This window comes from Brucella sp. 22210 (genome assembly GCF_052045675.1).
Taxonomy (GTDB): Bacteria; Pseudomonadota; Alphaproteobacteria; order Rhizobiales; family Rhizobiaceae; genus Brucella.
Genome location: NZ_JBQEPD010000003.1, coordinates 5,001 through 62,671, shown reverse-complemented (window position 1 = coordinate 62,671; position 57,671 = coordinate 5,001). Strand labels below are relative to the sequence as shown.

The window sequence follows — 57,671 nt, the reverse complement described above, 5'->3', positions numbered from 1 at the left end:
AGCGGCAGTTTTGCGCAGGAAACACGCGCGGCTATGCCTTTTCTCATGAGCCTTGGTGGTCAGGGTGATCGTAACCGTGTACTGTTCCGGTCCCACGACCTTTAGCTTCTGAGAAGCCTGGACATTCGTCGCGGGCACCCTGACCATAAAAAGCGAAGAACCGCCGCAAGCAGTCGCCCTGCAATTGGTAACCCGGCTAAGTTGATTCGTCTCGCAGAGATTGCAGCGCAGCGCATAGGTCTTGGTGGTCAGGGTGTAGTAAACCGCGCTCAAACAGCCCCACGACCTTTAGCTTCTAAGAAGCCTGAACATCCGCCGTGGGCACCCTGACCATAAAGGGCAAAGAGTTCCTTGTTTGTAGAGGCAAGCACTAGTTTTGCTGTTCGATCCTTGGCGGTCAGGGCGTTCGCAACCGTATCGAGCCGGCCCCACGGCCTTTAGCTTTTGAGAAGCCTGGACATTCGCCGCGGGCACCCTGACCATAAAGAGCGAAGGCCGCCGCAGAGCAGCCCCTTGCAATTGGTAACCCGGCTAAGTTGATTCGTCTCGCAGAGATTGCAGCGCTACGCATAGGCCTTGGTGACCGGGGAGTGGAAAAGCCAACTGTGTGATGGCCCCCGCAGCCTTTGGTTCGGTGAACCTGTTTTATACGCGACAGGCCCCCCGGCCATAAAGAACAATGGGCCGCTGTATAGCAGTCCACTTCATGCTCCTTGGCGGTCAGGGCGTTAGTAACCGTGTAGAGCCACGCCCCCACGACCTTTAGCTTCCAAAAAGCCTGGACATAATCGCGGACACCCTGACCATAAAGGGCAAAAGGCCGCCGCATAGCAGCCCCTCGCAATTGGTAATCCGGCTCAATTGATTCGTCTCGCGGAGATTGCAGCGCGATTAGCAATCCTGCCAACGGCCTTTACTCTGACTTGTGCTAACTATATCCAAAGACGAGCAATTCCGTTGGAGCAAGTGTTGATGCGCGCCTTCGTTCTCGCCCTTTTTCGCGGCACCTCGTCATTCTGCGCGACCGGACTGGCGTTCGGCACCTTGTTCTTTGCCGCAGCGCTGACGCCGAGCCTTATTCCGCGCACCTATGTCATTCAGGGTGCGCTGTGCGGGCTGGTCTTCGCAATCGGCTATGGCATCGGCGTGCTTTTCGGTGCGCTGTGGCGCTATCTCGAACTGCCGGAAATACAGGGCCGCAAGCGCGCCATCCTGAAAATCGTCGTGGGCATTGTCTGCCTTGCCGTGGCGCTGATCGCCCTTCGCTCATCCGCTGGCTGGCAGAACTCGATCCGCACGGCCATGGATATGCCGCCGGTGCCTTCCGCCTATCCCGCGACCCTGACCGCGATTGCCATTGCCGTCTTTCTGGTGCTGCTGATCATCGCCCGCATCCTCATTCGCATTGGCCGCTATTTCTCGGCGAAGATGCGCCGCATCATGCCAAGGCGCGTTGCAAACGTCATTGCGGCCTCGGTGACGGCTTTCCTGATCTGGACCGTCGCCAATGGCGTGCTGATCAATACAGCGTTCAAATCGCTCGATGCGTCCTTCAAGCGCTATGACGCCCTGATGGAGCCGGACCGCGTGCAGCCATCCTCGCCCGACAAGACCGGCAGCGCCGCGTCCCTGATCAACTGGGAGGATCTGGGACGCGCCGGGCGTGAATATGTCGCCACCGCGCCGACCGCAGCCGAGATTTCCGCCTTTACCGGACGCACGGCCATGGACCCGATCCGCGTCTATGCCGGGCTCAATGTCAGCCGGACACCGCAGGAACGGGCGCAACAGGCGCTTGAAGAGCTGAAGCGGCAGAAAGGCTTCGACCGGTCTGCGCTGGTGATCATCGTGCCGACCGGTACGGGCTGGGTCGATCCCTCCGCCATGATCGGGCTGGAATATCTGCGCGACGGTAACGTTGCCAGCATTGCCATGCAATATTCCTATCTGAACAGCCCGCTATCGCTGCTGTTCCAGCCGGAATATGGCGCGGAGTCGGCGCGCGCGCTGTTTGAAACGGTCTATGATTACTGGAAAAGCCTGCCCGTCGACAAACGACCGAAGATTTATCTGCATGGTCTGAGCCTCGGCGCTTTCAATTCGCAAAGCTCGGTATCGCTGTTTGAAATATTGGATGCGCCCCTGAATGGCGCCCTGTGGAGCGGCCCGCCCTTCCCCAGCGCGCTGTGGCGTTCGCTGACGCGCAGCCGCAATGCCGATACGCCGGAATGGCTGCCCGTGGTGCGCGACGGCGCCTTCGTGCGCTTCATGAACCAGAATGGCGAAGCGCCCGGCAATGGCAACGAATGGGGCGTGATGCGCACGATCTATCTGCAATATGCCAGCGATGCCATCGTGTTCTTCAACAGCAGCATGTTCTATCGCGAGCCGGACTGGATGAAAGAGCCGCGCGGTCCCGATGTATCAGCCGATTTACGCTGGTATCCGATCGTGACCGCGCTGCAACTGGTGGTCGACATGGCATTTGCCGACAGCGCGCCCATGGGGCATGGACATGTCTATGCCCCTGAGCATTATCTGGAAGCCTGGCGTGACATCACCGGCGCCGAAAACTGGCAGAGCGATGATATCAACCGGCTGAAGCAATATCTGCGTCACAAGGTGGACGAAGGTAATGCCGAAGGGTTCGAGGAACGCGGGGGCTAGCCCCAAGGAATTTGATAGTAACGGCTGTTGCAGTCATCTGAAAATCGACCGTAACAGCCCAGCTTTGAAAAGAAATTGGCGGCGGGCCAACCGTTGGCCGCCTTTTGAAACAAACTCAAATGCTATTGAGCGGTTCCGCAATCCGAAACGGAAAGCGCCCGGTCACGCCATGCGCTGACGGCGGTACCCTGCGTCTGGTTTTCGACGACGATGTGATGGCCTTCATAAATGCCGGAAGCAACCCACTGCTTCGCCGCTTTCTGATACACATCGATCGTAATTCCGAGTTGGTCTACCTTGGCTTGTGACAGCATGTATTCCCTCTTGAATGGTGAAACGCACATCCCAAAAAGTGTGAAACGGTTTTTGGGCAAGATGTGCGTAAGATACATAAGAGGAGCACCAATCTGATTGACCAGATTGAAAGTGCTCCCAAGGCGAAGCTGGAATATATAATCGATTTGACGACAGTCTGATGTCACATTTTCGCTACCGGACTGTAATTTTTATAAAACACAATATTTTGAACAGCTTATGGCTGTATAAACCCACATCGGGTTGGTGCAGGTTTATTTAGAAGAATTACCATGCTTACTTAATTGATTTATACTTGAACCTGAATTCAATTTGCTTCTTCATCAAGCTGAAACATGACAAACTGAGTAAATTGTTCCGGATTGAAATTATTATCGGAAGCGATGACCACCGTTTTACGGCCGCCGATTATCGGACCCCAGGTGACCGACTCAATATTATCGATGTCGAGGCCGAAATCACCTTCCCCCAGCCGCAGGACAGCTTCCTTGGCCATCGGCGTCAGCGAAACATCCTTGAGTGTCGCCATGCCGCTAGTATCGGTCGCCCCGGCAAAACGCGCGCGGTAGAAATTGATCCGGCTGCCAACGCCATGCGCATAGGAGCGTTCGACCGTCAGCAGATCATCACCCCAGGCGAGAAATTCCGACATGCCGTTGTCGTTCCAATAGGGCAGCTTGGTCGCCTTGGTGAAGATCGGGCCCGTATCATAGGCATATTCCGCCTTCACCGCGCCGGACAGAATATCGAAGGCGAGTATGCGGGCGCGACTGCCTTTTTCCAGCGTTGCCTTGTCACCATCCTGAAGCAGCGCATTTTCCAGCCCGACAAGCAATGCTTTGCCATCCGGCGAAAAGGTCAGGCTTTCAAAGGACAGGTTGTCGCGAATGCCGCGTGCGCCATCGCCATTCGGGATGTAATAATCGGGCAAGGTAAATTCACGGATCAGGCTGCCATCAATGCGCGATTCCCGCACGGCTGGCTTGCCATTGCGGTCGCCTTCGCTGGTCCAGAACAGCGTGCCGGTGCCCGCATGGAAACGAATGGATTCCGCATCGACATCCTTGATCGCGAAGGGCTTGCCCTCGGCATTCAACAGCGTGACGGTGGAAAGGATATCGACGCTGTGCAGCCCCTTTTCGTCAGCAACGATCTTGAGCGTATAGAACCGGGCTGGCGCCTTTTCGGAACGGTCGTCGGAAATGGCGTAGTAGATGTCGTGCGCCGCATCATAGTCGAGGCCGGATATGCCACCGAACTCGACGCCTGCGATTTGCAGGCCGGTTGGCAGCACGATCTCCCCAAGCAGCGTGGGCTTTTTGAAATCCTGCGCGAAGGCCGCAGTCGTCAAAGAAACAACGGCGTAAAATGCTGCAACAAAAAACGGAGACTTCATCAAACGCACCTTGCCCGGTTCACAAACAGAAAGCCTATCTGATAGCGGCAAGATTTGAAGCGTTCATGACGGTGACATTTTCCGCCTTGCAACGGGACGCATTTCCAGCAAAAGTATGGAATGGTTTTGTGTTTTCATATGCGTAAAAACAAATAGTTAGCAATAGATTGTGCGTTGTTTGTCTCGGCAGAACGACTAAGAGGCCCGCCATGGAACAGCCCGATTACGACCGCGCATTCGGCGAGATTATCCGGTGGCTGAAGCAGGAAGGGTTGATCCTGCAAACCGATCTTGAGGGGAATACGGAGCTTTCCACCCGTGCCGAACGCATCGGCCGCAAAAGGCGGCGCGAGGCAGCGGCAACACAAGAATAAACCCACAGCATAAAACGGGGGAGTTGAGATGCGGCACAAGGGTCTGCTGGAATTCGGGCGGAATCGGACGCTCTATGGACTGTTCCTGTTCTGCGCGGTCTGCGCCATCGCGGGCAGTCTGCTGAGCTATAATGGCGAGACCTCTTTCTGGCGCTGGCTGCATTATCTCACCAAACCGACCGCAACGCTGTTCCTGCTGGCGGCAGTGCTCTGTTCCGGCAAGCCGCGCTCGAAATCTTATGGCTTTGCCGTGGCCTTCGGCCTTGCCTGCGCCGCCCTTGGCGACTTTTTCCTGATGCTGCCCGGCGACTATTTCATGGCCGGGCTGATTTGCTTTCTCGTCACCCATTGCGCCTATATTTACGCCCTGTCGCGCCATACCCGCTTTGCACAGAACAAGGGCGCCTTTGTCGTTTTCTCGCTTGCGGCCTTTGCGGTGATCACCGGTCTTTGGACGGCCCTGCCGGGGGCCATGAAAATCCCCGTCATCATCTATGCCGCAGCTCTCGGCGTCATGGCCGCGCAGGCTTTCAGCCGGGCAACCGGCACGGAACCGGAAACACCGCAACACTATGCCGCCTGGCTGGCGGCACTGGGCGGTGTGTGCTTCATGGTCAGCGACACGCTGCTGGCCTATGACCGGTTTCGCTTCGACATTCCGCTGAGCGGGTTCTGGGTGCTCGCCACCTATTATGTGGCGCAGTTCCTGTTCGCCCGGTCGACGGAGGATTTCACCCATGAGCGATAATCTCGACGCGGCTTTCGCCCGTCTGCGTCAGTCATGGCTGGATCATCGCCCGCCCTATGAGCAGCGCATCGATGATCTCAAGCGCCTGCGCGCTGGCCTGGCGGCCCGGCTTGACGACATGGCGAAGGCGATCAGCGCCGATTTTGGAAACCGCTCCGCGCACGAAACTCTTTTGGGTGAAGCAAGCGTGGTCTTTGCCGAAATCGATGATGCGCTGCATCATCTCAAGCGCTGGATGAAGCCGAAACGCCGCAAGGCGGGCTGGAAATTATGGCCGGCGAAAGCAGAGCTTCGCTTCGTGCCACTGGGTGTCGTGGGCGTCATCGCGCCGTGGAACTATCCGGTCAATCTGGCGCTCGCACCGCTGGTGGCCGCCATTGCGGCAGGCAATCATGTTCTGATCAAACCGTCCGAACACACGCCACAGACGGCAGCCTTTCTGCAAAAGCTCATCAGCGCGGTCTTTCCGGACAATCGTGTTGCCGTGGTGCAAGGCGATGCAGCGCTTTCGGCCCGCTTTGCCAGCCTGCCTTTCGACCATCTGTTCTTTACCGGTTCCACCGCCATCGGGCGCAAGATCATGGCGGCAGCAGCGGCCAATCTGACGCCGGTGACGCTGGAACTGGGCGGCAAGTCTCCCGCCATCGTCAGCGAAAACGCCAATCTGGTGCGGGCCGCACGCGCCATCGCAAACGGCAAATTCTTCAATGCCGGACAGACCTGTATCGCGCCGGATTACGTGCTGATCCACCACAGCAAACGCGACGCATTCATTGCCCTGCTGCGCGCGGAAATGCAGGCTCGTTTTGGCGGCGCGTCCGCAGATCCAGACCGCACCACCATCATCAACGATGCGCAGTTGCAGCGGCTAACCGGCCTGCTGGCCGATGCGAAGGACAAGAGCGAAGGCATCGTCGAGCTGCTCGCGCCATCGACCGAACCGCGCCTCATGACGCCGACGCTTATTCTTGAGCCGCAAGCGACCAGCGCCATCATGGCGGAAGAGATTTTCGGACCGCTGCTACCGATCATCAGCTATCGCTCGACCGATGACGCCATTGCCCATGTGCTGGGCCATGACCGCCCGCTGGCGCTTTATTGTTTCAGCGAGAATACACCCGAGATCGAGACCATCCTCGCCCATGTGGTCGCAGGCGGGGTCTGCATCAACGACACGCTCTATCATTTTGCCTGCACCAGCCTGCCCTTCGGCGGCGTCGGCGCGAGCGGCATGGGCCAGTATCACGGTTATGATGGTTTCCTGACCTTTTCCAAGGTCATGCCGATACTGACGAAATATGCGCCTGCCCCAAGCGACCTCATCAAGCCGCCCTACCGCGGCCTGACCGACAGGCTGGTTCGTTTCATTGCCCGCTGAACATCTGCCCTAAACACTCAATTGTGCGTGGCGGGTCTGTTCAAATTGCATAGCAAACTATCTATATAGAAGAGTATAGATTTGAAATATTCATCTTGAACTGACGACCTTACGGGTGAAAAGGGTGCAGAAGAAAAAGGAAGCAAACCGGATATCGAAGTCGATCCTGACGGCGATCCGCAACAGGCCGGGTTTCAGGCCTCTCAACGCCAATATCACTGGCGGTGATATTGTTATTGCATCCTATAATGTTCACAAATGCATCGGCATCGACAAGCAGTTCAATCCGCAGCGCACCGCAGATGTCATCAGCGAAATCGACGCGGATGTTATAGCGTTGCAGGAAGCCGACAAGCGTTTTGGTGAACGGTCGGGGCTTCTCGACCTTGGCCTGCTGGAACGCCGCCACGGCCTCATTCCCGTCCCCATCACCTCCACAATGCCCAAGGGGCATGGCTGGCATGGCAATGTACTGCTGTTTCGCGAGGGCATTGTCCGCAATGTCCAACAGCTGAAATTGCCCGGCGTGGAACCACGCGGCGCGCTTGTCGCCGACCTGCAATTTCCGGCGGGACCGTTGCGCGTGATCGCCGCGCATCTGGGCCTTCTGAAACGCTCCCGCGAGCAGCAGGCGGAAAGCATCCTCACCGCCTTGCAGGAAGCCGACACGCTGCCGACGCTGTTGATCGGCGATCTCAATGAATGGCGCATCGGCAAGCGTTCCTCGCTCGCCGCGCTCATGCCGACCTTCAACCACGTTGCAACGGCGGTGCCGAGCTTTCCGTCACGTTTTCCGGTCTTCGCGCTCGACCGGGTGATGGGTGCACCGCATAATCTCGTGACCTCGGTGGAAGTTCACAACACGCCGCTGGCGCGCATGGCATCCGACCATCTGCCGATCAAGGCGCATCTCGACCTGAAGACGGCGATAGAGCATTTCCAGCAAAAGTGTGAAACGGTTTTGCGTCTGGAAATGCGTGAAAATAAATAGACCTGTTGCACAATCTCAATCCGGAGATACCCGCAAGCAGAACCGGCTCATAGATAGGGCGAACCCAGCCAGATGATCCGGTCGATCAGGCGCACCAGAAACGGGCGGTTCTTGAGACGGGTCAGATTGACCTGACGGCTCTCCTCGATGACCTTGCCGATCCGTTCTTCCACCTGACGCGCCACATCGCGATCCAGAATTTCCAGATCGATCTCGAAATTGAGCCGCAACGAGCGCGGATCGATATTCGAGGAGCCGACATAAGACCAGGTGCCGTCAATCGTCATCAGCTTGGAATGGTTGAACGCGCCGCCCGCGCGCCAGATGCGGCAGCCATCCTTCAAAAGCTGGTCGAACTGGGCTCGCATCGCTCGGTCGACAAGCTTGAGATTGTTGACCCCCGGCACGACGATATCCACCGACACGCCGCGCCGCGCCGCGGTGACCAGCGCGCTGATCAATTCCCGATCCGGCAACAGATAGGGCGACATGATGAGGATATGCTGCTCGGCTATCGAGAAAGCGCCCATCATCATGCGATGGTTGGTTTCGACATTCTTGTCGGGGCCGGAGCCGACCACGCGCACCAGCGTACCTGTACCTGGCGGGCTTTCGGGCGCGGCAATGCGCCATGCGTCACCGGTCAGCAATTCACCCGTTGCAAATCGCCAGTCCTCGGAAGCGATGTGGAAAAGATCGGCAATGGCCGGTCCTTCCAGCCGGAAATGCGTATCGATCGCCACCGCATCGCCAGCAATCGCCCGCACGAAACCGGCGCGGATATTCATGCCGCCGGTAAAGCCGTATCGCCCGTCCACGACAAGGATTTTGCGGTGGGTGCGCAGATTGGCATAAGGCAGGCGCAAGCCGATGATGATGTTGCCGTTGAAGACATCGACCGTCACACCATTTTCCTTGAGCAGGCTCACAATGCTCGGGATGGAGTAACGCGCGCCGACCGCATCGATCAGCACCCGCACTTCCACGCCCCGCTTGACGGCAGCGCCCAGCGCCTCGGCAAACTGGATGCCGATGGCGTCACGGTCGAAAATATAGGTTTCCAGCAAGATACTGCGCTCGGCCTTGCTGATGGCTTCCAGCATGGCGGCATAGGCCTCGTCGCCGGTTTCCAGCATTTCGATGCGATTGCCGCTGGTGAAATCATAAAGGCTGACGGCATCGCCTAGAATTTTCATGGCGCCGAACTGGCGCCCGAAAGCGGCGCGCACAAGGTCGTTGGTCGTGTCGAAATGAGAGAGGTGATAAAGCGCGATATGCCCCTGCGCGCGCTGCTGGGTGAGTGTCGAGCGCCTGATCCGATTGACGCCCGCAATGGCATAGACGACCGCCCCCACGATGGGCGACAGCACGATCACGCCAACCCAGCCAAGTGCGGTGCGTACTTCGTCCTTGGTCATGGTCGCATGAATAGCCGCTATCGTGCCCAGCACAATCGACAGGACAGCCAGAATATGCGGCCAATAATGGGAAACCAGATCGAACATCGAACAGACTTTTCCAACAACAATTGAGTACCGGGAAACCGGCAGCGCCCCCGCGTCAAGTTCCTGAAATATGTAGCCGATAGAGATTAAAACAGGTGTAACGGCAAAGAGATAGAGCCAAACGGGCCAAAAAAGTGCAACCGCCACGAATTAGTTTATGCGCAAAAACAAAGAGATATGGTCGCCTGCGCCTGAAACAGGCGTGGTTTCAGGGGCCCAACAGGCTGGTACGACCGGCACGCGCTGCCAATGCTGGTCAAACGCTCCGCATGCCTTATATTGTTGCGTAGGTTACGAAAATTGGGTCACGACAATTCGAGGGACAAGAGGGTTATTCGATGGCAACGACGAACAAAGATTTCGACAATCCGGTGTTACCGACAGAGCTGACATCCAAGTGGGGCTGGTTCGTTGCGCTCGGCGTGGCGCTTCTCATTCTGGGCGGCATCGCCTTCGGCAATCTGGTGCTGGCCACGGTCGTTTCGGTCTACTATGTCGGCATGATGATGCTGATCGCCGGCGTGATCGAAATCATCCATGCTTTCGGCGTGAAAACCTGGGGCCGGTTTTTCTTCTGGCTCTTGAGCGGCCTGCTTTATGCGGCAGCGGGTGTCATCACCTTCATCAACCCCATATTGGCGGCAGGCATCCTGACATTCCTGCTGGCGGCAGCCCTTCTCGGCTCCGGCCTTTTCCGCGTCTGGATGGGCTTCAAGTCGAAGCCCGCATCCGGCTGGGGCTGGATTGTGGCCGGTGGTGTCATCACCGCGCTGCTCGGCCTTATCATCGCCATTCAATGGCCGGTCAACAGCCTGTTCATCCTCGGCCTTTTCCTGGCTATCGATCTGATTTTCCAGGGCTGGACTTACATCGCCTTCGGTCTTGGCATCAAAAGCCGGTAAAATCCTGATCATTTCTATAAAAGCGGCGTGTTCAGCGCCGCTTTTTCATTTCTAGCCCTATGCGGGACACGGCGCTTGTTGAGATTCTGCCCAATGACTGCTAGATGCAGCGCAACATCTTTGCGGCGCATATTTGCGCGGCCCAACATTTCGCCATCACGAGTTTCTTCATGCCTGCTGACAATCCCGTTTCCAAGCGCCGCACATTCGCGATTATCGCGCACCCGGACGCCGGTAAGACCACGCTGACCGAAAAGCTGCTGCTGTTTGGCGGCGCCATCCAGCTTGCCGGTGAAGTGAAGGCAAAGAAGGATCGCATCCAGACCCGTTCGGACTGGATGAACATCGAACGCGACCGCGGTATCTCGGTCGTCACCTCGGTGATGACCTTCGAATACAAGGACTGCATCTTCAACCTGCTCGATACGCCGGGCCACGAAGACTTCGCAGACGACACCTACCGCACGCTGACCGCAGTCGACAGCGCCGTCATGGTCATCGACGCCGCAAAGGGTATCGAGCCACGCACGCTGAAGCTGTTCGAAGTCTGCCGCATGCGCGACATTCCAATCGTCACCTTCGTCAACAAGATGGACCGCGAAGCACGCGATCCGCTCGAAATCCTCGACGAAATCGAAGAAAAGCTGGCGCTCGACACGGCGCCTATCACCTGGCCTATCGGCTCGGGCAAGAGCTTTGCAGGCACGTTCGACCTGCATAACAATACAATGCGCCGTCAGGACAATGAAGAGCAGCCGACCAAGGTCAGCGGCCCGGAAGAAGCCGCCGCATTGCTGCCTGAAAACGAGCGCGAAGCCTGGCTGGAAAATACGGAACTGGCGCGCGGCGTCTGCCGTCCGTTTGACCTTGCTTCCTTCCGCGAAGGCCATATGACGCCGGTCTATTTCGGTTCGGCGCTGAAGAATTACGGCGTGCGCGACCTGATTGAAGCCTTCTGCGATTTCGGCCCCTCGCCGCGCGACCAGCAGGCCGACACGCGCATGGTCGGTTCCACCGAAGACAAGATGACCGGCTTCGTGTTCAAGATTCAGGCCAATATGGACCCGAACCACCGCGACCGCATCGCCTTCCTGCGCGTTTGCTCGGGCAAGCTGTCACGCGGCATGAAAGCCAAGCTGGTGCGCACCGGCAAGCCGATGAGCCTGTCTGCGCCGCAATTCTTCTTTGCGCGTTCACGCCAGATCGCCGACGAAGCCTTTGCTGGTGACGTGGTCGGCATCCCGAACCACGGCACGCTGCGCATCGGCGACACGCTGACCGAGGGCGAGGATATCCTGTTCCGTGGTGTACCGAACTTCGCGCCGGAAATTCTGCGCCGCGTGCGTCTCGACGATGCGATGAAGGCCAAGAAGCTGCGCGAAGCGCTGCAACAGATGGCCGAAGAAGGCGTCGTGCAGCTGTTCGTGCCCGATGATGGTTCTCCGGCGATTGTCGGTGTCGTTGGTGCGCTCCAGATCGACGTTCTGACCGAACGTCTGAAAGTGGAATATTCGCTGCCGGTCGGCTTTGAAATGTCGCGCTTCTCGGTCTGCCGGTGGATTACGGCAGATGATCCGGCTGAACTCGACCGTTTCATCGCATCTCATCGCGCCGACATTGCGCATGATCTCGACAATGATCCGGTGTTTCTGGCGCAGAACGGCTTTTCGCTCAATTACGAAGCCGAGCGCTGGAAGAATATCCGCTTTGCGACCATCAAGGACTATCAGGTCCGCGACAAGGCCTGATGCGGTAAGTTGCTATGACCGATCCTGTTCTGGCTGCTCTAAACCTGCCTGATGCACTGCTGCATCGGCTTGCTGGTTATAGCAGCCAGCAGGACGAGCTTGGCCGTTCGACTGCCAATGTCCTGCTGCTCGATCAAAATGCGCACGAACCGCTTGTTCTGAAAATCGAACCGGCAAGCACGGTCAGCGAACTGGCCGATGAACGCGCCCGGCTTGAATGGCTTTCCGCACAGGATCTGCCCTGCCCCAGGGTCGTCGCTTTTGAAACGATGGCCGACCGCCATTTTCTCCTGATGACGCGCCTTGCCGGGTCCGACCTCGCGTCGTCTGTCGGCACTCTTACGCCTGACCGGATCGTCGCCATTCTCGCGACAGCCTTGAAGGCACTGCACAGCGTCGATCCCGCGGCCTGCCCGTTCGACCACCGGCTGGCGCACCGCATTGAAGATGCACGCAAGCGCGTGGAAGCGGGTGCGGTCGATGAAGATGATTTCGATGATGAGCGCGAAGGCCGCAGCGCCGAAGATTTGTTCTCCGAACTATGCCGCCTGAAACCGTCGCGGGAAGATGTTGTCGTCACCCATGGCGACGCCTGCCTGCCAAATTTCATGGCAAGCGACGGCACTTTCACCGGCTTTATCGACTGCGGCAGGCTCGGCCTTGCAGACCGCCATCAGGATCTGGGACTCGCCTGCTGGAGCATCCGCTACAATCTCGGCGACGAGTGGGTGAAATCTTTCCTCGACCTCTATGGCGCAACGACCATCGACGACGCCAAGATCACCTATTACCGCCTGCTGGACGAGTTCTTCTAGACCTCCCCACAGGCAATGCGTTAGCGTTTCGCGTCGATCAGCCGTTCAGCAATTTTCGCAGCCAGTTTTTCGGCGACTTCGCCTTTGCTCATTTCCGGCCATTCCTCAATGCCGGAGCGGCTTAAAATCCGCACGCGGTTGTGGTCGCCGCCCATGACGCTGCTGCCATCCGCGCCATAGGAAACATCATTGGCGACGATCCAGTCCGCGCCCTTTTTCTCAAGCTTGGCTCTCGCATTGTCGGCCACGTCCTGCGTTTCGGCTGCAAAGCCGACCACCAGACCCGGGCGCCTGTCGCTATGCCCAACTCCAGCCAGAATGTCGGGGTTCTCGACCATGGCAAGCGTTGGAGCGCCTTCTCCGGGCTTCTTCTTGATCTTCTGTCCGGCTTCATTGGCGGTTCGCCAGTCGGCAACAGCTGCGACCATGATCGCCGCATCGGCGGGCAAATGTCGCTCCACGGCAGCCTGCATTTCCCGCGCCGTCTCGACATGAATGACATCGACGCCTTCAGGATCGGCAAGAGTGACCGGGCCGGACACCAGATGCACCGTTGCGCCCAGTCGCGCCAGTGCAGCTGCGATAGCGTGGCCCTGCTTGCCCGACGAGCGGTTGGCGATGTAGCGCACCGGGTCAATCGGCTCATGCGTCGGCCCGGACGTCATGACGATGGATTTTCCAGCCAGCGGCAGTGCGCGCGGAGACAACAGAGTTTCCACTGCCGCCACGATGGCCAGAGGCTCGCTCATCCGGCCCGTTCCCGCTTCGCCGCTTTCCGCCATTTCGCCCTTCTCGGGGCCGATGAAATGCACGCCGTCCTTTTCCAGTGTCAGACGGTTGCGCCGGGTCGCCGGATTGTCCCACATGGCCGGGTTCATGGCAGGTGCAATCAGAACCGGGACCTTGCGCGCCAGCAGAACGGCGCTGGCCAGATCGTCAGCCAGACCATTGGCCATCTTGGCCATCAGATCGGCGGTCACAGGCGCAACGACGATCAGATCGGCATCACGCGCCAGCCTTATATGCCCGACATCCTGCTCATCTTCCCGCGAAAACAGATCGGTGAAAACATGATCGGCGGAAACCGCGCCGATGGTCAGCGGCGTCACGAATTGCTGGGCGGCAGCCGTCATCAAGGGGCGAACCTGTGCGCCACGCTCGCGCAATCGGCGGATCAGATCGGGCGTCTTATAAGCCGCAATACCGCCACCAATGATGAGCAGAACGCGCTTGCCCGCGAGTGACGCACCAACCTTGTTCTGACCAGCCGGCGCAGGCGTAACCTGCGCAGTTTCTTCCAGCCCGGTCAGAAGAAGCCGTGCTTCCTCTTCCATGGAACGCCCGTTGCGCGCAGCGCGCATACGCAGCTTTTCCTTGGCGGCATCGTCGAGATTACGGATAGTGATACTGGCCATTTGATTGCACCGGCTTATTGCAAGTGCAATCAATGAAATCATATCATATCATAATTGTCATCATAAATTTCACCATCAATGACTGGCGGAATATACAACCTGTCATGTACGACGGGTGACAATATTATGTATTTATAGAAATATAATCCTCGATAGGAGAAAAATAATGCAAATATTCAGGTTGTTTATCGTAATTATATCATTATACATCGTCACATCGCACGCAAATTCTGATGAAATATCTGATAAACTGGAGGAGTCTGTATCTAAACTAGATAAATTATACTACAATAATAAAGATTGTCGTCTCGCCGTAAATTTACTTAGAATTTCTCCAATTTCATGTTCAGGTATAATTGTCCATGGAAAGGAGACCTCAGAAAGCCATGCATGGATTCCAGATATAAATGACCCAAGAAATGCCGTCTCTTTTTCATATCTAAGATATGATATACCTACTACTTATTTATTTAGCCCTTCTGGATATATATACGATCAACATGATGGAAGCGAAAAAGCGTTTCTCCAATATTATTGCATATATCCATTCGATTCACTTTCAGTCATACCCAGCTATCATTCGGCAGCGTCACATGGTTGCGGCTTCGCAGATATCCAGAACAAGGCTGAAAGCTTTTCCTCGTGCCCTGATGTTTCCATCACAACAGCAGACGCCTTCATCAAAAAGTATTTACCCAACGGAATCGGCAGCCCGATTGTACCGCAACAATGTTCATTTGAGCCAAATAAAATGGATCCATTTCTAACATCGATTGATGTGCAGATAAAAACAAAATCGAAATACTGGAATGAACTCATTACTAGCATTTGGACAGAAGAAGATGCTAAAAATTTACCAATAATTGCCTTTTTCTATTTATTCGGACAAGATGACGGGCGGAAAAGTGCTCTGGAGTATCAGAAAGATTATTGCGAAATGTATGGAAAATTTATTCCTGTAGTTAGTCTAGATTTAACGAAAACAGCGTCAGGTGCAATTCGAGGCGACAGAGCCGAACAACAAGCTTGCCTGTAGGTCAACAAAAAGCTTGTTGGTATGCAATCAATTTGCCAAGCAAAATAAAACCGATAGCTCGAAACTTCAGCCGGCCACAAACTTAATCGCTATCGCAGCCAGCGCAATTGCAATCACCACCTGTGCGATACGACCCCAGCGCGAATGCTTGGCTTCGGCGCGACCGATGGCTTCCGCCGTGGCAGCATCGAAGCGCAAGCCATTGGCAGCCATATCATCCAGCGCTACCGAAACGCGTTCAACACGCGCCACCAGTTCCGGCGTCTTGCGGGTGAAATGCAGCAGCGCATAGGCGCTGTCCTTGGCGTCGAGCAACATGCCCTGCGGGCCGAGATTCTTGCGGATCCAGTCGCCGACAACAGGCTCAGCCGCTTTCCACATATTGAAATGCGGATCGAGGGTGCGCGACACGCCTTCAACCACAACCATGGTTTTCTGGAGCATCAGGAGTTCCGGCCGGGTCTCCATGTCGAAAAGCTCGGTCACTTCGAACAACAGCGTCAGCAGCTTGGCCATGGAAATGGTTTCCGCCGGTTGGCCGTGGATCGGCTCACCAATAGCGCGGATGGCCTGCGCAAAGCTTGCCACATCATGGGTATGCGGCACGTAGCCTGCTTCGAAATGCACCTCCGCCACGCGCATATAATCGCGCGTGATGAAGCCATAGAGAATTTCTGCCAGGAAGCGCCGCTGCTGCTTGTTGAGCCGTCCGGTAATACCGAAATCGACCGCAACGATGATACCCTGCGGATCGACGAACAGATTGCCCGGATGCATGTCGGCATGGAAAAAGCCGTCGCGCAGCGTGTGGCGCAAGAAAGACTGGATCAGCGTTTCGGCAAGCTTCTTCAGATCGAAGCCAGCAGCAGCCAGAGCCGAAACATCTGACATCTTGGTGCCATCGATCCATTCCAGCGTCAGCACATCGCGACCGGTACGTTCCCAATCCACCTGCGGAACGCGGAAACCTTCATCGCCCTTGATGTTTTCGGCAATCTCGGAAAGCGCTGCCGCTTCCAGTCGCAGATCCATCTCGATGCGGGTGGTCTGTTGCAGCGTTTCGACAACCTGAACCGGACGTAGGCGGCGCGTGAAGGGCACATGGCGCTCCTGAATGCGCGCAACCATGTAGAAACCTTCAAGATCGCGGGCAAAACGCTGGCGAACGCCGGGGCGGATCACCTTGACCGCAACCTTCGTCGGCTTGCCGTCCTTCATGACTTCCGCCGGATGCACTTGCGCCATCGACGCCGCCGCTATCGGCGCATCGAACTGCAGGTAAAGATCATCGATCTTGCGACCAAGCGACCCTTCGATACCCGCAACCGCATCAGCCTGCGGAAAATAATCGAGACGATCCTGCAAAAGCTCCAGATCGGCAGCCACATCGCGCCCGACAATATCCGGACGGGTCGCCAGAAACTGGCCAAGCTTCACATAGGATGGGCCAAGCTTGTTCATCGCCCGGGACATGCGCTCTGAACGCTGCATGTGTCGCGCACGCGGACGCGCCAGCATGCCTGCAATCTTGTGACCGAAAGCCGGAAGACCGGAAAGCCCTTCTACGGGAAGCGCACTGATCACGCCTTCACGCGTCAAAATCCATCCGGCGCGCGCCAACCGGAAAGCGGCGGAAAGATTACTCATGCGATAGTGCCCGCCCCTGCATCCAAGCCCGAATTCATGACAGGCATGATCAAAGCTTCCAGCCCGAATGAAGCGCCGCAATACCGCCAGTGAAATTGCGATAGCTCACGCGCTCGAAACCGGCGGTTTCGATCATGGCGGCGAAATCCTGCTGCTTGGGGAATTTGCGGATCGATTCGACCAGATAGCTGTAGGAATCCGCATCACCGGTAATCATCTTGCCGATGCGCGGAATGGCCTGAAACGACCACTGGTCATAGACCTTGTCGAGGATCGGCAGTTCGACCTCGGAAAATTCGAGGCACATGAACCGGCCGCCCGGCTTCAGCACGCGATAGGCTTCCGACAGGGCCTTGTCGATATGCGGCACATTGCGAATGCCAAAGGCAATCGTATAGGCGTCGAAACTGTTATCCTCGAAGGGCAGTTCCTCGGCATTGGCTTCAACGAATTCGAGATTGTCAGCAAGGCCCTTCTTGATCGCGCGCTCGCGACCGACACCCAGCATCGAGCCGTTAATGTCGAGAATGGTCACATGCGCCTGACGGCCCGAAGCCTCGACAATGCGAAAGGCGATATCGCCAGTGCCGCCAGCCACATCGAGCGATGTCCAGCCCGGGCGCTTCGATGGCGCGAGCCAGGCGATCATCGCATCCTTCCAGACGCGGTGCATGCCTGCCGACATGAGATCGTTCATCACGTCGTATTTGTTGGCGACCTTATGGAAAACGTCGTTGACCAAGGTCTGCTTTTCGTTTTCGTCAACCGACTGGAAGCCGAATGAATGCTCCATGCCGCCTTTTGCGCCCACGCGGTCCGCATTGCCGTTCTGCTGGCTCATAGCTCATCCTGCTTTTGAATAGTCTGACGAAAACGATTTTCGGTTATGCATATAAAGCTTGTGCCGAACGATACAAGCACAGACGTTTTATCACTACCCCTTTTGTGATCATGGCCCTTAAACGAGCTTGCACCGGCGTTGAAAAATGGCCAAAGAGACATAAAACTGTGCGTGTGCGCTTGCCACGCGTTTTCTCCGGCGCAATCTGCCGCTAAAGTTCAAAACGATAACAAGAAAAGTGGAAAGATCATGGGCGTTACAGTCGTCAGCCATCCGCTTGTCCAGCACAAGCTCACCCTCATGCGCAAGCGCGAGACTTCGACAGCCAGCTTCCGGCGGCTTCTCAAAGAAATTTCGCTGTTGCTTTGCTATGAAGTGACGCGCGATCTCGAGCTCACCACCATGGAGATCGAGACCCCGCTTATGCCGATGGAAGCGCCGATCCTCGAAGGCAAGAAGCTGGTCTTCGCTTCGATCCTGCGCGCGGGCAACGGCCTTCTGGAAGGCATGCTCGATCTGGTACCCGCAGCCCGCGTCGCCCATATCGGCCTCTATCGCGACCACGACACGCTGCAGCCGGTCGAATATTACTTCAAGGCGCCGGAAGACATCGTCAATCGTCTTATCATCGTGGTCGATCCGATGCTTGCCACCGCCAATTCGGCCATTGCCGCCATCGACAAGCTGAAGGAACGCGGCGCGACCAATATCCGCTTCCTGTGCCTGCTGGCAGCGCCTGAAGGCATCGAGCGCTTCACCAAGGCGCATCCGGATGTGGATGTTTACACCGCTTCCATCGACGAGCGCCTCGACGAAAAGGGCTATATCGTTCCGGGCCTCGGCGATGCGGGCGACCGCATGTACGGCACGAAATAAGCTAGAGCATTTCCAGCAAAAGTGCGTAGCGGTTTTGCGTAGGATAATGCGTAAAAACAAAAAGTTAGAGCGGTTCCACGATTCGTTTTAACCGGAACCGCTCTAAAACGTAACCAGACAGTAATCCGCGCCGGATACTCTGCCTTTAAAGCGGGGTAAGCATGGCGCGGATTTTCTTTATTGTTCTGATACTGGCGGGACTGGCCACGGCCTTTCCTGTTCTCTTCGAGAGATTCCAGTCGGCAACGGTCGAGCAAGCCGCGACGGCAACGCCCTCCACGTCCTCCCCGCAAAACTCTTCCGCCTATAGCGGACGCAGCGCGCAGATTTCGCCAGACAGCCGCGGGCATTTCATCACCGATATCCGTTTCAACGGCCAGAATCTGCGCGGGATGATCGATACGGGCGCAAGCTCGGTTGCCATCAATGCCAGCACCGCCCGGCGCATCGGCATTGCGCTCCGGCCCGACGATTTCCGTTATCGTGTTTCGACAGCCAATGGCGAAACACCGGCAGCGCGCGCTGTGCTCAGCAGCGTGGAGATCGGGCGCATTCGCTTGGAAAATGTCGAGGCAATCGTGCTGCGCGATGAAGCACTGTCCGACATCCTGCTCGGCATGACTTTTCTCAAGCGCCTGCGCCATTATGAAGTGGCAAACGGAGCGCTGATCCTCACGCAGTGACATGTTTCTCTGCTAGGATGCATGCTTGAGATTCTTGACATGACGGAACCCAACCATGACCGCGGACCAACGCCTGACCGAGCTCGAAATTCGCGTCGCCGAACAGGAAAAGACCATCGACGAATTGTCGTCCGTGCTGGCCGAGCAATGGAAGCTCATCGATCAGCTTTCCAAGAAGCTCGGCGCGCTGACCGACCGTTTTCTGGAACTGGAAGAACAGACCGCGCCCGATGTGCCGGTCACCAAACCTCCGCACTGGTAAAATAATGCTGGAAATCATCGACCTAGCCGGCCGTCCCGACCTCATTCCTGCCTGCGCCACATGGAATTTTGGCGAATGGGGCGAATTTTGCGGCGGAACGCTGGAACAGACCGTCACAGACTTCCACAATCTCGTGCAGGCCAACGATGGGCAGATTGCGCGCATAGCACTTTTTGATGGGGAACTGGCAGGAATTGCGCTTTTGATCGACAATGATCTGGAAACGCACCCGCATCTGAAGCCATGGGTGGCCAGCGTGTTTGTTCTGCCGGATTATCGTGGCAGAGGCATCGCCAAGAGCCTTGTCGACGCCATCGAGAAGGCTGCCGCAGAACTTGGCCACGGCGAGGCTTATCTCTATACGGACAAGCCCGACCTCTACCGGCAGATCGGCTGGGTGGATTTCGAAAAGCTCGACGGCCACTATGCCGGCATGCTGATCATGAACAAGAAAATCGCGCGATAGGATCGCGCGATTCTTTTTTTCGAGACGGGTTTACTGTGCCAGCGGGATCGGGCAGCTCACGCCAGTTCCGCGCAGGCCGCAATATCCGTTCGGATTTTTCGCCAGATATTGCTGGTGATAATCCTCGGCATAATAGAACACCGGCGCATCTTCGATTTCCGTAGTGATCGGGCCGAGACCGCGCCCTGCCAGCGCTTTCCCATAAGCATCGCGGCTTTTTTCAACCGCCGCCCGATCCGAGTCATCAAAGGTGTAGATCACCGAACGATAGGTCGTGCCGATATCGTTGCCCTGTCGCATGCCCTGTGTCGGATCATGCTCTTCCCAGAACAGGGTCAGCAGCTCATCGAGGCTCACGACTTTCGGATCATAGACCACCAGCACAACTTCGGCATGACCGGTCAGTCCCGTGCAGGTTTCTTCATAGGTCGGGTTGGGCGTCATGCCACCCGCATAACCCACCGCCGTCACATAGACGCCCGGCACCTGCCAGAACAGCCGCTCCGCACCCCAGAAACAGCCCATGCCGAATAGGATCTGCTTGAAACCTTCCGGCCATGGGCCTTTCAACGGATGGTCCGAGACGAAATGCGTTGCCGACGTTGGAAGGGCTATTGCGCGACCCGGCAAAGCCTCGTCCGTGGAGGGCATCTGTACCTTCTTGCGATAGCTGTCGAGGAAACTCATAGACTTCAACCTCCTGTAGCCCTGTGGCGGAATGGACGGTCAGGCCGTGAAGCGCCCCAGAGGACGTCCGCGCCGATGACCAATCACATAGAACAACAATGCGAGCACGCCGAAGAAAAGCCATCCGGGCTGCCCGAGCGCTGGAACACAGACCGCGTTCCAGAATGTAGCTCCTATATAGTGCGTCACGAACGATTCTGCATCGGCCAGCGTTTCCGGCGCATTACGCGACCACATGGATAGCAGTGGTTTGGCAACCAGCTTCGACGCGCCGACAGAACGGGCGCCATCGAGAATGGCAAAGAGAACCGCCAACGCCAGAAAAATAACCGCGAAACTACGCAATACAAATCGGATCACGATTCCCTGCCCCAGACCTTCAGGCACATATTCAAGCGCGTCGGGCGCGTCCCGACATCGCCGACCTGTCCCTTTTCATACCGCCAAAACCTGACTTAAGGAAGGCATTGTCCCTCAACCCTTCGTGCAACAAAATAATGCGGTCAAATATATTGTTTAAAAACAGTGCGTTACGAGACGAGCGAGACTCTTTGCACAGGTTCGGCAGATTTGGCGTAAAAACTTGCAAAGAGCTATTGATCATATGCGTATTCTGGCTATATTGCGCGCCGCTACCGCATGTTGGCGAATAACCAGCGCCAGACAAAATGCGGTATCTCGTTTGCAGTCAGATTTCACCGTTTAACACGGTTTCCCCGACAGCAAGGCAGACGGAGAGGTGGCCGAGTGGTTGAAGGCGCACGCCTGGAACGCGTGTATACGGGAAACCGTATCGAGGGTTCGAATCCCTCTCTCTCCGCCAGTATCATTCCGTTCTTCCAAGCCATCAAGTTCAGGTCACCACCAGCGCGCCAAGTATGATTCGTGCCGCGTCATGCATAGCGATGAGCAAGTTGCGTGTTTTCCGAGTGAATTCGGGGCGCTTTTCAGCTGGAATGATCATGGCAAAGATGCGACAGCGTGATGTCTGTTAACGGGAGTTGCGAAGCCGAATGCATGTTGTGAGACGAACAATTTTGACATGCCTCGCTGGCCTTTCCGTTGGCTTTTGCGGTTCCGTTACCGAGAGCCTTGCGCAAGCAGCGGAGGGAGCCGTCGCGGCGCAAACAGAAAACATCAACGAAAATCCTGCTCCTGCACCGGACAGCTTTGGCCGGACGCAATTCATCCTGTCTGGCGATCCGATCGTTCCGCCACGTGCCTATGGCAAAGGAACAGACCTTCCCCGCGCGCAGGACTACGATGCGAATGAAAGCGGCACGATCTACGACATTCTGTTCGTCGGGATCGAAGCGGACAAAATGCAATTCGAAATTCGAGGCTATTCCGGCCACGACCTGCAACATCCCGCAAGCGGGCAGACAGTGGAATTTCCGATCGCACAGTCAATGATCGAGATTCGCGACCTGACCATCAAGATCGAAGAAGTGACGGCGGGCAGCCTGACATATCAGGTTCAGCCCTTGAAGTAGACCGAGCTTCCGAGCTTCCGAGCTTCCGAGCTTCCGAGCTTCCGAGCTTCCGAGCTTCCGAGCTTCCGAGCTTCCGAGCTTCCGAGCTTCCGAGCTTCCGAGCTTGGACTGACCGAAAAGCATGTCGCATGCAACCCCGATCAACCGGAACTGTCCCCGCTCGGCATTGCCGCCGGGGACGTTGTCACGATTGGCCGCGCGGTTTCTCTCCGTGGATCAAGAAGGATCAGAACTTGATATTGAACGAAGCCTTGAACCCGTTTTGCTTGGCGCCGCTGCCATACTGACCAACATAGCTGACGCCAAGCGTCGAAGCCGGTGTCACATCAAAATCAAGCCCCGCTTCAAGCAAAGCCGTATCCTTGGCAATCGGCGCACCCGCCACGGTGAAGGCATCACCGCCTGCAAGGGCCTGCGTTGAGACCGGTATGATGTCGCCATAAGCATGACGCCAGCCCAGCGAGCCTTTCAAGTTGACCGCAGCCGACCCGAGCGACAGGGGAGCTTCCGCCCGCAGACCAAGAGTGGTGAAGGTGGTATTTGTCTTATCGCTTTCGACATTCAGCGCCGCAGCCCCACCGGTTTCGGTAAATCCGTCGGTACGCAGCCGGACATGCGCGAGATTGGCAAAAGGTTCGAACGACGCTGCAGCAGTATCAAGCCGATAGCCGATCTCACCAAACGCCTGCAATGTGCGAGCATCGTAATCGGCCTCCAGCGTATTGGAGAGATCCGCAAATGAGACTGACCGTGACGCATCGATACTATGCCACGTCTGGATCAGACCTGCCCGTAACCCGAGCGCGCCCCACTGGTTGCCGCCATAAATGCCCAGGTGCCAGCTGTCGCTCGTCGCAGCAGCATTTCTGCCCTTGAAATCAATATCCGACTGGCTGTAGCCGCCAGCGAAGCCAAACCGCCAGCCCCCGGCCAAACCCACATCGAGACCGGAGATAAAACCGCCTGACGATGTCGAAACCCCGCCAGTATTGGCATTTCCGTCCTGCTTCACCCAGGAACCGAAGCCCGTCGCCCAGAAGCCATATTGCGCCGAAGACGCATTATCGCTGGCCGCGTCGATTGCAGCAGACGCGCGCGATGGTTCTTGTGTCTTCGCATAGGAGAGAACCGGAACATCTTTCGATTCAACACCAGCGAAGGCCGAGCGCAAACGGTTGTTGATTGCATCCGCCACCAGATGCGATGTTTCAATCAGGCTCGTCTTGGTGGAGGCATAAGCGTCACCCGACAATTGGTCAAAAGCCGCCCTCGCCCCTGCCGCATCCAGAAAGACGACCGAGTTCGCCACAGAATTACTGAGATCCAGTCCGTCAACCGCTTCTGCGACGGCCCGCTGATTGTCGGTCTGCGCGACGCTTGAAAGCGCGACGTCATTACGACCGATGGTCAAGAGAACATTATTCGCATCATAACTCAGGTTCGGCGCAATGAAGGTGGTCGACCCGCTCCAGGAAACACTGCTGAATGTGGTGCCCGCAAGATTGCCCGCGGTCAGGATCGTGTAAGGCCGATCAAGCTGATAGCCGCCAAGCGTGGACACGGTGACCGTGCCTGCCAGATTGGCGGTTCCGCCAACCTTGATCAGATCCGCTTCACCCTGCGCGTTGATCTCCGCCGTATAGGCCGAAGATGAAGCCAGCGTCAGATCGCCGTCAACGGCCACAATGCCGATGGAATTGCCGGGTGTGATCGTGCCCGCACTGACCAGATTGCCCGCTATATGCCAGTTGCCGCCAAGAATGGATGTCTGGTCAACACTGACATTTCCGCCCACTTGGACAGGTATTGCAACCGTACCGCCTCGCGTCACAGACCCCTCCGTGAGCGTTACGTTGCCGCCAATGGAATCGCCTTCATCGCCGAAGTCAAAGCTGCTTTGGACGCCAGTGAGATTTCCAGCAATGACCGATTGTTGCTCAAAGACCAGACTGCTGCCGCGCATTCCCTGAATATGGGTGATCCCCTGGAGAAATCCCGTCCATTGCGCGCCTTGCTGGAGAACCAGGTTGGTGTTGCCAGCCCCGGTTTTCGCCTGCAAATCAATAATATTGCCTTTGCTGACCGAACCCGCATCCAGCTCTATGTTGACGACCCCGCCAGATCCAGCGCCGTTGGAGCGATCCACCTGCAGCAAGATGCCGTTATTCTCGGTCGCAACCGTTCCACTGCCCAGGCGAATATGCGCCACATCGTCTGCACTGGTCAGAACTACGCCAATCGTTGGCCCTTGCGCGCTTTTGAGAACCGCGCCTTCGACTTCAATCGTACCGGAACCGGAAATTGCCAGAGCAGATGCCGTTTCGCCCAGTGCGGTTACGCTGCCGCCCGTGATCGAAATCGAACCACCCGCCTGTGCCATGGCACCGGCGGCACCGGCACCCGAAGTGACGATATCCGTATTGGTTGCCGCAATCAGGCCGCCTGCCGTTCCCTCGTCATTATTGGCCAGAAGCCCATAGGCCTGGCTCCCGGTCGTCCGAATGGTGGCTGCGGAAAGCTTAATCGTCGAGGCAGATTCAGCAAAAGCCCCAAAACTCGACGCGCCAACGGTTTCAACTGTGATATTGCGAGCGTCGATCACCCCCTCATCGAGGGCGTGCAAGCCGACAGCGAAACTGTCCCCATATGTGCGGATCGTACCTCCCGTCAGATAGACCGTACCGGACGTGGTTCCGTCATAGGCGTAATTCGGATGGTTCGTGCCGAAAGCACCCGCCTGTACAGCATGGGCATTGTTGCCATAGGTGCTGATATCGGCACTGGACGTAATCGACCCGCCATTGCTGGCGATCAGACCATAATTGCGCAGGCCATAGGTCGTGATCGAACCGCCGTTCAACGTCACGCTCGCATTGTTCTGCGATTGAACGCCCTCGGAAAAGCGTGCCGCATTGTTGGTCACGATCGTCACATCGTTGGCGACAACCGTCGCGTCATCGGCCTGTATGGCTCTGGCGCTGTTGCCCGACGTCGTGATCGTGCCACCGTTCAGTGTAACAACGGCGCCCGACAGCGCTTCGACTCCGTAAGCAGCGGTTCCACCCGTGACAATATTGCTGTTCGTCAGCAGGACCTGACCACCATTATCGGCATAAGCGCCGGATGCATTGGAACCGGTGGTCGTGATGCTCAGATTGTCACCCGATATCCGGCCAGCGACGGTGCCCATGTCATTATTCGCAATAACACCGAATGCATTCTGACCGGCGGTATTTATCGTCGAGTTGGTCAAAACTATTGATGACCAGCTTTCCGCGAAAGCACCGAAACCGTTGGTGCCTGTCGTCGTGACCTGAACGGTGCCATCAATCGTGCCGCCATCGATCGCATGTAACGCGAAGGAATCCGCGTCATCTGTTGTGACAGCTACACCGCCGAGCAGATGAATGATTGAATGATCCGTGCCGTCCGCATCGCTGCCCTTCGCACCAACCTGGATACCGTGCGCCTTCGGCCCTGACGTGATGACATTGATGTTTGAAACATTCAGCGTCGAACCCGCCCCCGCTGCGCCCGATACCAGAATGCCCCACGCGCGACCATTATTGATGGTCGCCACTTGGTAGGTCGCGCCAAGGCCGTCCGGGGTCATCGTACCGCCCCCGGCATATTGGTAGGCAGCACCATTCACCACGACACTCGTTGCACTTGCCAAGTTATTTGACAGGACGAGAGCAACGGCTGTTGAGCCCAGCACCCGCATCAGATCTTTTGAGATGACCGACATCATTGCCCCTAAACGCGCCCTTCAGCCCCTCGGCCATGGCGAACATTTCAAAAAATAAATTTAGCTATCTCTCAATTAAAATTCGAATTTACGAAGTCATATTGATGAATTACCAAATCAAAAAGATTCAAACAATGCAGATAGCACAATTATTTTCAATAAACTGCAATTTATTGCTCGTTTATTTGCTTTCAATCACAACATATTTACATGCAAATATACTGCAATATATACTAAATATTAGAAAATTATTCTTAATTAAATTACTGAAATCGAAATGATCTAGAATCTACAAAACACACTCCATCGCCCCGCCACTCGCACTGAGGGCAGCTGACAAGCCTGGAGAATAGTGATGGATGAAGCGTGGGTGGGTCGACGATAAAGCGAAAGGGCCGATACGGCTGAGCAATGTCGTGGGATCGCCAAGAACGCGCCGCCATAGAACACGACGGCCAATCAGCCGGAGCCATTAAGGCTCCGGCTGCGCAAGGTTAGATCAGGCCTTCTTCCTTCAGCGCCTTCTGCGCTGCCGGACGCGCCATGACGCGTTCACGCAGGGCGAGCGCCTTCGGATAAGCGCCGAGATCAACCTGCATCACCAAGCCCCAGCCGAGTACGACAGACGCGTAAACATCGGCCTGCGACAGTTCTTCGCCCAGCCAATAGCTGCGACCATCCACCAGCATGGCCTCAAGCTGGCCCATGCGACGGCTGATATTGGCAAGCACGCCCACCTTCGCTTCTTCGGTCAGGTTCGGCGCAAACAAGCCGCCGAAGGCCGTGTGCAGATCACCGCAAAAGCCGAGCGCTTCCTGCAAGCGCACGCGTTCCATCGTGCCATAGGCAGGCTTGAGCGACGCAACATCCGAATGGTCGCCAATATATTGCAGGATGGCTGCGTTCTGGGTGATTACCAGGCCCGGCTCGAGTTCCAGAGCCGGAACTGCGCCACGCGGATTGACCGTCAGATAATCGGCACCGCTTTCGGTAACCTTGGTTTTCAGGTCGACGGCTTCAAACGTGTAAGGCAGGCCGGCTTCACTAAGAACGATATGCGGTGCGAGCGAGCAGGCACCGGCTTTGTAATAGAGCTTCACTGAGGATATCTCCGAAGAATTGCAACGCGGGATTTCTATCAATTCCCGCAGCCCCTGCAATATTGTTGGGGGCAATTTTTCGTGTATTCAGCCGATGCCGGAAATTCTTTGCGCGGAAGCGTCCCGATCAGAAAAGCGAAGCAATGCGCGCAGGCTTGGAGGATGACATCCGGGGCACCACGACAAGCTTGTTGAACTCGCCGCGCTTGAAGGCGCGCAGGAAGCGCGGATAATCCCGGAACACCACGCAGCCATTGGAATCGCCGTTGCGACCCAGCATGAATGTATGCGCCAGAAGTCCGTCGCGATTGTAGCGGTTGTTGCCATCAGCGGGCGTCAGGCGGATCGCTTCAACGCCGTGGAAAAGCGCCTCACGCATGCGCAGATTATAGCTGTGCGGCGGCGTGGGGCCACGGTTCTTCTGGTTCACATAGGTGGGATTGTCACGCATGCGACCGATGCCCGAATGAGCTTCGAGCTTCTCGCCGCTCGGCAGATAAACGGTTGCAGCGGAAATATCATAGATGGCGACGCGGCTGCGGGCAGCCTGATTGATCAGCGGGCTGAAAAGACCGGGTTCCGGTGTGTCCGTTGCGCCGCTTTCGGGCGCATAGGCCAACTGTGTCTTGGGACGCATGCGCGACGTACGCAATGCAGGCTTGGCACCCGGCAAAGGCACATCATCCGGCACGAACATGTCGCGATCGGCTTCGTCGTCAGCCGCCATATCTGTCTTCTGATCAGGTGCCGATTGCGGCAGCGGTATTGCATTGCCGATTGGCAGTTCGGGTGTGTCACTGCCTCCCGCATCGGCTTCTTCAGCCTGCGACAGGGGCAGAATGCCGGTCTGGCTCTGCGGCTGGATCTTGGCAAGCGCAACCAGAGCGGCAGGTGTCTGCGGCGCGCTGGCATAACCAAGCGCGACTGCGCCCGCGGTGACGGCTTTCGCAGCCGCGTCAGCTGAAATCTTGTTGCCCGTCTTGTCCGCTGCCGGATCAGCCGAGGCGACTGCAATCTGCTCAGGCAAACGCACACGATCCGCGCGCGGTTCGATCAACGAAGCCACATCAACCGATTTTGGCTCGATGACAGAATCCGGACCGATATCGGCAATGATCGGCTGATCATCGGTCATCTTGTTGCGACGCCAGTCGAGGTTGGAATAGGCAGTATCCGCCGTATAGGCCTTGATGAAGCTTTCACGCATTTTGTGCGCCGGAGTGCGGGTCTGGTCGACAAGGGCCAGCGCCTTCGGCATGGCTGCCGGAATGCGCCGCATGACCGGAGCGACGGGCGCAAATGCGGGAATGGCCGTTTCAATCGTGCCGAGCGCGGTCAGCATCCAGCCACCGGCGACAAGACCTGTCGCGGCAAATGCCGTCACGCGCAAAAAGCCACGCAAACTGAGCGGAAGGCCGATACGGCCGCTACGCGGAGCCGCATAGCCATACACTTCTGTCACACACGCCATGATACTAACCCGACTGGAATTCGACTTCGCGGCCCCACTTCCGGCCTCGCCTCGCATGTCAGTTCGGCAAAAAAGCGAAGAGGACATGGCAAAGCAGTGGCCGAAGCGAAGCAGTGACCGCATTGGTCGCTTCCAGCATGGCGAATTATGGTAACCAAAGTCTTTACGAACGGCGTGTGACTGATAATTCCTCTCCGAAAGAGGAAAGCTGCATCAGCCCGTCAGGCGATAAGCAGCTGGCGCATCACCCGAAAATTCAGGGAATTCATCGCCCTCGGTCACCGTGCGATTGCGTCCGCGATGTTTGCCGCGCATCAAGGCAAGATCGGCGCGGGACACCGTTTCCCATAGCTTTTCATCATGACGCAGCATGGCGATGCCAAAACTGCATGTCACATGGCGGTCTTTCGGCAACGCCGCAAATGCATGGCGACCGACCTGACTGCAAAGCCGCTTGGCAAAGCGTTCGCATTGCTGCGCGCTGCCGGCAACCAGCAGAACGAACTCTTCCCCGCCGACACGGCTGACGATCACATCCTGCCCCGCCAGCGACTGCAGCAGATGTGAGAACTCCACCAGCACGCGGTCGCCAGTCGCATGGCCAAGCTCATCATTGATCGCCTTGAAATGATCGATATCGGCAATGATGACGGCATGTGTCGCGCCTTGCGCGGCTCTTGCCAGTTTACGCCTTGCGTGGCGCTCCATACCGCGCCGGTTGAGAAGGCCGGTCAGCGGATCGGCATCGCGTTCATTGCGCAACTTGTCGATGATATCGAGCGCGGCGACGGTCAAAATTAAGAGACCGAGCAGAACACCGCCCATCGATGCTGCCACCGTTACCCATGACCAATAGGGCAAGGACAGCAACTCCCTGGAGCTGGCCACATCATCCAGCATGACAATCGTGAAGATGCTGCGCAGGAAGAAATGTGCCGCCAGCAGCGCCAGAACCAGACGCAGCGCCGTTTCGATCCACCGGTCACCCGGCACACGCCGGGCATGCAGGCAAAGAACCGCAGCCAGTGTGCCAAGACCTATATTAGCCGCAACGACCAGATAGCTGTAGATCACCCCCTGCCCGGCAAGCAGGCCGACGGCAGCCAGCGTTAAAACCGTGATCAGCGACGCCGTGATCGGGGGAAAGCCCCGTCCAAGCCGTACCATCACCGCCTGACAAAACAGCCAGCCAGCTGCAAGTTGCAGCAGGATCGCCAGAAGGAATGTCTGCCGCAGCTCGGGCAGAGGCGGCGACACCTGCACAAAATGTCCAAGAGAAAAGGCCGCGAAGCTCAGGCCGAAAAGCAGCATGTGCTTTCGCCGTCTGTCGAGCACCCACAGGCTCGACATCGCGACCGCAAACAGCATGATCAGCAGAGAGGGAACAATCTTCACGAGAAACCAGACCAGTAATCGATTGAATTAAAATTCAATAAGTAGTGAGGCCAATCTGAATGTGCAATTGCATATATCAGTCAAATTAGCTTTTGTAGAGAAATTAAACCCTCCAAAACAATATATTTATTCTCTTAAATAAAGTAGACGCTAATAAAAAATTATAAACAAAGACATCCATGAAAATTCTGAATTTTATTCTTAAATAAGCGCACGATGTTTATCCCCAGATATTGCCCGCCGGAGAAAGAAGCTGGGCGCTTGAAGCCATTTCCGGCCACTATTACCTGTTACTAATGAGAATGAAGGCTTGGTCTGGAAAAGGCGAAGTGCGATCCTGTAACCATGCCATTCGAGCGGTTCCAGCCGGAAAACTGGCTGCTGACGCTCTATTTGTTGTTTTGCATTTCCAACGCCAGACCCCTCGACACGTGTGCTGGCAATGCTCTCGCGGAGAATTTCGATGCGCCACCAGTTCGACCTTTTTGCTCCCGCTGCGAAGGCAGGAGAAGAACGGGCGGAGCTGCGTCCTGCCCGCGCGAAGCCCAAGCGCGAGACATTCGGCGTGCAGGCGCTGAAGGCCCCAGTCATTGATGAAGCCGAAATGGTACGTCAGCTGAAGGATAGCGGGCGCTATCGCATTCTGCGCCGCCTTGATCCCCTGCCCGTCGTGCCTGATGCCGACACACAGGCCTTCCCGCGTCTTGGTGTCGTGGTAGATACGGAAACCACCGGCTTGAATGCGGCGCAGGAAGAAATCATCGAAATTGGCGCCGTCGCGTTTCGCTATGCGGATGACGGCTCGATTGGTGATGTCTGCGCCACTTTCGGCGCCTTGCAGGAACCGTCAAAGCCGATCCCGGCGGACATCACCCGCATCACCGGCATCACCGACGAGATGGTGAAGGGCCAGACAATTCCGCTGGCAGAGCTGGAAGCATTGATTGCCGATGCTGATCTGATCATTGCGCATAATGCCGGTTTCGACCGTCCATTTCTGGAGCGGTTCTCGCCGGTCTTCGCCAACAAGCCATGGGCCTGTTCAGTCAAGGAAATCGACTGGACGGCGCGCGGCTTCGAAGGCACCAAGCTTGGCTATCTGATCGGCCAGAGCGGCTATTTCCATAATGGACACCGCGCCGAGGATGACTGTCAGGCGCTGCTCGCCGTGCTGAAGGAACAGTCGGGCGACACCACGCCCTTTGCCGAACTGCTGCAAGCCAGCCAGAAATCGCGCCTGCGCATCTATGCCGAAAACAGCCCCTTCGAGATGAAGGACAAGCTGAAGGAGCGCCGCTATCGCTGGTCGGACGGCAGCGACGGTCGCCCGAAATCATGGTGGACCGAGATCGGTGAAGATGAACTCGACGCCGAACTCGACTATCTGCGCACCGAGATTTACGGCTGGCGCGATGCCGAGCCGTTAATCCAGAAGCTCACCGCCGTGGATCGCTATAAGGAACGCGCACCGCTCCGGCCCGGTAAATAGCAAGCACGGGATACCCCTCCTCGCCCTTCGAGACGGCGCTTCGCGCCTCCTCAGGATGAGGGGTGCTGGTTTGGCGATCAGGCGATAACCGGCCAAGGGCGCTGCACTGGCCGCATCCCTTCATAGGCTTGTGCCAACCGCAACACGCCCAGATCGTCGAAACGCTGGCCGAAAATCTGCAAGCCGATTGGCAGTCCCGTCGACGTATAACCGCAATTGATCGAGATCGCCGGTTGCTCCGACATGTTCATCGCAACGGTGAAGGCGATGTGCTCGAAAGGACGCTGCGGATCGTTGACCGGCGATGCCCATTCCGCCGGATAGGTCGGCATCGGCGCGGTCGGCGAAATAATGAAGTCGAAACCCTTCGACGCGGCGAGCGCTGCATGGCGCATCGCGTCGATCTGCGCGAAGCCGGAATAGACCTCCTCGCCGTTCAGACCTTCGGCAGTTTCGGTCCACTGATAGATGTAAGGCAGGATTTTCGCACGGTTTTCCGGCGTCATCTTCTTCACATCCGCCCAGGACCGCGCACGCCAGAAGCGGTCGAGACCATCGATCATGGTACGATTGAGGAATGGGGCAACCGGCTCGACAATTGCGCCCGCATCGGCAAAAAGTCTGGCCGCTGCTTCCACCGCAGCGCGGGTTTCATCGCCGGTCGGCTCACCAAAGCCGGCATCGAGCCACAGGCCGATTTTCAAACCTTTGACGTCGATATCAAGGCTCATCCAGTCAATGTCCTGATAGGGCAAGCTCATGGCGTCGCGGCGGTCGGGTCGCGACAGCACCGACATGTAAAGCGCGCTGTCGGCAACCGTGCGGGTCATCGGACCGGCAACGCGGCCGAGAAATGCCGGATCAATCGGAATACGCCCGAAGGACGGCTTCAAACCGACGAGACCGCACCAGCCGGCAGGCAGGCGGATGGAGCCGCCAATATCGGTGCCAATATGCAACGGGCCATAACCGGCGGCACCAGCGCTGCCAGCACCGGCGCTTGAACCGCCCGGATTGGTGTTAAGGTCCCACGGGTTGCGGGCAAGCTTATGGAAGCTCGACAGGCCCGACGACAACATGCCGAGATCGGGCATGGTGGTCTTGGCGAGCAGAACGCCACCGGCCTCGCGCGTGCGCGCGGCAGGCGGTGCGTCAGCGGCGGCTGGCTTCAGCGGCAGCGCCGCGCAGCCCAGTGGAACCGCCGTGCCTTCGGTCGCGATATTTTCCTTGATCGTCAGCGGCACACCATCGATGGGACCGGCAGGCTCACCCTTCGACCAGCGCGCTTCCGAGGTCTTGGCCGCTGCTCGCGCCGCATCGGGATCGTAAGCCCAAAGTGCGTTCAGCTTCGGCTCGCAAGCGTCGATGCGGGTGATGACAGCTTCGGTGACCTCGACCGGCGAAAGCGACTTCGCTTTATAGGCGGCCACGAGTTCTACGGCTGACAAATCGGCAAGATTCGACATTGGATATTTCCTCAAATCACTCAGGCAATTTCAGTGTGGAATCGGATCGCCGCACGCGCTTGCGGCGACCGGAGAAAGGCTTTGGCACGGCGTCGACCAGCGCCCGCGTATAGTCATGCTGCGGATTGTCGAACACCGCATTGGTCGGCCCCTGCTCGACAATATTGCCGCGATAGATCACCGCAACACGGTCGGTAATCGCGCGCACCACGCCGAGATCATGGCTGATGAAAAGATAGGAAAGGCCGAACTTTTCCTGCAAATCCATCATCAGGTTCAAGACCTGCGCCTGAATGGAAACGTCGAGCGCCGAGACCGGCTCGTCAGCGACAATCAGTGCAGGTTTGGTGATCAGGGCGCGCGCAATGGCAATGCGCTGGCGTTGCCCGCCGGAAAATTCATGCGGATATTTTTCCGCAGATGCCTTGGGCAGGCCAACCGCTTCCAGCACTTCCGCAACGCGGTCGTCGCGATCTTTGGAACTGGTGCCGCTTTCCAGCGACACAATCGGCTCGGAAATGATGCGCTTCACCGTATGGCGCGGATCGAGAGAACCGTAAGGGTCCTGAAAGATCGCCTGAAAGCCTTTGCGCGCTTCACGCAGGCCCGCGCGATCCAGCCCATAGATATCCTGACCGTTGATGAGAATCTGACCCGATTGCGGACGCTCCAGCCCCATCACCGCACGCGCCAGCGTGGATTTGCCGGAACCGCTTTCGCCGACGATGCCAAGGCTTTGCCCTGCTTCGATCTCGACATTCACCCCATGCAGCACGCGCAATGCGCTGGGCTTTGAAAAGAAAGATGCGCGCGGAAGCTGATATTCGCGCACCACATCGCGCACCTGCAAAATCATCTTGCTCATGAAACCACCTCGCCTTCACGCGGATGCAGGCAGGCGGCGCGATGCACGATGCCGTCATTCTCGGCAATGAAATCGAGACCCGGTATTGCCTGTCGGCAATCGTCCTGCACAAAGGCGCAACGGTCGGCAAAGGTGCAATGAGGCGGGCGCGCCAGCGGGTCCGGCACAACACCCGGAATGGCGGCAAGGCGCTGACGCCCCGTACCATGGTTGCGCACCAGTGCCGCACCATGGGGCGAGGCTGCAAACAAGCCACGGGCATAGGGATGTGCCATGCGCTGAAAGACAGCTTCCGTGCGGCCCGTCTCGACAATGCGGCCCGCATACATGACGGCAATCCGGTCGGTCATTTCCGACACCACGCCGAGATCATGCGTAATCAGCATCAGGGCGGTGCCGGTTTCGTCGATCAGTTCGTCCATCAGATCGAGAATCTGCGCCTGCACGGTCACATCAAGCGCCGTTGTCGGCTCATCGGCGATCAGCAGGTCCGGCTCACAGGCAATCGCCATGGCGATCATCACGCGCTGGCGTTGCCCACCAGAAAGCTGGTGCGGATAAAGATCGAGATTGAAGCGCGGCGCGGGCAGCCCCACGCGATCCAGAAGGCGGCGTGCTTCACGCTCCGCATCGGTCCGGCTTTCGCTTAAGTGCAGACGGCGGCCTTCGGCGATCTGCGCGCCAATGGACTTGACCGGATTGAGCGCCGTCATCGGCTCCTGAAAGATCATCGCCATGCGCCGTCCGCGCATCTTGCAGAGTTCCGCTTCCGGCTTGTTCGCCAGATCCTCCCCGTCAAAACGCAAGCGACCGCGCACCTGCATGCGCTCAGGCAGCAAGCCCATGGCGGCAAGCGCCGTGATCGACTTGCCGCTGCCGGATTCGCCCACGATGCCGAGGCGCTCACCACGGTTCAGCGTCAGCGTGATACCGGAGACAATATCTGCCGAACGAGCACCAAAGGGCAGCTCGACGGACATGTTTTCCATTTCAAGAAGAGGCGTTTTGGACAGGGGTGCGATCATCTTTGCCTCCTGACGCGCGGGTCGAGCACATCGCGCAATCCATCACCCAGCATGTTGAGGCCAAGCACGGCAAACGTGATGGCCAGGCCGGGGAAAATGGCGAGCCATGGCGCGTCATAAATAAAGGTCTGTGCGTCGTTGAGCATCTTGCCCCAGCTTGGCATCGGCGGCTGCGTGCCAAGCCCGACATAGGAAAGGCCCGCTTCGGCGACAATGGCGAGCGCGAACTGGATCGTCGCCTGCACGATCAGCACATGGTTGATATTGGGCAGCACATGCAAAAGCGTGATCGACACATCGCCACGCCCCGCGCAACGGGCTGCCTGCACATATTCACGCTTCCAAAGCCCCAGCGATGCGCCGCGTGTGACCCGCGCAAACACAGGAATGTTGAAAATGCCAATGGCGATCATCGCATTCACGGCACCGGGGCCGAAAACAGCCGTGATGATCACCGCCGTCAGAAGCGCCGGAAAGGCGAAGGCCAGATCGGTCATGCGCATGACGAAACCGTCCACCATGCCACCGCGTGCAGCCGCGAAAGCGCCCAGCGGAATGCCGATCCCGGCACCGACAAGCACGGCGATGATCGACACGGCGATGGAATTGCGCGCGCCGACCATGATCATGGAAAACACATCGCGCCCGAAATTATCCGTGCCGAACAGATGATTGAAGCTTGGCCCCTGCAACTTGTCGCGGAAATTCATCGCCGTCGGCGAATAGGGCGTCCAGAAAAAGGAGATAAGCGCCATCGCAACGAGGATAACGGTGATCAGCGTACCGATGGTCAGGCTGCGGCTCAAAAGCACCGTTCGGAAAAAGCCGGGCTTCGGCAGGATTTGCGTGTCGCTCATCGGCTGCCTCCCGTCGAAAGGCGCGGATCGATGAAACCATAGACAAGGTCAACGATGAAATTGACCGCGATCACGGAAGCGGCAAGCAGCGTCACCAGCGACTGCACGGTGACGAGATCGCGCTGCGCGATGGCCTGAAACACCAGCCTTCCCAGGCCGGGCAGATTGAAGACGTTTTCGATGATGATGGTTCCCGCCAGCAGAAAGGAGAATTGCAGGCCGATGATCGTGACGACAGGGATCAGTGCATTGGGCACCGCATGACGCCACAGTGCCGCCTTGCGTGTCAGGCCCTTGGCGCGCGCGGTCCGCACGAAATCCTCACCCAATGTTTCGATGACGGCGGAACGCGTCACGCGGGCCAGAATGGCTGCAAGCGGCAGTGCAAGCGCCAATGCTGGCAGGAACAACGAGCGGATACCGTTCCAGAAGCCGCCTTCCCAACCCGCAAAGCCCGAGGCCGGAAACCAGCCGAGCTGCAGGGCAAACAGGAGGATCAAGAGCAGGCCAAGCCAGAAATTCGGGATGGCGACGCCGACCTGCGCCACACCCATAGAAAGCACGTCGCCGGTTTTGCCGCGTTTGGACGCCGCATAGACGCCGACCGGAATGGCAACCGCGACCGACAGGACCATGGACAAAAGCGCCAGCGGCAGCGTGACCATGATGCGGGGGCCGAGCAGTTCGCTGATCGGCACGGAATAGGTGTAGCTCGTGCCGAAGTCGCCTTTGAGAAAGCCGCCGATCCATGTGAGATAACGCCACCAGATTGGCTGGTCGAGGCCGAGCTGGGTATGGAGCGCAGCGAGTGTTTCAGGCTGCGCATTGATGCCAAGGATCACGGCTGCCGGGTCGCCCGGCAGCACCTGCATCAGCAGAAAAACGATGACGGAAGCCGCAAGCGTCGTCAGCAAGAGCGAGACCAACCGCCCGGATATATAAGCCAGCAAAGCGACCTCCTTGAAAAGACGGATATCCGCTTTCCACATTCCAACTCGCCGCACGCCCTCCCCTTATATTTATGGGGTGCACGGCCATTCACATTGTTTCAACGCGCATCGGGGATGCGCTTGAATTCCGCCCCTTTGCCAAAGCGCCGGGGCGGAAGCTTTTATTCGGCCCAGTAAGCCTGGGTCAGATCATCAGCCGGGATCGGCATGTTCCTCCACAAACCCTTGACGTTCTTATTCCAGACGCCGATTTTCGGCAGCGCATAGAGGAAGATATTCGGTTCGTCGGCGGCCAGCTTTTCCTGCAACTTCTTGACGAGTTCCAGCTGTTCCTCGTCGCTGCCAGCCTCGGCATAAGACTTGTAGAGCGCCTTATAATCCGGGTTGTTATAGTTGAAGTAGTACTTGTCGCGGGCGTAGATATCGAGATCGCGCGCTTCGGTATGGGCGATGATCGTCGCGTCGAAATCCGACCGCTTGAACACCTGATCCAGCCACTGCGCAAACTCGATCGGCACGAGATTGACCTGAATGCCGACCTCGGCCAGCATCGCCGCAATGATCTCACCGCCGCGACGCGCATAGGCGGGTGGCGGAAGCGTGATGGTGATCGACGTGCCTGCCGGAACACCAGCCTCTTCCAGAAGCTGCTTGGCTTTGGCCGGATCATACGGATAGGTCTGCGAGAGATCGACATAGCCCGGATCAACCGGCGAATAATGCGAACCGATTGGCGTGCCGAAGCCCGAATAAGTGCCTTCGATCAGCGCCTTGCTGTCGATGGCATGGGCCAGCGCCTGACGCACCTTCACATTGTCGAAAGGCGCTTTGGCGTTGTTGAGCGACAGGATGACCTTGCCTGCCGTATCGCCCACTTCGACCTGCAGCTTGTCATCGCTCTTGAAGCGGCTGATCAGCTCCGGGGCCTGGAACATCGGGAACACGTCAATGTCACCCGCAAGAATGGCTGCGGCTGCCGCCGATGGGTCGCTGACGAAACGGAACGTGACGGCGGAGAGCTTTGCAGGCTCACCCCAATAATCCGCATTGCGTTCCAGTTCGACGCGGTCGCCCTGCACCCAGCGCTTGAACTTGAACGGACCCGTGCCAACCGGCTTGGTCTTGTTCTCGCCTGCCGAATTCGGCGCGACCATCACGGCGTCGCCCCAGCCCATATTGAACAGGAAGTTCGAGGTCGGGCGCTTCAGCGTGACAACAGCCGTCGCCAGGTCAGGACATTGCGTGCTTTCAATCGGCGCAAACAGGCCCTTCTGCGCATTGGTGGAATCCGGAGCGACGGCGCGCTCATAGGAAAACTTCACCACCGAGCAGTCGAACGGCGTGCCGTCGTGAAACTTCACGCCCTGACGCAGCTTGAACGTATAGGTCTTCTTGTCATCGGAGACAGTCCAGCTTTCGGCCAGAAGCGGCTTCACCGTGCCGTCTTCCACAATGCGCACAAGACCTTCATAAAGGTTGGCATAGGTAACCTGCCGGATACCGGCAGCGGCATTGGCGGTCGGGTCCAGACCCGGCGGCTCCAGCACTTCGCCGACCACCAGCGTGTCTTTCGCGAAGGCACCGTTGATCGATGCCAGCATCGCAGCCGTTATAAGCCCGGCTTTCAGTAAGTTACCCATGGGTTCCCCTATCCCTCCAACTTTTAAATCGAGCGCCCGCCATCCACGTCGAGCGCAACCCCCGTAATCATAGAGGCAGCAGGCGAGCAAAGGAAAGCCGCCGCTTCAGCCAGATCATCAGGTTTCAACAGGCGGCCCATCGGGATGGAATCGCGGAACTTCTTGCGGATTTCTTCGGTGTCCTCACCCATGAATGTGGTGAGAAGCGGCGTTTCACCGGCAACCGGGTTCAGCGCCACAACGCGGATTTTCGACGGTGCGAGTTCAATGGCGAGCGCCTTCGTTACCGAAACAACCCAGCCCTTGGTGGCATTGTACCAGGCAAGGTTCGGACGCGGACGACCAGCGCCGGTCGAAGCGACATTTAGAATGACGCCTTCCCCATTCTTTTTCATGTGCGGAATGAGCTTGCGCGTCATCAGATAGACACCGCGCGCATTGACGCCGAGAATGCGGTCGAACTCTTCCGGCTCCACCAGTTCGGCATTTTGCGGCTTGTGACCGATGCCGGCATTGTTGATCAGAATATCGACCTTGCCGAATTTCGACAAAGCGGCTTCCACCGCTGCATCAACATCAGCTTCCTTGGAAATATCGGCAGCCACGGCCAGCGCTGCATCGCCGATTTCGCCTGCGACGCGCTCTGCGCCTGCCTTGTCGCGGTCAACGATGACGACCTTTGCGCCGCCGTCAGCAAAGCGCTTCGCCATGCCTTCGCCAAACCCCGAACCTGCTCCCGTGATGAGCGCGACCTTACCTTCAAGCGACACTATGTTTCTCCCAAATGCTAGTCTCAGCCATGCCAGACCGAGATGGTCTTCAGCGAGGCAAACCCGTAAAGCGCCTCAAAACCCTTTTCGCGGCCATGGCCGGATTTCTTCACGCCGCCGAACGGCAATTCGATACCGCCGCCAGCACCATAATTATTGATGAAGACCTGCCCGGAATGGATGGCCCGCGCCAGGCGGAACTGACGTCCACCATCATTGGTCCAGATGCCGCAGACGAGGCCGTATGAAGTCCCATTGGCAATCGCGATGGCTTCTTCTTCGGTGTCGAAAGGCAGAATGACCTGCACCGGACCAAAGATTTCCTCCTGCGCCAGACGATGATCGGCAGGCACGTCGCGGATCAGTGTCGGCAACACATAGGCCCCGCCCTCCGGCGCGTCTTCGGTCAGCACACCTTGCGCGGCAATGGCCAGTCCGCTTTCCTTCGCCAGATCGAGATAGCTTTCGACAATCGCCTTCTGGCGCTGCGATACGACCGGACCGACCGACGGATCAGCACTAGCCGGGCCGACTTTCAATGCGCGGTAGCGTTCGCTCATGCGCGCGACGACATCTTCATAAATACTGCGCTCGACGAGAATACGCGACGAAGCGGAGCAGGTCTGACCGGCATTCTGAATGCCCGCATTGACCAGAAACGGCAAAGCGCGGTCGAGATCGGCATCAGCGAAAACGATCTGCGGCGATTTTCCGCCGAGTTCCAGCGTAACAGGCACAGTGTTTTTGGCAGCTGCGGCTTGCACCGCTTCGCCCGTGCGCACCGACCCCGTAAACGAGATGTGGTTGACATCGGGATGCTCGGAAAGCGCGGCACCTGCTTCCGCGCCAAGCCCGGTGACGACATTGAGCGCACCGACCGGCAGACCGGCCTTTTCGGCAATACGCGCAAATTCGAGAATGGTCAGGCAGGCTTCTTCCGCAGGTTTGACCACGGCAGCATTGCCCATGGCCAGTGCTGCGCCAAGGCTGCGACCCAGAATCTGCATCGGATAGTTCCACGGAATGATATGGCCCGTGACACCATGCGGCTCATAGATCGACAGAACCGTAAAGCCGTTCTGATAGGGCAGCGTGTCGCCATGCACCTTGTCGGCAGATGCACCATAGAATTCGAGATAACGCGCCAGCGCCACCACATCGGCGCGAGCCTGCGTGACCGGCTTGCCGACATCTTTCGATTCCAGATCAGTCAGGAGATCGATGTTCTTCAACACCTCTTCCGAAATGCGGTGCAGCACACGGCCACGTTCGGTTGCGGTCAGCTTGCCCCAATCGCCGGAAAGCGCCTTGCGGGCGGCCGCCACAGCCTGATCGATATCGGCCTTGGTGCCGCGCGCGATCAGCGCCAGATCGCTGCCATCGGAAGGGTTCTTGACGGTGATATGCTCGCCGCCAGCCGCATCCTGCCACTGACCCGCGATGAAATTGCCATAACGGAGCAAGCCCGCTCCTCCCGTCTGGTTCTCATGCTTCATCTTCATTCTCCCGAAGAGGCTGTTCCGCCTCTAATCTTGCCGTGGTGGCGCGGATATGCGCCCGCGCCAGCCGCTCAGCCTGTTCACCATCGCGCGCGGCAATGGCCTCAACGATTGCGCCATGCTCGCGGATGGCGTCGCGTGCGCGGTCTACCGACAGCGAAAAGGAAGGCGCGAAAACTTGCGATGTCATGCGCAACAGCGGCACGAAGGCAATCAGCGAGGCATTGCCCGCCGTGTTCATCACCGCCATATGAAAATCGACATTGGACTGGGTGTAGGCTTTGGGGTCCCACGGATCGACCACGGCCGACTGGCCTGCAACATGGGTGCGCAATCTGGCGATATCCGCATCGCTCGCCCGCTCGGCCGCAAAGCGCGCAGCGACACCGTCGAGCACTTCACGCACGGCATAGGCATCGATCAGGCGGGTGAGATCGGCGGAGGCGACGCGCACCCCCCTGCCCGGCAGATGGATGACCAGCCCGTCGCGCTCTAGAACACGCAAAGCTTCCCGCAAAGGCGTGCGGCTGATGCCGAATTCAGTGGCTATGTGCTCCTGCCGGAGGATCGCGCCCGGCGCATAAACGCCCGCATAGATTCGCTCCCGAAGCGCCTCTGCCACTTCGTCCAGCAACCGGGTCTGACTACGCCATTCATAAGCCGACAATCGAAAAGTCTCCCAACTTTTCTCAAACTATATCCTGGATACAAAATCGGTCAATCCGAATTTCGACGACTTTTCTGAAAAGATGAAAGCCTGTTGACGACCGATAATTCTGGAGAATGAGGCCCACGCGAAACAGTGTGCAAAGCGCATAAAAAACGCCGCGACAAGCGCGGCGTTTTTAAAGTGCGTGAATGCGAGCTAGCGACAGTTTTTTACAAGAAACTGTCGGCGATGGGCTTCCACTCGCCATCCTGATTGTCGAACTGCGGAATATGCGCGAGGCTGTGAAGCAGCTTCACGTCGTCGCCAAGCATTGCCTGCCAATCCTTGGCTTCAGTGAGGATGACGCCGATGCCGACGACCTCACCACCTGCCTTGCGCACCAGTTCGACCGAGCCCTTGAGGCTCGAACCGGATGCCACGACATCGTCCACCACGACCACGCGCTTTCCCTTGAGAAGCGGGATTGCCTGACGGTCGAGAAGCAGACGCTGCTCGCCCTTGGAGGTGATCGAGGAAATCGTCTGCACCAGCGCATCGCCGAGGTGGATTTTCGGCGACTTCTGCAACACCACATAATCGTCGAGACCAAGCGCGCGCGACACTTCAATCGCCACCGGAATACCGAGCGTTGCAGCGCCGACGATCACATCGGGCTTCAGCGGCACCAGCTTTTCGGCCAGTGCCTTGCCCACATGTTCGCCAAAGCGAACACCCAGATCGATGACCATCATCAGGGAAATGGCAAAGTTCGGATTGATCGGCACAATCGGCAGATCGACCTTGCGGCCTGCCACATCGACGGTCCAGACCTGTCCGTTGCCGGAGAGTTTCGTGCTGTCTTCAGTCATCGTTTTACGTCCTTGGTATTGAGCCGTGATTCGACCAGCAGGCCAACATTGCGCCAAGTGGTGCGCTTGCGCTTGGTGTCGAAGCCATAAATGGCGAGCGAAAGCGAAATGGCATGCGCCATGCGGATTGCCTGCACCAGAAGTGGAACACCGCGCGCCAGCGCAAAACGCAGGCGCATGGGGAAGGAGACGTCATCGATTTCCATGCCGCGGGCGCGCTGCGCATCCGCGATACGTTCGAAATCCTCGCGCAGCATCGGGATGATGCCGAAGGTCAGCGACAGCACCAGCGTTACCATAGGCGGCAGACGCGCAGCGCTTGCCGCAGCCAGAATGGAACCCGGCGTGCTGGTTTCCATCACAAAATAGAAGGCCGCCGTGGTCGTCACCAGTCGCGCCGCCATACCGGCGGCAATCGGCAGCGTATCCACGAAGGCCATGCCTTGCAGCACGAGATTGAGAATCCAGCTCGCCATGACGAGCAGCGTCAACAGCATCGCACCCTTGAGATAGCCGCGCAGGCCCGGCACCTTGACCAGTACCAGAAAGCCGACCGTCACCAGCGCCAGCGGCACGCCATAATGCCAGCCGGGCACCAGCCAGGCTGCAAGCATGACCAGAAAAGCCGCGACGAGCTTCACGAAGAAGTTCAAATCGTAGAAGATTTTCATGCGGCTTCTCCCGTCTCAACGACACGCGGCTTGGGCCAGCCCAGTGCGCCATAGGCATCGGAAGCCCAGGACGCATCCACATCGCCATCGAAAGTGACATGGCCGTTATCGAGGATCATGACACGGGACGACACATCGTCCACCAGTTCCAGATCGTGCGAGATCAGCATCACGGCACGGTTTTCGCTGAGTGCGGTTTCGAGGAACAGTTCCAGCATACGGCGACCGTTGAGATCGCGCGCCAGAAGCGGCTCATCGAGAATGGCAACCGAAGCGCCCGCCGCTTCCGCACAGGCGAGACCAAGCAAGGCCTGCTGCCGCGAGGACAGCGCAAACGGGTTGGTTTCCTCGTGACCGCCCAGACCATATTTGTGCAGGCAAGCGGTTGCGCGGGCGGTGATGGCGTCATCCTTCGGCGCGCGGGTCGCCGCTGTGATGGCGAAGACCACCTCTTCCAGCACCGTCATGTTGAACAGAATCCGGCGCATGTTCTGCGGCAGATAGGCAACCGAACGGGCGCGCTTTGCGGCAGTCCACTTGTCGGCATTCTCGCCGCCAATGGTGATTGAACCGGCCGCAATTTTCTGAAGGCCCAGAATGGACTGGAACAGCGTGGTCTTGCCCGCACCGTTCTTGCCAATCAGACCTACGACCTCGCCCGCCCGTATCTGGAAATTCACGTTTTCAAGAACCGGCTGGCCATCACGGCGCTGAAGCTGGGTCTTGATGCCCGACACGGAAACGAGCACCTGACCATCGGCTTTGCCACCGGCAAGGCGCTTGCGCACCGCCACAGGCGGCAGAACCCCCGCATCTTCCCAGGCTCCCGCATCATTGATGATGGAAGCAAGCGGCACGACGGGCGCAAGCTTGCCTTCCTTCACCAGACCGACATCGGTGACGACGGCCTGCAAGGAGGCAGGATCCTGTTCGGCAATCAGCAGGGCCGGAATTTCCGCACCGAGCTTTTTGAGAACCCGCACAAGACGCTGGCGCGCCGCCGGATCAAGACCCGTGGTCGGCTCGTCGAGGATCAGGAGCTTCGGCTCGGCAGCCAGTGCGGCGGCCATGGCCACCATGCGCCGCTCGCCGCCCGAAAGGGTCAGCACGCGACGGCCACGCAAGGCGTTCAGTTCAAGCTCGTTGAGAAGATCGTCAATCCGCGTGCGGACGGCGTCTTTGGCAAGGCCGCGATTTTCCAGCGGAAAGGCAATCAGGTCTTCGACGCTGAGATCCCAGAGCTGGTCTTCCACATTCTGCGAAACCACACCGACCGTGCTGAACAGCTCATCCTTCGACATGGAAGAGATGGGCTTGCCGTTCAGCGTCACATCGCCGCCGAAAACCTGCGGGGTGATCAGACGCGGCACAATGCCGGATGCGGCGTTGAGCAGCGTGGTCTTGCCACTGCCGCCCGCGCCGCAGACCAGAAGGCGTTCGCCGTCACGGATATCGAGGCTGGCCTCGGCGATTGCCAGAACGGAATCGCCAAAGCCCACTTTAACATTCTGCAGTTGGAGCACTTTTCCGGGCCCGTTCTCAGAAACGCGTGAAACCGGACGGATGCGCGCCCTTGAGAATCTTCAGGGCCGGAACCACCAACAGCGGGGTGCCGATCAGCATCGGAACGATATCGGAAAGACCGAGATACATGACGGCCCACCAGAACGGGAAAATGCCGAGATAGGCAAGGCTTGCCGAAACGGCGGCAACCATCAAGAGGCCAACAATCAGGCAGGTCGCTGCAATTTTAATCAGCGTGGCGCGATTGAAAGTCGTGGTCTTCGGATCGAACAGGATGCCGGGGATCAGGCCGGTCAGGCCAACCATGATGCCGTCGATGAGCAGCGAATGCGCAGGAATGAAGGTGCCAGCGAGCAGCGACCAGATGATGGTGCCGAGATAGCCGCAGATGAAACCGCTCTTGCGGCCCAGCAGAATACCGACCAGCGGCGGCAGGAAGGCAAAAATGCGCCACTGGATCACGCCCGGAACCAGCTGGATCGGATTGGCATAAGCCCAGAGAACGCCGGTTGCCGCAGCGGCAACGATGGAAAGAACGATCGGAAACAGTGTATTTCCGTCGTTGTGGATGGTGGTTGAGTTGGACATTGTCTTATTCCCGTAAAGTATCTCCCGTCTGCTTAAAGCAAAAGCCATGCCGCTTGGCTGTCGCAGCGGGCGAAAGAGACTTTATTGTAATGGCGTGAGGCTATCCTGTCGGCATTTCTGTAGCGATAAAGCACTTCCGGCAAAAACACCCGGCCTTCCGAAGAGTCAAGTGGAGTCACGCCGGCAAAGCAATGAGTCACACCAAACATGGGTGGACGCTTCGTGTCAGAATCAAAAAGGCGGCAGGCCGTGGCGAAAATGGCGATTTCGAGAACCGGAGCTTGAGCCGTACTTTTGGGTACGTGAGCACGGGAAGCCTTGCACAATCCTGAAAAGTTGCAGACTTTTCGGATCAGATTGTGCGCATGCAAATCTCAAATTGCCATTTGCAGACCGGCATGGTGACTTTTGGAACAGGCACTTAATTTTCTACTGTTTCAGCCAGTATCCCGGCCAGTTGCCTGATCTGTTCGGGGCCATGATCCATGTGCCGGATGACGATTTCCATCGGCTCGACCGCAGGCAGGCCCGCAAGCTCCGGCACGGCGCGGTGGGCGGGTAAAATAACGCGCGTCGGCAACAGGCTGACGCCAAGTCCCTCCGCCACGGCACTTTGAATGCTCACCAGACTGGAACTGGTGAACACCACATGCCAGGGCCTGCCGATCCGATCGAGCGCCTCCATCATGTCGCTGCGATAAAGCCCGTTCGGCGGAAAGGCGACCAGCGGCAGCGGTTCAAGCCGCGACATTGACGACACCGGAAAATCCGCACTCTCAAGCCAGGTCAAAGGCTCCGGCCAGCGCATCTTGCCGACTGTCTCGCCGCGCTTCTGCTTGACCATCACGAGATCAAAGTCACCTGTCTCGAAACCTTTCTGCAAGTCGCGGCTGAGACCGCTTGTCACTTCCAGCTTGATATTCGGATGTTCCCGCATGAAAGCCGCCAGGGCAGGCGTGACCAGCCGCGATGCGAAATCTTCCGGCAGGCCCAGACGAAACACCGTCGCAAGCGCGCTGCCGGTCATGGCGGCAGCGGCTTCATCGTGCAGGTGCAGCATACGCCGCGCATAGCCAAGCAGCTTTTCCCCTGCATCGGTGGGCCGCACATCGCGGCGCGCCCGCTCCAGCAAGGCCTGTCCCGCCGCCTCTTCCAGCCGCAATATTTTCTGGCTGATGGTCGATTGCGTCGAATGCAATTGCTGCGCCGCAACCGTGAAGCTCCGGCTGTCGACGACCGTGACGAAAGCCCGCATCAAATCGAGATTGAACATAGTATTCATAAATCCACTGAATATCAGTTCAACATTTAATTTTCAAATATAACCGCCAGGCTGTATGAAAACGGTCAACCAAGGAGAGCCGCAATGCGCCGAACATTATTCAGCTTGAGTGCCTTGGCATTGATTGCAGGAGCGATTGTCATGAGCGAACCCACCTTGCCCGGCCATCAGGCCATCGCACAAACCGAAACCGGCCTTATCGAAGCAGCCAGCAGCGGCAACCTCGCCGCCGTGAATGCCGCCATCAAGGCCGGAGCCGATCTTGAAGCGCGCGGCAAAAATGGCGAAACGGCCCTGCTCGCCGCGACCCACGCCAATCACATCGATGTTGCACGCGCTCTGATCGAGGCGGGCGCGAATGTGAATGCCAAGGACGCGATCAATGACAGCCCCTATCTTTATGCGGGTGCACGCGGCCATCTCGAAATCCTAAAACTGACGCTGGCCCATGGCGCGGACCTGAAAAGCACCAACCGTTATGGCGGAACGGCGCTGATCCCGGCTTCCGAGCGCGGTCATGTCGAGACGGTGCGCACGCTGATTGCAGCGGGCGTGAATGTCGATCACATCAACAAGCTTCACTGGACCGCATTGCTGGAAGCCGTCATTCTGGGCGATGGCGGCGAACGCCATGTCGAAATCGTCAGGCAACTGATCGATGCCGGTGCCGATGTGAACCTTGCCGACAAGGACGGCGTGACGTCATTGCAGCATGCACGCCAGCGCGGCTTTGCGCCCATGGTCGCCCTTCTTGAAAAGGCAAGCGCGAAATGAGCACCGACCGCGCCTTTCTCGATCAGGCCATAGCGCTTGCCTTCGACAATATCGAACAGGGCGGGCGTCCGTTCGGCGCGGTGGTGGTCAAGGACGGTGACGTCATTGCCACCGGCGTCAACCGCATGCAGGCCGAATGCGACCCGACCGCCCATGCCGAATTGCTGGCGCTGCGCGCAGCAGGCAAGGCCCTGCAATCGCCGCGTCTTGACGGTTGCGCCGTCTATGCCAGCGGCCAGCCCTGCCCCATGTGCTTCGCGGCCATGCGCATGGCGGGCGTCGACAAAATCCTGTTCGCCAATTCCAACGAACAGGCCGAACCCTACGGCCTGTCCACCGCCAAAATCGCCGCTGAACTGGTCAAGCCCGTCAGCGCGCAGACCGGTATCCGCTTTGAACATTGTCCATCGGAAGAAGGCGAGCGCCTCCTCCGCACATGGCAGGATCGCAGCGGCACATAATAAAGTCTCATCATGCAGAACAACCATTCCAGCACCGGCGGTAACCAGACCGCGCCCATTGCTCTTGTCGCGCTCGTCGCCCTGATCGGCCTCAATTTGCGGCCTTTCCTGACGGGACCGGGGCCGGTTCTGTCAGATATTGCCGCCGATACGGGCATGGAGTTCGGCGCGCTTTCACTCCTGACCTTTCTGCCAATGCTGCTGATGGGGCTTGGCGCATTTGTTGCCCCGCGCATCCAGTCGCTTTTCGGCACACGCCGCAGCATGTTCGCAGCACTCGCGGTCCTCGCGGCCGGATCGGCGCTGCGCGGTATCGTGCCGGACGGCCTGTCACTGATCATCACGGCCATTCTCTGCGGCGCTGGCGTTGCCATGATACAGGCGCTGATGCCCGGTCTCATCAAGGCCAGATTTCCGTCGTCCATCGCCACGATCACCGGACTTTATTCCGCAACCATCATGGGCGGCGGCGCGCTCGGCGCACGGCTGGCGCCATGGTTTGCCGGTGCCGCCCATAACTGGCGCTATGCGCTCTCTTTGCTGGCCATTCCCGCCGTGCTCGCACTGATCGCCGCCGTGCCGATCCTGAAAGACGGCCCTAGCGCAACGGAAGCAACGCGCCAAAAGTCGGGCATCACAGCCACGCTGTTGCGACGTCCGCGCACATGGGCGCTGATGGCCGCATTCGGCCTTGTGAATGCCGGTTATTCCTCAATGGTCGCATGGCTTGCGCCTTATTATCAGACGCTCGGGCTTGAGGCCTCGGCGACGGGCAGCCTTGTCGCCACCATGGCGATTGCGCAGGCGTTGAGCGCCTTTGCGCTGCCCATGCTCGCAAGACGCAGCGTCGACCGCCGCCCATGGCTGCTGTTCAGCCTGTTGATGCAGGCTGTCGGATTTGCCGGGCTTGCCTTCGCGCCCGATATCTCGCCCGTTCTGTGGTCGGCGATCTGCGGCGCTGGTCTCGGCGGCAGTTTCGCGCTGGCCATGATCACCTCGCTCGATCATTTGCCGAAACCGGATGAAGCAGGTGCTCTGGCCGCCATGATGCAGGGCGGCGGATTTCTTATTGCAGCACTTGGACCTGTCGCAACCGCGCTGCTCCATAACATCACCGGCGGCTTTGCTGCGGGCTGGATCATGCATCTTGTACTGGTCGCAGCGATCTGCCCGCTCTATCTCAGTTTCAATCCCCGCCACTATGCCCGGGTGATGAACCTGCCCGTTTCGCCCGCAAACGGCACACAATAGCGTTACCCGATCAATTTATCGGGCAAAAACGCTGTTCGGCGGGCATTTTTGGGTTAGATAGCTTGCTCACCTTCCCAATCGGGTTAAGGTTGCCGCCATCCCTCAGACTGGTCAATGACATGAAGCACGAAACCGTCATCAAGCAAGGCACGTCCGTCGCACCGGACGGATTGCCCAAGCCGAGAATCTATTGGGCATGGGCTACCTTGATGGTCGGTTTGACGCTTGCCGTCATCGACGGCACCATTGCCAATGTCGCGTTGCCGACAATCGCCGCCGATTTTTCCGCCGGTCCCGCCGCGTCGATCTGGATCGTCAACGGCTACCAGCTCGCCATCGTCATCAGCCTGTTGCCGCTGGCAGCGCTTGGCGAAATCTACGGCTATCGCCGCATCTATCTGGCGGGCGTTTCGCTGTTTACGGTCGCATCGGTGGCTTGCGTCTTCGCGCGCTCGCTCGAAACGCTGACCCTTGCGCGTATCGTGCAAGGATTGGGCGCAGCAGGGCTGATGAGCGTCAACACTGCGCTGTTGCGCTATACTGTTCCGCAGGCGAAATTCGGCACGGCCATCGGGCTCAATGCCCTCTTTGTCGCGGTTTCCTCGACCATCGGACCGACGCTTGCAGGTGTCATCCTATCCTCGCTGACCTGGCCATGGCTCTTCGTCATCAATATTCCGCTCGGTATCGCAGCGGTTGCGATGGGCATCCGGACCCTGCCGGAGAACGAGCGCTCGGCGCGCAAGTTCGATGTCGTCAGCGCCATCCTCAGCGCTTTGACCATCGGCCTTCTGATCACGACCATCGACAGCGCAGGCAACGAAATCAGCAAAACTGTCGTCGTGCTTCAGGCCGTGGCCTGTCTCGTAGCGGGTATCCTGCTGACGCGGCGCTCGCTGCGCACCACAGACCCGCTTTTGCCCCTCGATCTGTTGCGCATTCCGGTATTCACCCTCTCGATCTGCACGTCGATCATGTCGTTCCTGGCGCAGATGATGGCCTTCATCTCGCTGCCATTTTTGTTCCAGACCGTGTTCGGTTTCAAACCGATCGAGGTCGGTTTTCTCATGATGCCATGGCCGATTGCGCTGGCATTGGTTGCGCCTTTGTCCGGCAAGCTTTCGGACAAACATTCGCCGGCGATTTTGGGCTTGCTCGGCCTCATCACCTTTGCCGCCGGGCTGGCACTGGTCGGCATGTTGCCCGCCCATCCGACGATTGGCGATATTTGCTGGCGCATGGCCATTTGCGGCATTGGCTTCGGCCTGTTTCAGGCGCCGAACAACCGCATGATGATCACCTCGACACCGCGTGCCCGTTCTGGCGCTGCAAGCGGTATGCTCGGCACGGCCCGCCTGCTCGGCCAGTCGCTGGGTGCGGCCTTTGTGGCTTTCCTGCTGTCGCAATGGGGCGTGGAAGGCACGCCCTATATACTCTTCATCGCTTCGGGCTTTGCGCTGTTTGCATCGGTAATCAGCTTTTCACGCCTCAGCGCCGGTCGTGTGGGGGCATGATTTCGTTCATCCACAGCGATGAAAAATTTTCCATCGAAAGGCTCGTTTTGCCTGTTGCAATCTGCAATGCGTTGGTTCATATACCGCCTGCCTGACGGAAACGACTTCCATCGGAAACGTTTTCAGGTCGAAACTGGCGCGAGCGGGTGTAGCTCAGGGGTAGAGCACAACCTTGCCAAGGTTGGGGTCGAGGGTTCGAATCCCTTCGCCCGCTCCAGTTTCCAGCAGGCACACGCAAAATCCCGGCTCTGTCCGGGATTTTTGCTTTTTATCTCCCTGCTTGCCCTTGAGACGCATTCCGAACCGGAAGCAAACTTATAGAAAATCGACGCGTTGTCCAAACAGGGCTTGGCAGCGGCGCGGCGAACCATTAACACGTTGCAGGTCCCAAAACGGGCAACCCTTTTGCCGCAAGGTTTTCTCCGGGGCAGATCGACGCCCCAACACTGAGCCACGAATGACAGACATGCCGACAGAGCGACCCGATTTCGACGCGCAAGCCGCCGTCGCGGGAGCCTATAGGCCTTCCTCACGCAAACGTTCCGGTGGTTTTCTGCGCGGCAACTCGCTTCTCGGGTTGATCGTACGGCGCATTCTGCTTGGCATTGTGTTGCTCTGGGCGATATCAGTGGTCATTTTCGCAGGCACACAAATCTTGCCCGGCGACGTGGCAACCGCCATGCTCGGCCAGCAGGCGACCCCGCAGGCCGTCGAAAGCATCCGCAAGGAACTCGGCCTTGAGCGACCGGCAATCCAGCGCTATTCCGAATGGCTGGTCAATGCCGTGCAAGGCGATCTTGGCCGCAGCTATTCCAACCGGCAGGACATCGCCAAAAGCATCGCGCCGCGCCTGTCGAACACGCTCTACCTTGCCGCCATGTCGGCGCTGTTCGCGATACCGCTGGCGCTTGTGCTCGGTATCATTTCCGTTCTTTATGCCGGCACGGTGATCGACCGGGGCATAGCCGTGGCAACGCTCGCCACCATATCGCTGCCGGAATTCTTCGTGGCCTATATTCTGATCGCCTATCTTGCGATTTCGCTCGGTCTGCTGCCATCGAGCGCGCTCGTCACTTCGTCGATGAGCGGCTGGCAGCGCCTGACGGCTGTGGCCCTGCCCTGCATGACGCTGGTGATCGCCGTGACCGGCCATATGGTGCGGATGACGCGCGCCTCGCTGCTTTCGGTGATGTCGTCGCCCTATATCGAGAATGCACAGCTCAAAGGCCTGCCGCGCTGGCGCATCCTTATGAAACACGCCTTGCCCAATGCGCTGTCGCCGGTCATCAACGTGATTGCGCTGAACCTCGCCTATCTGGTGGTCGGCGTCGTGGTGGTTGAGGTTATCTTCGTTTATCCCGGCATGGGCCAATATATGGTCGATCACGTCGCCAAGCGTGACGTGCCGGTGGTGCAGGCCTGCGGGCTGATTTTTGCCGCCGTCTATATCGGCCTCAACATCATCGCCGATGTCATTGTGATCCTGACCAATCCACGGCTGAGGCACCCGCGATGAAAAAGCGCAAGCAATCCTCGTCGCTGCTAGCAATCATCGGTTTCGGCGGTATCGCCTTCTTCCTGTTTGTCGCCATTTTCGCAGATTTTCTGGCGCCGCATCCGATTTCGGAAGTGGTGGGCGCCGTGTGGCAAGGCCCCTCGCCGCAAGCCCTTCTCGGCACAGACAATATCGGTCGCGATCTTCTGTCCCGCGTCATCTGGGGCACGCGACTGACACTTTCGATTGCCGCTGCCTCGACCATCGCCGCTTTTGCAATTGGCGTGCCGCTTGGCTTTCTTGCTGCGCTCTCCAAGGGATGGCCGGACCAGCTTTTGTCGCGCACCAATGACCTGCTCATGGCGATCCCGACGCTGATCTTCGCGCTGGTTGTGCTCGCCGTTCTGCCGAAAAGCGTGTTCGTGCTCATCGCTGTCATGGCCGTGCTGGAAGCGACCCGCGTTTTCCGCGTCAGCCGCGCCATCGCTTCTGATGTGGTGGTGCTGGACTATGTTGAAATCGCCCGCCTGCGTGGCGAGAGCAAAGGCTGGATCATCTTCAACGAAATCCTGCCCAACGCATTGTCGCCGCTGCTGGCCGAATTCGGACTGCGCTTCGTCTTCGCAATCCTGTTCCTCTCCACCCTGTCTTTCCTCGGGCTTGGCGTACAGCCGCCAGTGGCCGATTGGGGCAGTCTGGTGAAAGACAACAAGGACGGGCTGATGTTCGGCGTCTTTGCCGCGCTTATTCCCGGCGGCACCATTGCGGCTCTGGCGATCAGCGTCAATTTCGTCGTCGATTGGGTCTTGCAGCGCACGTCGAGCCTGAAGCGGGGTGCGCAGGACAATGGTTGAGACTGGGGCTGAACCCTTGCTGAAAATCACCGGTCTGGAAATCCGTTCCGACGACGGCATTGTCGTCGACAAGGTCGACCTGACCCTCGCCAAAGGTCGTGTGCTTGGCCTCATCGGTGAATCCGGCGCGGGCAAATCGACCATCGGTCTTGCAGCTCTTGGGCATGCACGCGGCGGCTTGCAGATTACCGGCGGGACCGTGACACTTGATGGCAGCAACATTCTATCGCTGTCGCGCAAGGACATGCAGGCAATGCGCGGCAGCCATGTCGCTTATGTGGCGCAATCCGCAGCGGCTGCCTTCAACCCCGCCCATCGCCTGATCGATCAGGTTATCGAAGCCACTGTCTGGCACGGCTTGATGAAACGCGCGGAAGCCAAAAAACGCGCGATAGAACTCTTTGCCATGCTCGGCCTGCCGGATCCGGAGCATTTCGGCGAACGCTATCCGCATCAGGTATCGGGCGGCCAGTTGCAGCGCGCCATGACCGCCATGGCGCTTTGCCCGAAGCCCGATCTCGTAGTTTTCGACGAACCGACCACCGCGCTTGACGTGACCACCCAGATCGAAGTGCTGATCGCGATCAAAAAGGCCATCGAAACCACCGGCACGGCAGCACTTTATATCTCGCACGACCTCGCAGTCGTCGCCCAGATCGCCGACGACATCATGGTGTTGCGTCATGGCCGCATGGTCGAACAAGGACCCGTCCGCCAGATATTCGACGCGCCGCGCGAAGATTATACGCGCCAGCTCGTTGCTGTGCGCCAGAAGGAAGTGGAAGGTAAGCCACAAGCTGCCGAACCGCTCCTGACCGTCAGCAAGATCAGCGCTGCCTATGATCCCGCCAATCCGGTGCTGAGCGACATTTCGCTTGAACTGGAAAAGGGCCGCACCCTCGCCATTGTCGGCGAGTCCGGCTCCGGTAAATCGACGCTGGCCCGCGTGGTTTGCGGGCTTCTGCCGCCGACCGCCGGTGAAATTCGCTTTGACGGAGCCGTTCTGTCCCCGCGCCTTGAAGGCCGCTCGAAGGAAACACTGCGCAATATCCAGATGATCAGCCAGTTGCCCGATCTGGCGCTCAATCCCCGCCGCACCATTGCCGACATCATCGGACGCCCGTTGCAGTTTTATTTCGGCATGGGTCGCGCAGACCGGCGCAAGGCCGTGGCCGAACTGATGGATCGCATCGAGCTGCCGCAAACCTTGCTGGAGCGCTATCCGGCTGAACTTTCCGGCGGCCAGAAGCAGCGCGTCTGCATTGCGCGTGCGCTTGCCGCGCGGCCAAAGCTGCTGCTTTGCGACGAGCCCACCTCGGCGCTCGATCCGCTGGTGGCCGAAGGCATTCTCGATCTCCTGCGCAGGGTGCAAAACGAGACCGGGACATCCTATCTCTTTGTGACGCACGATCTGGCCATTGTGCGCGCCATCGCCGACAGTATCGCGGTCATGCATCGCGGGCGTGTGGTTCGCTATGGCCCGAAGGCCAGCGTGCTGACGCCGCCCTTCGACGACTATACGGCCAAACTTCTGGCTTCTGTTCCGCAAATGGAACCCGGCTGGCTCGACGGCATCATTGCCGCACGCGCCAGCACGGCACAGGACAATATCTGAAAGGACAAGACCTCATGACCAACAACGCGCGCACAGGGGCAATCATTCTCGACGGCGGCATGGGCCGCGAACTGGAGCGCGTCGGCGCACCATTCCGCCAGCCGGAATGGTCGGCGCTTGCCCTGATGGAAGGCCCGCAATTCGTGCGCGAAGTGCATGACGGCTATATTGCCGCTGGCGCCGATGTCATCACCACCAACAGCTATGCGGTCGTGCCGTTCCATATCGGCGAAGAGCGCTTTGCCGCGGATGGTCACAAGCTCGCAGCCCTTTCCGGCACCATTGCCCGCGAAGCCGCCGATGCGTCCGACCGCGACGTGAAGGTCGCCGGTTCACTGCCGCCGGTCTTCGGCTCCTACCAGCCAGACTTGTTCGATCCGGCCCGTGCGGGCGAACTGCTCGGCGTTCTGGTTGACGGTCTTGCGCCTTCGGTTGATCTCTGGCTGGCCGAAACCCAGAGCAGCCTCGCCGAAGTGAAAGCTGCCCATGCGGCCACCCGCAGCACCGGCAAGCCGCTATGGGTTTCCTATACGCTGCGTGACGATGTTGCGCCGGAAGACATGAGCGAGGCACAGCTTCGTTCGGGCGAAACCGTCGCCGAAGGTGCGCGTCTGGCCGCAGAAATCGGCGCAGAAGCGCTGCTGTTCAATTGCGCCATGCCGGAAGTCATGGATGCCGCCATTCTGGCTGCCAAAAAAGTTTTCGACGAACTTGGCAAGGATATTCCGGTCGGCGTTTATGCCAATGCCTTCCCGTCGCAGCAGGGCGACGAAGAGGCCAATGCAACCGTGACGGAAGTGCGCGCCGATCTCGATCCGGATGCCTATGGCGTCTGGGCGCAGCGCTGGGTAAAGAATGGCGCAGGCATTATCGGCGGTTGCTGCGGCATCGGCACCAACCACATCCACGCATTGTCGAGCAAATATCTCTGCGCATGAGTTCGCGTCTAGAGCGGTTCCGGTTAAAACGGAATCGTGGAACCGCTCCATCTATTTGTTTTTACGCATTATCCTACGCAAAACCGCTACGCACTTTTGCTGGAAATGCTCTAGGTTCAAAGAAAAAGGCGGCTTTATAGCCGCCTTTTTTATATCAGGAAAGAATGCGGATCGCCGCCAGCGACAGCGCGACGACACCATTTGCAATCGAGCGTTCGTCCGGCTGATAGTCGGAATTGTGCAGCTTGTCGTTGCGGCCTTCCTGCGACGCACCGACGCCCAACTGGAACGATGGCACCTTCTCGGCCACCAGAGCAAAGTCTTCCGAGCCGAGACTGCCGCCGCGCTTGAAATAGACATCGCCGTAGTGCTCGCGAATGGCCGCACCCGTTGTCTCGATCAGAAAGGGATCGGACACCATTGACGGCACGCCGCGCACATAATTGATTTCGCAGCGCACCCGCATGGACGCCTCAAGCCCCGCGCAGATGCGACGCACCGCAGCCTCGACCACATCACGCGTTGCCGCATCCTGACAACGGACGGTGCCCATCAGCGTCACCGCATCCGGAATGATATTATGGGTGTGACCGCCATGGATCGAACCGATGGTGAGCACAGCCGTATGCATCGGGTCGACCTCGCGCGATACGACCGTCTGCAGCTGGTTGATCAGTTGCGCCGTCGCAACAATCGGATCAACAGCCTGATGCGGACGGGCTGCATGGCCGGAAGCCGCATGAACGGTGATATCGAACTCGTCCGACGAACCATTCGCCACACCTTCCACAAAGGTGAAAGTGCCGGTCGGTTCTTCAGGCTGGTTATGAAAGCCGAGCGCATAGTCCACACCGTCCAGAATACCGTCCGCGATCATGGCGCGGGCGCCGCTTTCCAGTGTTTCCTCGGCGGGCTGGAACATCAGCTTTACATTGCCGCTCAGGCGCGGTGCGATTTCCTTGAGCACGCTGCCAATACCGATCAGCGTCGCCGTGTGGAGATCATGACCGCAGGCATGCATCTTGCCCTGATGGGTGCTGGCAAAAGGCAGGCCGGTCTGCTCCTCGATGGGCAGCGCGTCCATGTCGGCGCGGATAACCAGCGTCGGCCCCGGACGCCCGCCCTTGATCAGCCCCACAACACCGGTACGGCCAATGCCGGTCTGATGCTCGATGCCGAGACGCTCCAGCTCGCGCGCCACCACGCCAGCCGTCCGCTCCACATCGAAGCCGGTTTCGGGATGGGCGTGAATATCACGGCGGATTTCGATCAGATCCGGCTCCACCTTGTCCGAGAGCTGCTGAACGAGTGAGGAAAGGTCATTGAGGCCGTGGCTGGTGGTCTGCGTCGTCATGGTATCTGTCCGGTTAGGGCATAATCCAACTCGTGCGCAACGAGGATCAAAGACTATGCTTCAGGAAGGTAGAATTATCTACGACCGGCTTATCGCGGTTTTGCTCTAATGAACAAGACCAAATTTTCGCGCTCACTTGATCGCGATCTGTCACCCTCTTAGTTTCAGTATCTTCGCCTTAAACGCCAAAAGCCCGCTTTGTTAGCGGGCTTTTTGGAATGGTTGTTTGACTGTTTGGTTGCGGGGGCAGGATTTGAACCTGCGGCCTTCAGGTTATGAGCCTGACGAGCTACCGGGCTGCTCCACCCCGCGCCAGGGTGTGTATATTATAACCGGTTGGGTATTTTTAGCGTTTTACGCGTATTTGGAGTGTTTTGTATGTTTTAGAGAAGATGGTTTGATTTGTGTGCTTGGCAGACCTGGCAGCGACCTACTCTCCCGCATCTTAAGATGAAGTACCATTGGCGCTGGAGCGTTTCACGGCCGAGTTCGGAATGGGATCGGGTGCAGCCGCTCCGCCATAACCACCAGGTCGGCGAAGAACACAAATTGAGAAGCTGGATTAGGGCAGTAGGGGAATAAGCAAGTCAAGTGAGTATGTTCACTCACTGCTTCATTCACCATGCCGTCTTTCGTGCAGATAATAAAAAGCACACGACTGTGTGCCGCCGGTTTTCCGGCGCGCCCGCGCAGCCGTCTGGCGAAGCCAGACTGGCGTGAGCGATATAGATCATCAAGCTACGCTTGATGGATATTGTAAATGGGAGTGATCAAGTCGATCGAGCTATTAGTACCGGTAAGCTACATGCGTTGCCGCACTTCCACACCCGGCCTATCAACGTGGTGGTCTTCCACGGCTCTGATAGGGAATACTCGTTTTTAGGTGGGTTTCCCGCTTAGATGCCTTCAGCGGTTATCCCGTCCGTATATAGCTACCCTGCTATGCCGTTGGCACGACAACAGGTCCACCAGAGATACGTCCATCCCGGTCCTCTCGTACTAGGGACAGATCCTATCAATATTCCTACACCCACGGCAGATAGGGACCGAACTGTCTCACGACGTTCTGAACCCAACTCACGTACCGCTTTAAATGGCGAACAGCCATACCCTTGGGACCTGCTCCAGCCCCAGGATGCGATGAGTCGACATCGAGGTGCCAAACAACCCCGTCGATATGGACTCTTGGGGGTCATCAGCCTGTTATCCCCGGCGTACCTTTTATCCGTTGAGCGATGGCCCTTCCACGCGGGACCACCGGATCACTATGACCGACTTTCGTCTCTGCTCGACTTGTCAGTCTTGCAGTCAG

Annotated in this window: 50 protein-coding genes, 3 tRNA genes and 2 rRNA genes (1 of these 55 only partly in view); 25 read left to right on the top strand and 30 right to left on the bottom strand. The window is 58.1% G+C overall.

Annotated elements, in window-relative coordinates; genetic code table 11:
- Positions 1-972: 972 nt before the first annotated feature.
- Complete coding sequence (locus ACTJKP_RS05255; RefSeq protein WP_440629919.1) at positions 973-2,667, top strand: alpha/beta hydrolase; 1,695 nt, start codon at positions 973-975, stop codon at positions 2,665-2,667.
- 122 nt (positions 2,668-2,789) lie between these two features.
- Here the strand turns inward: ACTJKP_RS05255 and ACTJKP_RS05250 are convergent, their stop codons facing one another.
- Both ACTJKP_RS05250 and ACTJKP_RS05245 read right to left on the bottom strand, forming a co-directional pair.
- Positions 2,790-2,981, bottom strand: coding sequence for a hypothetical protein (locus tag ACTJKP_RS05250; RefSeq protein ID WP_078339897.1), 192 nt, complete (start codon positions 2,979-2,981; stop codon positions 2,790-2,792).
- A 308-nt stretch (positions 2,982-3,289) separates the two neighbouring features.
- On the bottom strand, positions 3,290-4,378 hold the full coding sequence (locus ACTJKP_RS05245; protein WP_440629918.1) for an esterase-like activity of phytase family protein: 1,089 nt from the start codon (positions 4,376-4,378) through the stop codon (positions 3,290-3,292).
- 209 nt (positions 4,379-4,587) lie between these two features.
- On the opposite strand from ACTJKP_RS05245, the gene ACTJKP_RS05240 reads away from it, so the two are divergent.
- The 4 genes from ACTJKP_RS05240 (at position 4,588) to ACTJKP_RS05225 (ending at position 7,869) form a co-directional block, all read left to right on the top strand.
- A complete protein-coding gene (locus tag ACTJKP_RS05240; RefSeq protein WP_162762703.1) occupies positions 4,588-4,752 on the top strand; it encodes a hypothetical protein in 165 nt (54 codons plus the stop codon).
- A 28-nt stretch (positions 4,753-4,780) separates the two neighbouring features.
- Positions 4,781-5,500: a lysoplasmalogenase gene (locus tag ACTJKP_RS05235; protein ID WP_440629917.1), complete on the top strand. Its 720-nt coding sequence runs from the start codon at positions 4,781-4,783 to the stop codon at positions 5,498-5,500.
- A complete protein-coding gene (locus ACTJKP_RS05230; protein WP_440629916.1) occupies positions 5,490-6,878 on the top strand; it encodes a coniferyl aldehyde dehydrogenase in 1,389 nt (462 codons plus the stop codon). The genes ACTJKP_RS05235 and ACTJKP_RS05230 overlap by 11 nt, the downstream gene beginning before the upstream one ends.
- A gap of 124 nt (positions 6,879-7,002) precedes the next feature.
- The gene (locus ACTJKP_RS05225; protein ID WP_078339893.1) at positions 7,003-7,869 is read left to right on the top strand and encodes an endonuclease/exonuclease/phosphatase family protein; all 867 of its coding nucleotides are present in this window, start codon (positions 7,003-7,005) and stop codon (positions 7,867-7,869) included.
- A 47-nt stretch (positions 7,870-7,916) separates the two neighbouring features.
- On the opposite strand, the gene cls is transcribed toward ACTJKP_RS05225, so the two are convergent.
- On the bottom strand, positions 7,917-9,374 hold the full coding sequence (cls, locus tag ACTJKP_RS05220) for a cardiolipin synthase (protein WP_440629915.1): 1,458 nt from the start codon (positions 9,372-9,374) through the stop codon (positions 7,917-7,919).
- Between the two features lie 338 nt (positions 9,375-9,712).
- On the opposite strand from cls, the gene ACTJKP_RS05215 reads away from it, so the two are divergent.
- The 3 genes from ACTJKP_RS05215 to ACTJKP_RS05205 all read left to right on the top strand — a co-directional run bounded on the left by ACTJKP_RS05215 (position 9,713) and on the right by ACTJKP_RS05205 (position 12,839).
- The gene (locus ACTJKP_RS05215) at positions 9,713-10,276 is read left to right on the top strand and encodes an HdeD family acid-resistance protein (RefSeq protein WP_078339891.1); all 564 of its coding nucleotides are present in this window, start codon (positions 9,713-9,715) and stop codon (positions 10,274-10,276) included.
- Positions 10,277-10,446: 170 nt separating this feature from the next.
- Positions 10,447-12,024, top strand: coding sequence for a peptide chain release factor 3 (locus ACTJKP_RS05210; protein ID WP_078339961.1), 1,578 nt, complete (start codon positions 10,447-10,449; stop codon positions 12,022-12,024).
- A gap of 14 nt (positions 12,025-12,038) precedes the next feature.
- Complete coding sequence (locus tag ACTJKP_RS05205; protein ID WP_440629914.1) at positions 12,039-12,839, top strand: APH(3')-II family aminoglycoside O-phosphotransferase; 801 nt, start codon at positions 12,039-12,041, stop codon at positions 12,837-12,839.
- A gap of 20 nt (positions 12,840-12,859) precedes the next feature.
- Here the strand turns inward: ACTJKP_RS05205 and coaBC are convergent, their stop codons facing one another.
- Positions 12,860-14,254, bottom strand: coding sequence for a bifunctional phosphopantothenoylcysteine decarboxylase/phosphopantothenate--cysteine ligase CoaBC (coaBC, locus tag ACTJKP_RS05200; RefSeq protein ID WP_440629913.1), 1,395 nt, complete (start codon positions 14,252-14,254; stop codon positions 12,860-12,862).
- Positions 14,255-14,420: 166 nt separating this feature from the next.
- On the opposite strand from coaBC, the gene ACTJKP_RS05195 reads away from it, so the two are divergent.
- Entirely contained in the window at positions 14,421-15,290 is an 870-nt protein-coding gene (locus tag ACTJKP_RS05195) for a hypothetical protein (RefSeq protein WP_440629912.1), read from the top strand.
- 66 nt (positions 15,291-15,356) lie between these two features.
- On the opposite strand, the gene ubiB is transcribed toward ACTJKP_RS05195, so the two are convergent.
- Together ubiB and ubiE are read right to left on the bottom strand one after the other, a co-directional pair.
- Complete coding sequence (gene ubiB / locus ACTJKP_RS05190) at positions 15,357-16,937, bottom strand: 2-polyprenylphenol 6-hydroxylase (RefSeq protein WP_440629911.1); 1,581 nt, start codon at positions 16,935-16,937, stop codon at positions 15,357-15,359.
- Positions 16,938-16,986: 49 nt separating this feature from the next.
- The gene (gene ubiE, locus ACTJKP_RS05185) at positions 16,987-17,778 is read right to left on the bottom strand and encodes a bifunctional demethylmenaquinone methyltransferase/2-methoxy-6-polyprenyl-1,4-benzoquinol methylase UbiE (protein WP_138787244.1); all 792 of its coding nucleotides are present in this window, start codon (positions 17,776-17,778) and stop codon (positions 16,987-16,989) included.
- A gap of 249 nt (positions 17,779-18,027) precedes the next feature.
- On the opposite strand from ubiE, the gene upp reads away from it, so the two are divergent.
- The 4 genes from upp (at position 18,028) to ACTJKP_RS05165 (ending at position 20,065) form a co-directional block, all read left to right on the top strand.
- On the top strand, positions 18,028-18,654 hold the full coding sequence (gene upp / locus ACTJKP_RS05180; protein WP_078339887.1) for a uracil phosphoribosyltransferase: 627 nt from the start codon (positions 18,028-18,030) through the stop codon (positions 18,652-18,654).
- Positions 18,655-18,815: 161 nt separating this feature from the next.
- Positions 18,816-19,337: a retropepsin-like aspartic protease family protein gene (locus ACTJKP_RS05175; RefSeq protein ID WP_440629910.1), complete on the top strand. Its 522-nt coding sequence runs from the start codon at positions 18,816-18,818 to the stop codon at positions 19,335-19,337.
- A 55-nt stretch (positions 19,338-19,392) separates the two neighbouring features.
- The gene (locus tag ACTJKP_RS05170) at positions 19,393-19,599 is read left to right on the top strand and encodes a SlyX family protein (RefSeq protein ID WP_078339885.1); all 207 of its coding nucleotides are present in this window, start codon (positions 19,393-19,395) and stop codon (positions 19,597-19,599) included.
- A gap of 4 nt (positions 19,600-19,603) precedes the next feature.
- Positions 19,604-20,065: a GNAT family N-acetyltransferase gene (locus tag ACTJKP_RS05165; protein WP_440629909.1), complete on the top strand. Its 462-nt coding sequence runs from the start codon at positions 19,604-19,606 to the stop codon at positions 20,063-20,065.
- 30 nt (positions 20,066-20,095) lie between these two features.
- On the opposite strand, the gene msrA is transcribed toward ACTJKP_RS05165, so the two are convergent.
- Complete coding sequence (gene msrA, locus ACTJKP_RS05160; protein ID WP_440629908.1) at positions 20,096-20,752, bottom strand: peptide-methionine (S)-S-oxide reductase MsrA; 657 nt, start codon at positions 20,750-20,752, stop codon at positions 20,096-20,098.
- A 39-nt stretch (positions 20,753-20,791) separates the two neighbouring features.
- Positions 20,792-21,112, bottom strand: a complete 321-nt coding sequence (locus ACTJKP_RS05155; RefSeq protein ID WP_078339959.1) for a hypothetical protein — start codon at positions 21,110-21,112, stop codon at positions 20,792-20,794.
- A 373-nt stretch (positions 21,113-21,485) separates the two neighbouring features.
- On the opposite strand from ACTJKP_RS05155, the gene ACTJKP_RS05150 reads away from it, so the two are divergent.
- A tRNA-Ser gene (locus ACTJKP_RS05150) sits at positions 21,486-21,575 on the top strand.
- 214 nt (positions 21,576-21,789) lie between these two features.
- Entirely contained in the window at positions 21,790-22,245 is a 456-nt protein-coding gene (locus tag ACTJKP_RS05145) for a hypothetical protein (RefSeq protein ID WP_440629907.1), read from the top strand.
- Positions 22,246-22,471: 226 nt separating this feature from the next.
- Here ACTJKP_RS05145 and ACTJKP_RS05140 read toward each other — a convergent pair whose 3' ends face one another.
- The 4 genes from ACTJKP_RS05140 to ACTJKP_RS05125 form a co-directional block, all read right to left on the bottom strand.
- Positions 22,472-25,993: an autotransporter domain-containing protein gene (locus ACTJKP_RS05140; protein ID WP_440629906.1), complete on the bottom strand. Its 3,522-nt coding sequence runs from the start codon at positions 25,991-25,993 to the stop codon at positions 22,472-22,474.
- Positions 25,994-26,487: 494 nt separating this feature from the next.
- Entirely contained in the window at positions 26,488-27,093 is a 606-nt protein-coding gene (locus tag ACTJKP_RS05135) for a glutathione S-transferase N-terminal domain-containing protein (protein ID WP_440629905.1), read from the bottom strand.
- A gap of 127 nt (positions 27,094-27,220) precedes the next feature.
- Entirely contained in the window at positions 27,221-28,564 is a 1,344-nt protein-coding gene (locus ACTJKP_RS05130; protein ID WP_440629904.1) for a DUF2778 domain-containing protein, read from the bottom strand.
- Between the two features lie 213 nt (positions 28,565-28,777).
- The gene (locus ACTJKP_RS05125; RefSeq protein ID WP_440629903.1) at positions 28,778-29,959 is read right to left on the bottom strand and encodes a diguanylate cyclase domain-containing protein; all 1,182 of its coding nucleotides are present in this window, start codon (positions 29,957-29,959) and stop codon (positions 28,778-28,780) included.
- A gap of 463 nt (positions 29,960-30,422) precedes the next feature.
- On the opposite strand from ACTJKP_RS05125, the gene ACTJKP_RS05120 reads away from it, so the two are divergent.
- On the top strand, positions 30,423-31,448 hold the full coding sequence (locus ACTJKP_RS05120) for a 3'-5' exonuclease (protein WP_440629902.1): 1,026 nt from the start codon (positions 30,423-30,425) through the stop codon (positions 31,446-31,448).
- 77 nt (positions 31,449-31,525) lie between these two features.
- Here the strand turns inward: ACTJKP_RS05120 and ACTJKP_RS05115 are convergent, their stop codons facing one another.
- The 14 genes from ACTJKP_RS05115 to ACTJKP_RS05050 form a co-directional block, all read right to left on the bottom strand.
- Positions 31,526-32,914 (bottom strand): amidase, encoded by a 1,389-nt coding sequence (locus ACTJKP_RS05115; RefSeq protein ID WP_440629901.1) that lies wholly within the window; start codon positions 32,912-32,914, stop codon positions 31,526-31,528.
- Positions 32,915-32,930: 16 nt separating this feature from the next.
- The gene (locus ACTJKP_RS05110) at positions 32,931-33,779 is read right to left on the bottom strand and encodes an ATP-binding cassette domain-containing protein (protein ID WP_440629900.1); all 849 of its coding nucleotides are present in this window, start codon (positions 33,777-33,779) and stop codon (positions 32,931-32,933) included.
- The gene (locus tag ACTJKP_RS05105; protein ID WP_440629899.1) at positions 33,776-34,804 is read right to left on the bottom strand and encodes an ABC transporter ATP-binding protein; all 1,029 of its coding nucleotides are present in this window, start codon (positions 34,802-34,804) and stop codon (positions 33,776-33,778) included. The genes ACTJKP_RS05110 and ACTJKP_RS05105 overlap by 4 nt, the downstream gene beginning before the upstream one ends.
- Positions 34,801-35,661 (bottom strand): ABC transporter permease, encoded by an 861-nt coding sequence (locus ACTJKP_RS05100; protein ID WP_431569698.1) that lies wholly within the window; start codon positions 35,659-35,661, stop codon positions 34,801-34,803. Before ACTJKP_RS05100 ends, ACTJKP_RS05105 begins: the two co-directional genes overlap by 4 nt.
- On the bottom strand, positions 35,658-36,611 hold the full coding sequence (locus ACTJKP_RS05095) for an ABC transporter permease (RefSeq protein ID WP_078339956.1): 954 nt from the start codon (positions 36,609-36,611) through the stop codon (positions 35,658-35,660). Before ACTJKP_RS05095 ends, ACTJKP_RS05100 begins: the two co-directional genes overlap by 4 nt.
- Positions 36,612-36,772: 161 nt before the next feature.
- A complete protein-coding gene (locus ACTJKP_RS05090; protein ID WP_440629898.1) occupies positions 36,773-38,251 on the bottom strand; it encodes an ABC transporter substrate-binding protein in 1,479 nt (492 codons plus the stop codon).
- A gap of 23 nt (positions 38,252-38,274) precedes the next feature.
- Positions 38,275-39,021 carry a glucose 1-dehydrogenase gene (locus ACTJKP_RS05085; protein WP_440629897.1) on the bottom strand — a complete coding sequence of 249 codons (747 nt, stop codon included), beginning with the start codon at positions 39,019-39,021 and terminating at the stop codon, positions 38,275-38,277.
- A 23-nt stretch (positions 39,022-39,044) separates the two neighbouring features.
- Positions 39,045-40,523, bottom strand: a complete 1,479-nt coding sequence (locus ACTJKP_RS05080) for an aldehyde dehydrogenase family protein (protein ID WP_440629896.1) — start codon at positions 40,521-40,523, stop codon at positions 39,045-39,047.
- The gene (locus ACTJKP_RS05075) at positions 40,507-41,187 is read right to left on the bottom strand and encodes a GntR family transcriptional regulator (RefSeq protein ID WP_078339873.1); all 681 of its coding nucleotides are present in this window, start codon (positions 41,185-41,187) and stop codon (positions 40,507-40,509) included. Before ACTJKP_RS05075 ends, ACTJKP_RS05080 begins: the two co-directional genes overlap by 17 nt.
- 212 nt (positions 41,188-41,399) lie before the next feature.
- A complete protein-coding gene (locus ACTJKP_RS05070; protein WP_440629895.1) occupies positions 41,400-42,038 on the bottom strand; it encodes a phosphoribosyltransferase family protein in 639 nt (212 codons plus the stop codon).
- Positions 42,035-42,709, bottom strand: coding sequence for an energy-coupling factor transporter transmembrane component T family protein (locus tag ACTJKP_RS05065; RefSeq protein WP_109989879.1), 675 nt, complete (start codon positions 42,707-42,709; stop codon positions 42,035-42,037). The genes ACTJKP_RS05070 and ACTJKP_RS05065 overlap by 4 nt, the downstream gene beginning before the upstream one ends.
- Entirely contained in the window at positions 42,706-44,232 is a 1,527-nt protein-coding gene (locus ACTJKP_RS05060; protein WP_151592537.1) for an ABC transporter ATP-binding protein, read from the bottom strand. Before ACTJKP_RS05060 ends, ACTJKP_RS05065 begins: the two co-directional genes overlap by 4 nt.
- A 16-nt stretch (positions 44,233-44,248) precedes the next feature.
- Positions 44,249-44,821 carry an aminotriazole resistance protein gene (locus tag ACTJKP_RS05055; RefSeq protein WP_021586547.1) on the bottom strand — a complete coding sequence of 191 codons (573 nt, stop codon included), beginning with the start codon at positions 44,819-44,821 and terminating at the stop codon, positions 44,249-44,251.
- Between the two features lie 421 nt (positions 44,822-45,242).
- On the bottom strand, positions 45,243-46,094 hold the full coding sequence (locus ACTJKP_RS05050) for a LysR family transcriptional regulator (protein ID WP_440629894.1): 852 nt from the start codon (positions 46,092-46,094) through the stop codon (positions 45,243-45,245).
- 150 nt (positions 46,095-46,244) lie between these two features.
- Here ACTJKP_RS05050 and ACTJKP_RS05045 point away from each other — a divergent pair, with 150 nt between their 5' ends.
- The 9 genes from ACTJKP_RS05045 (at position 46,245) to ACTJKP_RS05005 (ending at position 55,005) form a co-directional block, all read left to right on the top strand.
- Positions 46,245-46,877 (top strand): ankyrin repeat domain-containing protein, encoded by a 633-nt coding sequence (locus tag ACTJKP_RS05045; protein WP_440629893.1) that lies wholly within the window; start codon positions 46,245-46,247, stop codon positions 46,875-46,877.
- The gene (locus ACTJKP_RS05040; protein ID WP_138787267.1) at positions 46,874-47,338 is read left to right on the top strand and encodes a nucleoside deaminase; all 465 of its coding nucleotides are present in this window, start codon (positions 46,874-46,876) and stop codon (positions 47,336-47,338) included. Before ACTJKP_RS05045 ends, ACTJKP_RS05040 begins: the two co-directional genes overlap by 4 nt.
- Positions 47,339-47,350: 12 nt before the next feature.
- The gene (locus ACTJKP_RS05035; protein ID WP_440629892.1) at positions 47,351-48,589 is read left to right on the top strand and encodes a cyanate transporter; all 1,239 of its coding nucleotides are present in this window, start codon (positions 47,351-47,353) and stop codon (positions 48,587-48,589) included.
- 119 nt (positions 48,590-48,708) lie between these two features.
- Positions 48,709-50,103, top strand: coding sequence for an MFS transporter (locus ACTJKP_RS05030; protein WP_440629891.1), 1,395 nt, complete (start codon positions 48,709-48,711; stop codon positions 50,101-50,103).
- Between the two features lie 142 nt (positions 50,104-50,245).
- Positions 50,246-50,320: transfer RNA gene (locus tag ACTJKP_RS05025), tRNA-Gly, on the top strand.
- A gap of 249 nt (positions 50,321-50,569) precedes the next feature.
- Positions 50,570-51,619: an ABC transporter permease gene (locus tag ACTJKP_RS05020; protein ID WP_440630128.1), complete on the top strand. Its 1,050-nt coding sequence runs from the start codon at positions 50,570-50,572 to the stop codon at positions 51,617-51,619.
- On the top strand, positions 51,616-52,452 hold the full coding sequence (locus tag ACTJKP_RS05015; RefSeq protein WP_151592527.1) for an ABC transporter permease: 837 nt from the start codon (positions 51,616-51,618) through the stop codon (positions 52,450-52,452). The genes ACTJKP_RS05020 and ACTJKP_RS05015 overlap by 4 nt, the downstream gene beginning before the upstream one ends.
- Positions 52,445-54,067 (top strand): ABC transporter ATP-binding protein, encoded by a 1,623-nt coding sequence (locus ACTJKP_RS05010; RefSeq protein ID WP_440629890.1) that lies wholly within the window; start codon positions 52,445-52,447, stop codon positions 54,065-54,067. Before ACTJKP_RS05015 ends, ACTJKP_RS05010 begins: the two co-directional genes overlap by 8 nt.
- A gap of 14 nt (positions 54,068-54,081) precedes the next feature.
- Complete coding sequence (locus ACTJKP_RS05005; RefSeq protein ID WP_440629889.1) at positions 54,082-55,005, top strand: homocysteine S-methyltransferase family protein; 924 nt, start codon at positions 54,082-54,084, stop codon at positions 55,003-55,005.
- A 154-nt stretch (positions 55,006-55,159) separates the two neighbouring features.
- Here ACTJKP_RS05005 and ACTJKP_RS05000 read toward each other — a convergent pair whose 3' ends face one another.
- The 4 genes from ACTJKP_RS05000 to ACTJKP_RS04985 all read right to left on the bottom strand — a co-directional run.
- On the bottom strand, positions 55,160-56,359 hold the full coding sequence (locus ACTJKP_RS05000; protein ID WP_440629888.1) for a M20 metallopeptidase family protein: 1,200 nt from the start codon (positions 56,357-56,359) through the stop codon (positions 55,160-55,162).
- Positions 56,360-56,594: 235 nt separating this feature from the next.
- Positions 56,595-56,671 (bottom strand) — tRNA-Met (locus ACTJKP_RS04995).
- 105 nt (positions 56,672-56,776) lie between these two features.
- A 5S ribosomal RNA gene (rrf, locus tag ACTJKP_RS04990) occupies positions 56,777-56,891 on the bottom strand.
- 234 nt (positions 56,892-57,125) lie between these two features.
- A 23S ribosomal RNA gene (locus ACTJKP_RS04985) occupies positions 57,126-57,671 on the bottom strand; it runs 2,267 nt beyond the window's last position.

What these genes read in the sequence shown, in the direction of transcription:
- ACTJKP_RS05255 (WP_440629919.1), top strand. Translation starts at nt 973, where the DNA reads ATGCGCGCCTTCGTTCTCGCCCTTTTTCGCGGCACCTCGTCATTCTGC.
- ACTJKP_RS05250 (WP_078339897.1), bottom strand. Translation starts at nt 2,981, where the DNA reads ATGCTGTCACAAGCCAAGGTAGACCAACTCGGAATTACGATCGATGTG.
- ACTJKP_RS05245 (WP_440629918.1), bottom strand. Translation starts at nt 4,378, where the DNA reads ATGAAGTCTCCGTTTTTTGTTGCAGCATTTTACGCCGTTGTTTCTTTG.
- ACTJKP_RS05240 (WP_162762703.1), top strand. Translation starts at nt 4,588, where the DNA reads ATGGAACAGCCCGATTACGACCGCGCATTCGGCGAGATTATCCGGTGG.
- ACTJKP_RS05235 (WP_440629917.1), top strand. Translation starts at nt 4,781, where the DNA reads ATGCGGCACAAGGGTCTGCTGGAATTCGGGCGGAATCGGACGCTCTAT.
- ACTJKP_RS05230 (WP_440629916.1), top strand. Translation starts at nt 5,490, where the DNA reads ATGAGCGATAATCTCGACGCGGCTTTCGCCCGTCTGCGTCAGTCATGG.
- cls (WP_440629915.1), bottom strand. Translation starts at nt 9,374, where the DNA reads ATGTTCGATCTGGTTTCCCATTATTGGCCGCATATTCTGGCTGTCCTG.
- ACTJKP_RS05215 (WP_078339891.1), top strand. Translation starts at nt 9,713, where the DNA reads ATGGCAACGACGAACAAAGATTTCGACAATCCGGTGTTACCGACAGAG.
- ACTJKP_RS05210 (WP_078339961.1), top strand. Translation starts at nt 10,447, where the DNA reads ATGCCTGCTGACAATCCCGTTTCCAAGCGCCGCACATTCGCGATTATC.
- ACTJKP_RS05205 (WP_440629914.1), top strand. Translation starts at nt 12,039, where the DNA reads ATGACCGATCCTGTTCTGGCTGCTCTAAACCTGCCTGATGCACTGCTG.
- coaBC (WP_440629913.1), bottom strand. Translation starts at nt 14,254, where the DNA reads ATGGCCAGTATCACTATCCGTAATCTCGACGATGCCGCCAAGGAAAAG.
- ACTJKP_RS05195 (WP_440629912.1), top strand. Translation starts at nt 14,421, where the DNA reads ATGCAAATATTCAGGTTGTTTATCGTAATTATATCATTATACATCGTC.
- ubiB (WP_440629911.1), bottom strand. Translation starts at nt 16,937, where the DNA reads ATGAGTAATCTTTCCGCCGCTTTCCGGTTGGCGCGCGCCGGATGGATT.
- ubiE (WP_138787244.1), bottom strand. Translation starts at nt 17,778, where the DNA reads ATGAGCCAGCAGAACGGCAATGCGGACCGCGTGGGCGCAAAAGGCGGC.
- upp (WP_078339887.1), top strand. Translation starts at nt 18,028, where the DNA reads ATGGGCGTTACAGTCGTCAGCCATCCGCTTGTCCAGCACAAGCTCACC.
- ACTJKP_RS05175 (WP_440629910.1), top strand. Translation starts at nt 18,816, where the DNA reads ATGGCGCGGATTTTCTTTATTGTTCTGATACTGGCGGGACTGGCCACG.
- ACTJKP_RS05170 (WP_078339885.1), top strand. Translation starts at nt 19,393, where the DNA reads ATGACCGCGGACCAACGCCTGACCGAGCTCGAAATTCGCGTCGCCGAA.
- ACTJKP_RS05165 (WP_440629909.1), top strand. Translation starts at nt 19,604, where the DNA reads ATGCTGGAAATCATCGACCTAGCCGGCCGTCCCGACCTCATTCCTGCC.
- msrA (WP_440629908.1), bottom strand. Translation starts at nt 20,752, where the DNA reads ATGAGTTTCCTCGACAGCTATCGCAAGAAGGTACAGATGCCCTCCACG.
- ACTJKP_RS05140 (WP_440629906.1), bottom strand. Translation starts at nt 25,993, where the DNA reads ATGTCGGTCATCTCAAAAGATCTGATGCGGGTGCTGGGCTCAACAGCC.
- ACTJKP_RS05130 (WP_440629904.1), bottom strand. Translation starts at nt 28,564, where the DNA reads ATGGCGTGTGTGACAGAAGTGTATGGCTATGCGGCTCCGCGTAGCGGC.
- ACTJKP_RS05120 (WP_440629902.1), top strand. Translation starts at nt 30,423, where the DNA reads ATGCGCCACCAGTTCGACCTTTTTGCTCCCGCTGCGAAGGCAGGAGAA.
- ACTJKP_RS05115 (WP_440629901.1), bottom strand. Translation starts at nt 32,914, where the DNA reads ATGTCGAATCTTGCCGATTTGTCAGCCGTAGAACTCGTGGCCGCCTAT.
- ACTJKP_RS05110 (WP_440629900.1), bottom strand. Translation starts at nt 33,779, where the DNA reads ATGAGCAAGATGATTTTGCAGGTGCGCGATGTGGTGCGCGAATATCAG.
- ACTJKP_RS05105 (WP_440629899.1), bottom strand. Translation starts at nt 34,804, where the DNA reads ATGATCGCACCCCTGTCCAAAACGCCTCTTCTTGAAATGGAAAACATG.
- ACTJKP_RS05100 (WP_431569698.1), bottom strand. Translation starts at nt 35,661, where the DNA reads ATGAGCGACACGCAAATCCTGCCGAAGCCCGGCTTTTTCCGAACGGTG.
- ACTJKP_RS05090 (WP_440629898.1), bottom strand. Translation starts at nt 38,251, where the DNA reads ATGGGTAACTTACTGAAAGCCGGGCTTATAACGGCTGCGATGCTGGCA.
- ACTJKP_RS05080 (WP_440629896.1), bottom strand. Translation starts at nt 40,523, where the DNA reads ATGAAGATGAAGCATGAGAACCAGACGGGAGGAGCGGGCTTGCTCCGT.
- ACTJKP_RS05070 (WP_440629895.1), bottom strand. Translation starts at nt 42,038, where the DNA reads ATGACTGAAGACAGCACGAAACTCTCCGGCAACGGACAGGTCTGGACC.
- ACTJKP_RS05065 (WP_109989879.1), bottom strand. Translation starts at nt 42,709, where the DNA reads ATGAAAATCTTCTACGATTTGAACTTCTTCGTGAAGCTCGTCGCGGCT.
- ACTJKP_RS05055 (WP_021586547.1), bottom strand. Translation starts at nt 44,821, where the DNA reads ATGTCCAACTCAACCACCATCCACAACGACGGAAATACACTGTTTCCG.
- ACTJKP_RS05050 (WP_440629894.1), bottom strand. Translation starts at nt 46,094, where the DNA reads ATGTTCAATCTCGATTTGATGCGGGCTTTCGTCACGGTCGTCGACAGC.
- ACTJKP_RS05045 (WP_440629893.1), top strand. Translation starts at nt 46,245, where the DNA reads ATGAGCGAACCCACCTTGCCCGGCCATCAGGCCATCGCACAAACCGAA.
- ACTJKP_RS05040 (WP_138787267.1), top strand. Translation starts at nt 46,874, where the DNA reads ATGAGCACCGACCGCGCCTTTCTCGATCAGGCCATAGCGCTTGCCTTC.
- ACTJKP_RS05035 (WP_440629892.1), top strand. Translation starts at nt 47,351, where the DNA reads ATGCAGAACAACCATTCCAGCACCGGCGGTAACCAGACCGCGCCCATT.
- ACTJKP_RS05030 (WP_440629891.1), top strand. Translation starts at nt 48,709, where the DNA reads ATGAAGCACGAAACCGTCATCAAGCAAGGCACGTCCGTCGCACCGGAC.
- ACTJKP_RS05020 (WP_440630128.1), top strand. Translation starts at nt 50,570, where the DNA reads ATGCCGACAGAGCGACCCGATTTCGACGCGCAAGCCGCCGTCGCGGGA.
- ACTJKP_RS05015 (WP_151592527.1), top strand. Translation starts at nt 51,616, where the DNA reads ATGAAAAAGCGCAAGCAATCCTCGTCGCTGCTAGCAATCATCGGTTTC.
- ACTJKP_RS05010 (WP_440629890.1), top strand. Translation starts at nt 52,445, where the DNA reads ATGGTTGAGACTGGGGCTGAACCCTTGCTGAAAATCACCGGTCTGGAA.
- ACTJKP_RS05005 (WP_440629889.1), top strand. Translation starts at nt 54,082, where the DNA reads ATGACCAACAACGCGCGCACAGGGGCAATCATTCTCGACGGCGGCATG.
- ACTJKP_RS05000 (WP_440629888.1), bottom strand. Translation starts at nt 56,359, where the DNA reads ATGACGACGCAGACCACCAGCCACGGCCTCAATGACCTTTCCTCACTC.